Raw genomic sequence first — 57,414 nt, 5'->3', positions numbered from 1 at the left:
CTGCGCTTCTTCGACGCGTGCCTGGTCGCCGCCCTGGTAGACGATGTAGATCAGGGTATTGAGCAGGATCAGCAGCAAGGTGATGACGGGCGGTCGCCGCCAGTCCAGGGGTTGATCAGCAGGAAGGATGATCATCGCGCGCGCCTCAGTTGCGCTTGCTGTCGATTTCGTCGAGGCGCCCGCCGAGGAATTTCAGGTAGTGATACATACCGTTGCTGGGGCCGTAGACCCATTCTTCCACTTGCATCTCCTGGCGCCCGCCGGTGGTTACCGAATACCCGATGAAACTGCGCGAGGCCGGTTCGCCGCACTTGCGCTGAACCTCGACACTGCGATCGCCAACGCTGACGAGTTTGCTTTCGCAGCGGAAGGTGTTGGCCGTGGCGTCGAAGACAAGCAGAGGGAGGGCTGCGACGGCGCAGGTGAGGGCTTTCATGGGGGCGGGCATCCTGTCCTGGGGGTAAGAATGCGCAGAGCCTAGCATTCCGTCCGAGCGGCTGTCAGTTGCCCCGCTTGCTGTCGATATTGCGCAGCCGATTGCCTTCGAAACGAAGGAACTGGTACATGCCATTGCGTGGTCCGTACACCCATTCCTCGACCCGGACTTCGTTGCGCCGGTAATACTCGTCGATCACTTCCTTGAAGCCCAGGTCGGCACGGCTGATCGGCTCGCCGCACTTATCGAGGACCTCGCTGGTAGTGTCGTCGAGGCTGATGAGGTTGCTGTTGCAGCGCAAAGTGGAGGAGGCCTGGGCGTTGCCCAGAGCCAATAGCAGCGAAGCAAGGAAAAGGACACGGAGCTTCACGGGGATGTCCGAATGGCGAGAGGTGGCTACAGCCTACACCCGGCGCTGAGGACCGTCAGCGGCTGCGCCGGGTTTCGATACGTACCAGGCGGTTGCCTTCGAAAGTGAGGATGCTGAGCATGCCGTTGTTGGGGCCGTAGACCCATTCCTCGACGTTGAACTCGCGCCGGTCGTAGGAGCCGAGGGTGTAGCCGACAAGGTCACGGTGTACCGGCTCGCCGCATTTCTGCAGGACCTCGAAGGTGCGGTCGCCCAGGCTGATCAGCTTGCTGCCGCAGCGCATGGTCTCGGCCCCGGCCGGGGCGGCCAGGACGAGTGTCAGCACGGCGAGCGGCAGCGTACGCATGGAAGACTCCTACTCGCTGTCCAGATGCAGCGGGGTGATCACTTCACCGGCCTGGTTTGGGTCCACCAGGCTGATGTCGAGCAGGAAGATGCGATCATCGGCGAGACCGCCACGGTCCACCAGATAGTCCTTGATGGTGGCGGCGCGGGCCTGACCCAGCTGGCGAAGCAGCAGGTCGCTCTGCGCCCAGGACGCCAGCACCGCGTCGCGCAGCTTGACCGTGCGCTGCTCGCTGTCCAGCTCCGTCCACTCGGCAGGTGGCTGCTGTTTCAGGCGGGTGCGGTAGATGCCTTCCAGCATAGGCGCTTTCTCGTCGTCCGGAACCTCGATCTGGCTGGCCTCGGCTGGCACTTTGTCGCCTCGGCGCTGGGCGATCTTGTAGTAGGTGCTCTGATATTCCCGTTCCAGGCGTTGTTGGGCCAGGAGCGGACCGTCGGCGGCCTTGGCGCTAGCGCCTTCCACCTCCAAGCGCAGTGCCGGGCGCTTCTTGAGTGCCTCGGCCAGGGTGTCCAGGGCCTTCTGCGCATCAGTGTCGAGCTCGCTGCTACCGGCCGGGAAGGGAACCTGGCCGAGATCTTCGCTGCTGCCACCTACCAGGCCGGCGACGAAGTTGAAGGGCGCCTGCACGGCTCGCAGCACCAGATTGCGCAGGGTCTGCCAGACGATGGGGGCAACGCTGAATTGCGGGTCGTTGAGATTTCCGGCCACGGGCAGCTTGATGTCGATCTTGCCTTCGGTGTCCTTCAGCAGTGCGACTGCCAGTCGCACCGGCAAGTCCACGGCGTCGGGACTTGAGACCTGTTCACCGAGCTGCAACTGCTCCAGGACGAGATGGTTGTCGGCTTTCAACTGACCCTTCTCGATCTGGTAGTGCAGGTCCAGGTTCAGTCGACCCTTGCGGATGCGATAGCCAGCGAATTTGCCAGAGTAGGGCGTCAGGGTGGTCAGCTCGACGCGCTTGAAACTGGTGGCGATATCCAGGCTGTCTAGCGGATCGAAGGGGTTCAGACTGCCCTTGATGGTGACTGGTGCGTAACGATCCACCTTGCCGTTGATCGCGACCTTGGCCGCCTTGGGGTTGCGGTTGTCGAGAGTGCCGATTTCGCCATTCAGCTGTTGGATGGCGGTGGCGAAGTTCGGCGTCAGGCTGAAGTCGGCGAAGTTGGCCGAGCCGTCCTTTATCTCGATGCCGCCAATGCGGATGCCCAGGGGCTTGGCAGCGGGTTTCTGTTTGGCAGGGGCGGTGGTTGGGGCACCTGCTTCTGCGGGCTGCTTGATCACCAACTCACTGGCGTTGGTGGTGAGGTCTTCGTTGATGATGAAGCGCGCGTAGGGCTGGCTCAGGCTCACCTTGTCGATATTCAGGCTGTCGCCGTGTTGGTAATTCAGACCTTCCACCAGCAATTGCTGCCATTTGACGAAGTCGCGCTCCTTGATCGTGTCCAGGGTGTGCATCTGGTTCACCAGGGCGCGGCCGGTTATGCCAAGGGCCAGTGGCTCAGTGCTCTTGAGGTCGACATTGAGGTCGCTATCGAGCATGCCGCTGCGCACTTCCAGGCGCACGAATGGACTGAGGTAGGCCTGGGCCACACGCAGGTCGATGTCCCGAGTCTGCACCTGCAGTTTGGCGGTGGTTGGCTTGAGCTGGACCTGGCCCACCGCCTGCAACTTGCCCTGTTTGCCGAGGCCGGTGTCGAGGCTCAGGTTGAAAGGCGATTCGCCCCGGCTGTCGAAGTCCTTGAGATCCAGGTTAAGCGGGCCCAGCTCCAGTTGCACAGGCTCCTTGGGCACTCGGTCGGCCAGGTGCACCTTGTAGCCGCGCAGCTGGGTTTCGCGTAGCAGAACCAGCCAGGGCTTGCTCGGTTCAGCTTTGGTGTCGGCAGATTCGCTGGCGGCTTTCTCGTCAGCCTTGGCTGCCGGTTTGGCCTCGCTGGCAAACAGTTTCTGCCAGTCGAGTTGGCCATCGGACTCACGTGCTGCCCAGGTCTCCAGGTTCTGGCTGTGGATCTTGCCAATCACCACTTCCTGCTTGACCAGGTCGAGGGAGCTGTCGCTGACCTCCAGCGTCTCCAGGTTGACCAGGGGGCGGTTATCGGGCGCTTTGATGGCGAAGGGCGCCACTTTGATCCAGATCTTGTCCAGGTTGAGCTGGGTGCCTTTGGCCAGATTCAGCTTGTACTCGGTGGACAGGCTGATCACGCCTTTCTCCAGCACCAGCGGTACCGCGTCGCGGACATAGGGCCAGACGCCCTTGAGTTTGCCTTCTGTGAGCTTGAGCGTGCCGCTGGAACTGAAAGGCACCAGGCTGATCTGGCCTTCCCAGTCGATCCGCCCACCGTATGGACCGGTGGCGACCAGGGACATCTCCGAACTGTCATCGGGCAGGGTGCTGAGATTGCGCAGTTCCAGATTCAGCGAGTCATAGACGAACTCGATGGGTTCGCTCGGGCGGAGGTCCTCGAAATGCAGGCCGCCCTCGGTCAGCTTGATGCGGTCGATGCGCAGCGGGAAAGGATCGCCGGCGGGCTCTTCCGGCTTGGGCTCACTGGGCGGCAGCTTGAACAGCTGGGCCAGGTTGAGCTTCCCGTCCTTGGCGAACAGCACCTCGGTGGTCGACTTGTCGAGCTCCACGTCCGCCAGGTGCAGGGCACCAGACCACAGGCTGTCCAGTTCCAGGTTGGCATAGAGCCGTTCGAAGCCTATTTGCTCGGCCTTGTCTTCGCCGATGTGCAGCCCCCATAGCGTCAGTTCAAGGCTGAAGGGGTTGAGCTGGATGCGCTCCAGCCGTGCGGGAACCGTGGCGTACTGGGCCAGTTGCTGGTTGGCCACCCGCAGGGCGATCCCCGGGATGATCAGAAAGCCAAGCAGGCTGTAGAGGGCTACGACGATCAGCAGGGCGCAAACGGCCCGTTTCAATCCTTTGTACATGAGGCGTCAACTATCCCGGCGAAGAATGCCTTGGATTATGGCACGGCCTCAGGGTTCCGCCTGACGGCTGGCTCTCGTTACCGAACGGCTTTCAGAGCTGCAGGATCAAGGTCTTGAGCGGTGGGCGCGCATCTCGGGAGGGGAAGTCGGCGGCGGGTGCGAATTGCTGGCAGTCGCGGACTGGGCGGCCCAGTTTGCTCGCGCAACGCAGCACCAGTTCGCGCCAGTCCTCCATATCCACTTTGGCCAGGTTGTTGTTGCACACCAGCACGCCGCCATCCTCGGTGGCCAGCAGGGCCGGCTTGAGCAGGCTCTGATAGTCGCGCAGCAAGTCCACGGTTCCGAAGGCGCTCTTGGCCCAGGCGGGCGGGTCGAGGAATACCAGGTCGAACTGGCGCTGCTCCAGGCGCGGGTAACTGGGCAGTTTCTGGCCGTGGCGGCGGGCGATGGGCTGCCCGGCCAGTTGGCGGATCGCCGGGAAGTAGTCCGATTGCACAAAGCGCATGGGGGCCAGGCTCGGGTTCAGGGCTCCGTTTTCACGGCCGACCGCGAGATTGCCCTCGGCGAAGTCCAGGTTCCACACCTCGCTTGCGCCGCCGCCGGCAGCGCAGACGCCAACTCCGCAGGTGTAGGCGAAAAGGTTGAGCACGGACTTGCCGGCACTGTTGTCCTTGACCCAGCCACGGGCGTTGCGCAGGTCGAGGAAGAGTAGCGGGTCCTGCCCCGCATGGCGGCCGCGTACCCGGTAGTTCAGGCCCCACTCGCGACCCACGAGGTCTTCCAGGGCAGCCGGTTCAGCCTGATAAACCGGGTCGTGGCGATCAACGCGTGAATTGCCCTGGGAGCGGTCGTTGTAGACCAGCAGCAGCTTCTCGCCGAGAAACTCGTTTACCGCGGCAGCCAGATCCAGCAAGGGGCCGCGCTCCAGTGGCTGGTGAAAGCTCTGCACCATCAGCTGGGGGCCGTAGCGGTCGACGGTCAGGCCCGGTGCGCCTTCCTGGCTGCCATGGAACAGCCGGTAGCAATCGGTGTCCTGGGCATGGAGCTCGGCCAGCAGCGGCTGGCGGGCATCGAGGGCGGCGCGCAGCGCCTGGATGAGAGCGGAGGACATGCGCGGCGTCTCGCAAAAAGGGGCGCGCAGTTTAACAAACGAGAGCGGGTTGGGCTTTCGTAGGTTGGCGCCCCGATAGGGGGCGATATGTTGGGCTTCGCCCTGCGCGCCAACCTACGAGTTGGATCAGCGCTCGATGGCCAGGGCCACGCCTTGGCCGCCGCCGATGCAGAGGGTCGCCAGGCCTTTCTTCGCATCGCGCTTGAGCATTTCGTGCAGCAGGGTCACGAGTACGCGGCAGCCGGAGGCACCGATGGGATGGCCGAGGGCGATGGCGCCGCCATTGACGTTGACCTTTGTGGTGTCCCAGCCCAGCTCCTTGCCAACCGAAAGGGACTGTGCAGCGAAGGCTTCATTGGCCTCGATCAGGTCCAGGTCGGTCAGGTTCCAGCCCGCCTTTTCCAGGCAACGGCGGGTGGCAGATACCGGGCCGATGCCCATGATCGCCGGGTCGACACCAGCGTTGGCATAGGCCGCGATGCGGGCCAGCACCGGCAGGCCCAGGGCCTTGGCCTTTTCCTCACTCATCAGCAGTACGGCGGCGGCACCGTCGTTGAGGGTCGACGCGTTGCCAGCGGTGACGCTGCCGTCTTTCTTGAACGCAGGCTTGAGTTTGGCCAGGGCTTCGGCAGTGGTGCCGGCGCGTGGCTGCTCGTCGGTGGAGAAGGCAACCGGATCGCCTTTCTTCTGCGGGATCAGAATGGGGGTGATCTCATCTTTGAAGCGCCCGGACTCGATAGCGGCAGCGGCCTTCTGCTGGGAGGCGGCGGCAAAGCTGTCCTGCTGTTCGCGGTTCAGGCCGTACTTTTCCACCAGATTCTCGGCGGTAATGCCCATGTGGTAGTCGTTGAAGGCATCCCACAGGCCATCCTGGATCATGGTGTCCACCAGCTTGGCGTGACCCATGCGCAGGCCGGTACGGGCACCTGGCATGACGTAGGGCGCCAGGCTCATGTTTTCCTGGCCGCCAGCGATGATCACCTCGGCGTCGCCACAGCGGATGGCCTGGGCTGCCAGGTGCAGCGCCTTTAGGCCGGAGCCGCAGACCTTGTTCAGGGTCATGGCTGGAACCGCATGGGGCAGGCCGGCGAGGATAGCAGCCTGGCGTGCCGGATTTTGGCCGGACCCGGCGGTGAGCACCTGGCCCAGGATCACTTCATCGACCTGCTCGCCCTTGAGGCCGGTTTGCGCCAGCAACTGGCGAATCACGGCGGCTCCCAGCTCGGGCGCAGGAATGTTCGCCAGGGAGCCCTGGAAGCTGCCGATGGCGGTGCGGGTGGCGGCAACGATTACGACGTCTTGCATGGATCTGTCCTCACAGCTGTGAATTGGGTCAGGCAATGACCGAGCAAGCCGCAATCGTCGCACAGGGAATTTGGTCGGACCACACTCTCAACGGGGGGGCAGCCCCATACGGCGGCGCGCACGATGGACAGCGCCATTGCGCATGGCCCAGCGCAGCAGCGGTGCTACCCGCCAGACCAGATCACGCACCACGCGGCGCTGCCAGGGGCGCTGGTAGAGGCCGAGCATGGCGCTGGCCCAGTCCGGCATCAGGTCGATGCCGGCCTGCATCATCAGCACACCAAAGGGTTTGGCCACCGCGCTGGGTGACGGGGCGCCGAGGAGAACTCGCACTACTTCCCGGCTGCGGTCATCGCAGGCAAGCTGCGGGCGCATCGCCTCCAGATAGTCCGCCACTTGCTGGCGGGACTTCGGTACGTCCTGCGCACCGAGTCGTTCAGCCACCAGGGCGATCTCAGCGTAGTAGCGGTCCTGTTCTTCACCGGAAAGCTGAGGGTTCAGGTAGCGCAGGTGAGCCTTGAGGAAGCAGCTCACTTCGGCCACGTGCACCCAGGTCAGCAAAGCCGGGTCGCTGGCGGCATAGGAGCGGCCGTCCGGAGCGGTGCCGACCACCTGCATATGGATGGTGCGGACCTTGTCGATCAGCCAGTCGGCGTCCTTGCGGGTGCCATAGGTGGTACCGGAGATGAACTGGCCGGTGCGGCGCAGGCGACCGAGCATGTCCGCGCGGAAATTGGAGTGGTCCCATACGCCGGAAAGCGCCAGGGGATGCAGCATCTGCAAGAGCAAGGCGCTGATGCCGCCGATCATCATCGAGGTGAAATCGCCGTGAACCTTCCAGGTCACAGAGTCTGGGCCGAAGAGGCCTGGATCACCTTTGGGGTTTTCGAAATCGAGCTGGCCGAGGGCTAGACCGGTGAGGCCGATGATCTGGCTTTCGATGCGGCGGCGAATGAATTCCATGCAGCGAGGGCTTCCAAGCGAAAGGCGCCAGCCCCCGAGGAGACTGGCGCCTTGACAGGGCTTACTGGTTGAGGCGTTTGTCGATCAGGTTCTGCACCACCGACGGGTCGGCCAGGGTGGAGGTATCGCCGAGGTTATCCAGCTCGTTGCAGGCAATTTTGCGCAAAATGCGGCGCATGATCTTGCCCGAGCGGGTCTTGGGCAGGCCCGGCGCCCACTGGATCAGTTCGGGCTTGGCGAAGCTGCCGATTTCCTTGCTGACCAGGGCCAGTAGTTCTTTCTTCAGTTCCTCGGTCGGTTCCAGGCCCTTCATTGGCGTAACGAAGGCGTAGATGCCCTGTCCTTTGAGGTCGTGCGGGTAACCCACTACGGCGGCCTCTGCCACGGCGTCATGCAGCACCAGGGCGCTTTCCACTTCGGCGGTGCCGATGCGGTGGCCGGAAACGTTGATGACGTCGTCGACGCGGCCAGTGATCCAGTAGTAGCCGTCCTCATCGCGCCGGGCGCCGTCACCGGTGAAGTAGTAGCCGGGATAGGCTGCAAAGTAGGTGTCGATCATTCGCTTGTGGTCGCCGTAGACACTACGGATCTGGCTCGGCCAGCTGGCCTTGATCGCCAGTACGCCCGAGCCGGCGCCGTCGATTTCCTTGCCTTTATCATCCAGCAGCACCGGCTGCACGCCGAAGAAGGGGCGAGTGGCCGAGCCGGGCTTCAGGGCAGTGGCGCCGGGCAGCGGGGTAATGAGGATGCTGCCGGTTTCGGTCTGCCACCAGGTGTCGACGATGGGGCAGCGGCAGTCGCCCACTACGTTGTAATACCACTCCCAGGCTTCCGGGTTGATCGGTTCGCCGACGCTGCCAAGCAGGCGCAGGCTGGACCGGGAGGTCTTCTTCACCGGTTCCTCGCCTTCGCGCATCAGGGCGCGGATGGCGGTGGGAGCGGTGTAGAAGATATTCACCTGGTGCTTGTCGATCACTTGCCAGAAGCGCGAGGCGTCGGGGTAGTTGGGCACTCCCTCGAACATCAGGGTGGTAGCGGCGTTGGCCAGCGGGCCATAGACGATGTAGCTGTGGCCGGTGACCCAGCCCACGTCCGCGGTGCACCAGTAGATCTCGCCTTCGTGATAGTCGAACACGTACTTGTGGGTCATCGCTGCGCCCAGCAGGTAGCCGCCGGTGGTATGCAGCACGCCCTTGGGTTTTCCGGTGGAACCGGACGTGTAGAGGATGAACAGCGGGTCTTCGGCATCCATCCATTCCGGCGGGCAATCCTCGCTGGCGCCGCGCAGGGCCTCGTGGTACCAGAGGTCGCGCCCGTCCTGCCAGTCGATCTTGCCTTCGGTGCGCTGGACCACCAGCACCGAGGATACGTTCGGGCAGTCTCTCAGGGCCTTGTCGACGTTCTGTTTCAGCGGGACGTATTTGCCGCCGCGAACACCTTCGTCGGCGGTGATCACTGTGCGGCAGTCGGCATCAAGGATGCGGTCACGCAGGGCATCCGGGGAAAAGCCGCCGAACACCACCGAGTGCACGGCGCCAATGCGCGCACAGGCGAGCATGGCGTAGGCCGCCTCGGGAATCATCGGCATGTAGATGCAGACCCGGTCGCCTTTCTTCACGCCACGACTCTTCAGCACATTGGCCAGGCGGGCCACATGGCTGTGCAGCTTGCGGTAGGTGATCTGCGCGGATTCGCTGGGATTGTCACCTTCCCAGATGATGGCAACCTGCTCGCCTCGCTGCTCCAGGTGGCGATCGATGCAGTTGTAGGCGACGTTCAGCTTGCCGCCCTTGAACCACTCGGCCTCGCCTTTCGCAAGGTCGCTGTGATGCAACTGGTCCCAGGGCTTGAACCAGGTGAGGAAGCTGGTGGCCTGCTCGCTCCAGAACAGCTCGGGCTGCTCCACGGACTGCTGGTACAGGCGCAGGTAGGCATCGTTGTCGACGAGGGCGTGCTTGCGCACGGCGTCCGGCACGGGGTGAAGGCTGATCTCGTACATGGCGGGTCCTTGTTGTTGTAGAGCCGAGATGGCGACAAGGGTGCATCCAAGCCGTCGCCGGGTTCAAGGGTTGTCCATGGAGTTTTGAACCCGGTGCCCGCCAGATCGTTCAGCGACGCGGATATTCCAGCTGGGCGGCGACGAAGGTGGCAGTGGCGCCGCCGTAGCGCGCGACGATGTCGTCCAGAGTTTCGTCCAGCACCTGACCGGGCGGCGCGTTGCTGTCGGGGAGGGCCGATTTTCCTCCCATGGACGCATCGGGTAGCAGCACCAGGCCGTGACGAGTGCGAACCGGCCCATCGCCGACGGCCAGCACGTCGGTGCGGAAACTGCGGGCCCATGCATCGGCGCGCAATGCGAGGGAGGCTTCATCGAGTCCTGGCCGCAGCGCCAAGGTCAGGGTTTCGTGGCGCCAGAAGGCCAGGTAGTTTGCCACCGCCGTCAGGTAACCGCCGGGGCCAAAGGCAAATGTCTGGCTCTGGTGCTCGGCGGACCAGCCGGCCAGGCCGATCTCGCGTGCGAAGGCGATCGTCTTCGCCTCACCGGCAATCGCTTGTACCAGGGCCAGGGACACAGGCAGTGCGGCGCTGACGCCTGAGCTGGTCACCAGCTTGCCATCCACCACGTAGCGGCGGTTGACCTGCCAACGGGTGTCGGGGAAGTCCTCTTCGCGCTGCGCCTTCGAATACCAGTGACTGGTGGCCCGACGGCCATGGAGCAGGCCGGCGTGGCCCAATACCAGTACACCGTCGCAAATGCCGACGATGGTGGCCCCCCTGGCGGCCTGATCGGCGACGAAAGCAGTGAGTATGGGATCGTCGCTATGGTGCACGGCAGGGACGATCAGGTAGTCCGCCCCCTCCGGGTAGTCCTGTTCAAACTCGGCAGTGGTCGCCTGGGCTTCGACTTTCAGCGCCGGCATCAACTGCAGCGGCCCTTTGCGGGTGGACAGGGCGACCACCTTGGCTACTCCGGCGCGGCTGAGCAGTCCGAAGGGCACCATGAAGTCCACCAGCTCGGTCATGCGGTTCTCGCCGACCACAGCCACCAGCGGCTGCTCGCGTCCGGCATGCGGGTGGTAGGACTGGAGCGTTTCCGCCAGCCCAAGCAGGGGGATGTACAGCAGCAAGATCAGCAGTAGCGCTCGCATGGGCCTTCTCCGAGACGGGGATTCCAGTCTGGCGCGCGGGCAGGTGTCCTGAATGACAGCTATGAGTGAATATCTGCCAATCCTGCCGTCGAGCGCCCCCGCATGCAGCCTCCTCATAACGTACTGCTGTTGGTTTTTCCCGAATTCCAGTTGCTGGATGCCACCGGTCCGGCGGACGTATTCGCTGCGGTGGCCGAGCACCTTCCGAAGCAGTTGGGCGTGCCCTACGTGCTGCGGGGCATTTCCGCCAATGGTGGACTGGTGCGTTCCAGCACTGGGCTCGAGTTGATGACCGAAGCCTTGCCCGAACCAACCAGCCTGGCCGGGTGCACGTTGGTGGTGGCGGGCGGCTTCGGCATACAGCGGGTGATGGGACAGGGCGTGCTGGCGCGTTGGCTGAGGGAGGCCGGACCTGTTGCGGCGCGTTGCTGTTCGGTCTGTACAGGGGCTTTCCTGCTGGCGCAGGCCGGGCTACTGGATGACCGCTCCGTGGTGACTCACTGGAAGTACGCCTCGCTACTGCAGCGGCTATTCCCGAAATTGCGGGTGCAGCAGGACGCACTGTTCGTCCGTGACGGGGACTTCTACAGCTCAGCGGGCGTGACCGCTGGAATGGACCTCTGCCTGAGCCTGGTGGAGGAAGATCATGGCCGTGCACTGTCGTTGCAGGTGGCCAAGGGGCTGGTCATGTACCTGCGCCGGCCGGGAGGACAGCGGCAGTTCAGCGCCGAACTGTTGGCGCAGCAGGCGCCTGAAGGTGGTTTGCTGGAGCAATTGGTCCATTGGCTTCGTGGTCGACTGCACCAGGAGCTGGATATCGAAGCTATGGCGGCGAGGGCCGCGGTTTCTCCACGCACCTTGCACCGGCATTGCCAGGCGGAGCTGGGCATGACGCCGGCGAAGCTACTGTTCCAGCTACGTCTTGAAGAGGCCTGTCGACTGCTGGAGGCGGGGGCGCCATCGCTCAAGCGTACGGCGGAGAAGACCGGGTTCGGCAGCGAGTACAACCTGCGCAGGGCCTTCGTTCAGGCCTTGGGAGTAACGCCGAGCGAGTATCGGCAGCGGTTTTGCCGGTAAGGGTGGATTTGCGAATGATTTCGCTCCCACAAGGCACGATACGGCTTGTGGGAGCGATATGGGTTAACCGCGATGGCGTGCGCGGAAGAAGTCGATCAGGCCCTGAGTCGAGCCATCCTCGGCCTGGGCTTCGTCCTGGCCAGTGAGGCGCGAGTAGACCGTCTTGCCCAGTTCCTTGCCGAGCTCCACGCCCCATTGGTCAAAGGCATTGATGCCCCAGAGTACGCTCTGTACGTAGACCTTGTGCTCGTACATGGCGATCAGTGCGCCCAGACGGCGAGGGCTGATGCGTTCCACCACCAGGGTATTGCTCGGCCGGTTGCCGGGCACGACCTTGTGCGGCGCCAGGCGCTGCACTTCGTCTTCCGGCAATCCTTTGGCGCGCAATTCGGCCTCAGCCTCCTCGCGGGATTTGCCGAGCATCAGCGCCTGACTCTGGGACAGGCAGTTGGCGAAAAGCCACTGGTGGTGGTCGGCCACCGGGTTGTAGCTGGACACCGGGACAATGAAGTCCGCCGGAATCAGCTGGGTGCCCTGGTGCAGCAACTGGTGATAAGCGTGCTGGCCGTTGCAGCCGACGCCGCCCCAGATCACCGGGCCAGTGCCAGCGGTGACCGGGGTGCCATCTTGACGCACGCTCTTGCCGTTGGACTCCATGTCCAGCTGCTGCAGGTGGTCGGTGAAGTTCCGCAGGTAGTAGTCGTAGGGCAGGATCGCGTGGCTGCGGGCGCCCCAGAAATCGCCATACCAGACACCAAGCAGGCCGAGGATCACCGGGATGTTGCGATCAAACGGTGTGCTCTGGAAGTGCTGGTCCATGCTGTAGGCGCCGGAGAGCAGTTCCTTGAAGTTGGAGATGCCGATGGACATGGCGATCGGCAGGCCAATGGCGGACCAAAGCGAATAGCGGCCGCCGACCCAGTCCCACATGGGGAAGATATTTTCTTCGCGGATGCCGAATGCCACCGCAGCTTCCTTGTTGCTGGAAACCGCGATGAAGTGCCGGTACAGCTCCTCTTCGCTGCCGCCCTGGGCCAGGTACCAGGCGCGGGCGGCTTGGGCGTTCTTCAGGGTTTCCAGGGTGCCGAAGGACTTGCTGGAGACGATGAACAGCGTGGTCTCGGCGTTCAGTCGGCAGGCCAGTTCGCGGAACTCGCTGCCGTCGATGTTCGCCAGGTAGTGGCAGCGCACACCTTTCTGGGCGAAGGGCAGCAGTGCTTCGGAGACCAGTTGCGGGCCGAGGAACGAACCGCCGATACCGATATTCACCACGTCGGTGATGGGTTTCTCGGTGTAGCCACGCCACAGACCGTTGTGCACGTAGCCCACCAGTTCGGTCATCTGGTGCAGGACGCGATGCACCTCCGGCATCACGTCGACGCCTTCTACCCGCACCTTGTCGCCAATGGGACGACGCAACGCCGTGTGTAATACCGGACGCTGCTCGGACGCGTTGATCACATCACCACGGAACATGGCCTTGATGGCGTCGCCGAGCTGGGCTTCTTCCGCCAGCTTGACCAGCAGGTTCAGGGTGTCGGTACGGATCAGGTTCTTCGAGAAGTCCAGCAGCAGGCCGCAGGCGCTGTGGCTGAACTGCTTGAAGCGCTCAGGGTTTTCGGCGAAGGCCTGGCGCAGGCTGAAACCGGCAAGTTCCTGGCGATGCTGGCGGAGCACGGTCCAGGTGGGCAGTTGAGTGACATCGAGCGGCGTCAGGTGGTGATCCATGGCGTACCTGTGTGCGACTTATGAAAAAGCCCGGAAAAGTCCGGGCTTCGGGTCATTCTGTATCCCGGTCTCAGGCGACCTGTACCGGAATCGCGTTGCTGGTGTGGCTGAGTTCATTGCCCGGAGCCATGTACAGCATACGCGGTTTGAAATTGGCCAGTTCGGCTTCGCTGTAGTGAGCGTAGGCGCAGATGATCACACGATCACCCACCTTGGCCTTGTGCGCCGCAGCGCCGTTGACCGAAATCATCCGAGAGCCATTCTCGGCGCGGATGGCGTAGGTGGTGAAGCGCTCGCCGTTGTCGACGTTGTAAATCTGAATCTGTTCGTACTCGCGGATGCCAGAGAGATCGAGCCATTCACCATCGATGGCGCAGGAGCCTTCGTAGTCGAGCACGGCGTGAGTAACTTCGGCGCGGTGCAGTTTGGCCTTGAGCATGATGGCGTGCATGGCTTTTCCTCGTCAGGATGCGGGCGGCGGCAGAGTTTGCCCGAACCCCCGAGGGGGTTCAAGGCTATGACGGGCGTTGGTCAGGCTTGCGCTTCGAGGTTGAAGGCAAGGTTGTCGATCAGGCGGGTGTTGCCCATGAAGGCGGCGCCCAGGATGACCAACTGCTGGTCCTTGTCACCTGCGGGGCGCAGGTTCAGCGCTTCGCGGACTTCGAGGTAGTCCGGGCGAAAACCTGCCTTGGTCAGTTCGGCCTGGCCTTCCTGCTCCAGTGCGGCGAAATCGCGGCGTCCTGCGCGGATGGCAGATGCCAGTTGCTGCAGGGTGCGGTAGAGCGCGGGAGCAGCCGCCCGCTGAGCGTCGTCCAGATAGCCATTGCGCGACGACAAGGCCAGACCATCTTCGGCGCGCACCGTGGGCTCGCCCATGATCTGGATCGGCATGTTCAGATCACGCACCAGCTTGCGGATGACCGCCAACTGCTGGAAATCCTTCTCGCCGAATACCGCGAGATCGGGCTGGACCATGTTGAACAGCTTGCTCACCACGGTGGCGACGCCTTCGAAATGGCCAGGGCGGCTACCGCCACAGAGTCCTTCGGACACCAGCGGGACATTTACACGGGTCTGGCCGTCCATCCCGTCCGGGTACATTTCTTCCACGTCCGGATGGAACAGCAGATGGCAGCCAGCTGCCACCAGCTTTTCCTGGTCGGACACCAGCGTGCGTGGATACTTGGCCAGGTCTTCGCTGGGGCCGAACTGCAGCGGGTTGACGAAGATGCTTGCTACCACGAAGTCGACTCGCTGGCTGGCTTTTTCCACCAGGGCGACGTGTCCGGCGTGGAGGTTGCCCATCGTCGGCACGAAGCCAACGCGCTTGCCTTCACTGCGCGCGCGGGCGACGGCTGCGCGCAATTCTCGGACGGTCTTTACGGTGTTCATGCGGAGAATCCGTGTTCGGCGGCGGGGAAGGAGACGTCCTTGACGGCCTGGACGTAGGCAGCGATCGCTGCCTGGATGCTGGTCTGGCCTTCCATGAAGTTCTTCACGAACTTGGGTGCACGGCCGGTGAGGGACAGGCCAAGCATGTCGTGCAGGACCAGAACCTGGCCATCGGTGGCGCTACCGGCACCGATGCCAATTACCGGGATCTTCACCGACTGGGTGATTTCTGCGGCCAGTTCGCTGGGCACACATTCCAGCAGCAGCATCGCTGCGCCAGCTTGTTCCAGGGCCATGGCGTCGGCGCGCAGTTGGCGCGCCTGAGCCTCCTGGCGTCCCTGGACCTTGTAGCCGCCGAGGATGTTCACGGCTTGCGGGGTCAGGCCTAGATGGGCGCATACCGGTACGCCGCGCTCGGCCAGCAGACGGATGGGTTCGGCCAGCCAGGCGGCACCTTCCAGTTTCACCATGTGGGCACCGGCCTGCATCAGTGCGGCGGAGTTGGCGAAGGTCTGGTCGAGGTTGGCATAGGCCATGAACGGCAGGTCGCTGATGATCAGCGCGCCCTGGTTACCGCGTTTCACAGCCGCGGTGTGATAGGCCATTTCGCTCACGCTGACCGGCAGGGTGCTGTCATGGCCTTGCAGGACCATGCCAAGAGAATCACCCACCAGGAGCACATCTATGCCGGCCTGGCAGGCGGCCCGGGCAAAAGTGGCGTCGTAGGCTGTCAGCATGGCGATCTTCTCGCCTTTCAGCTTGAGCTCTTGCAGGGTGGTCAGGGTCACATCAGGCATGAAAACGTCCTCAGCGGCGCCAGTTTGCACCGGCGCGGGGCAACGGGACGCTTATAGTCCCGATGGGGGGGCATGAAGTCAATTGCAGGTGTTACCGACCTGTTACGGCGTTACCGCCAAGTCGGGCAGGCGTTCGAGGCCTTCGAAGGGGCAGGCGCTCAGCAGGCTTTGCAACGGGCGCCCATCGGGCAGCTGCAGGTCGCCGGCAATCTCCGCCAGGGGGTAGAGCACAAAGGCACGGGCATGCATGTGGTAGTGCGGAACCTGCAGCCGGGGCTCGTCGATCCGGTGTTGGCCGAACAGGAGGATGTCCAGGTCCAGGGTGCGTGGCCCCCAGCGCTCGTCCTTGCGTACGCGCCCTTGCGCAAGCTCGATGACTTGCAGGGCGTCCAGAAGGTCCAGCGGGGCGAGCTCTGTTTCCAGAGCAGCGACGGCGTTGACGTAGCGGGGCTGGTCCGCCGGGCCGAGCGGGTCGCTGGCGTAGAGCGAGGACACGGCAGCAAGCCGGGTGCGGGGCAGGTCGCCCATCGCCGCGAGGGCTCCACGCAGCTGGCTGACGGGGTCGGCGAGATTGCTGCCGAGGCCGATGTACACGCGTTCCATGATTACTCGCCCGGAGAACCGGGGGTGTTGTCGCTGCGTGGGCCGCGACGGCGGCGGCTGCCACCGCGACGGCGACGCTGGCCGGACGGCTGCTGATCATCCTTGGCGCTCAGTTCGCGGATCATATTGCGGCGCTGGCTGTCGCTGGCGTCCTGGTAATCGGTCCACCAGTCGCCCAGACCATCGGTTTTTTCGCCGGCGCTTTCGCGCAGCAGCAGGAAGTCGTAGCCGGCGCGGAAACGCGGATTTTCCAGCAGCAGGTCGGCGCGCTTCCCGCTTCGGCGCGGCAGGCGCTCCTGCATGTCCCAGATCTCACGGATCGGGATGCTGAAACGCTTGGGAATGGCGGTGCGCTGGACCTGCTCCGTGATCAGACCGTGGGCAGCTTCCTGCATCGCCGGGATCGGCGGCATGCCGCGCTCCTGCAGCTGCGCCGCGCGGGCGGGCAAGGCCGGCCACAGCAGTGCAGCGAAGAGGAACGCCGGGGTAACGGGTTTGTGCTGGCGGATGCGTTCGTCGGTGTTGATCAGCGCCTGGCGGATCAGTCTACCGGTGTACTCGGGGTCTCGTTCAAGCGCAGCGGCGCTGGCCGGGAACAGCGGAGCGAAGAGGTCGAACTCCACCAGTAATTCGAAGGTGCGTTCGGCCTTGCCGCTGAGGAACAGCTTGAGCACTTCGTCGAACAGGCGCGCTGATGGAATTTCGCGCAGCATCGGTGCCAGACGACGAATGGGAGCGGCGCTGTGTTTCTCGATCTCGAAGTCCAGCTTGGCGGCGAACCGCGCGGCGCGCAGCATGCGCACCGGGTCTTCCTGGTAACGCTGCGCTGGAATGCCGATCAGGCGCACCAGGCGATTGCGGATGTCGTGCACGCCGTGGGCGTAGTCGAGGATGCGCTCGGTGGTCGGATCGTAGTACAGCGCATTGATGGTGAAGTCGCGGCGCTGTGCGTCGTCTTCCAGGCTGCCATAGACGTTGTCGCGCAGGATGCGGCCGCTTTCGTTACGCGAGGCCTGGTTGCTGTCTTCCTCGTCTTCACCTTGCGGGTGGTTGGCGCGGAAGGTGGCGACTTCGATGATCTCCCGGCCGAACTGCACATGGGCCAGTTTGAAGCGGCGGCCAATCACCCGGGCATTGCGGAATTCGGCGCGCACTTGTTCCGGGGTGGCGCTTGTGGCCACGTCGAAATCCTTGGGGCGCAGGTTTAGCAGCAGATCGCGGACGCAGCCACCAACGAGGTAGGCCTGATAACCCGCCTTCTGCAGGCGCTCGACCACCACCACGGCGTTGCGGCTGATACCCGAGCGGTGCAGCGAGTGCTGATTATTGCCCAGTACTTCGGGAGTGCTGCGCGGATGCTGAGCGCGGCGAAGGGGGGATCGGAAAGACTGGAACAGCTTCTTCAGCATGGGATGCACTGTTTTGCGGGATGGACGGCCAGAAAAGGATATGGGCGCACGATGGCCGCGGATTCTAGCACTGGGAGGGGGGATGGAGAAGAAAAGGTCTGAAAGGAGGCAAAGCTACTGGGGGAGCCGAAGCTCCCCCCCAAATTGGTGCGTGCTTTGTTTTTATTGTTTCGGGCTTGGTGTTTTTGTTGTTCGACCCGGTCCAGCAAGCATTTCGCCTCTGGATATGCCCTCCAATCGAGGGTTAATAGCAAACGGATTGCTTTGGACGCTGATGGTGCCTTGATCATTCCATGACCCAACCAGTACGGGCGCTGTCTCAGGACAGTTTTATTGTTCTCGGTCTGGCTGTGGGGCGAGCCCCAAGGGCAACTCCTCTCCAAAAGAATCAGTTAGCTGCGCCTCCGCTGTCTTGTTTTTGTTGTGCTGGAGTCGATACGTCTTGTTTTTATTGTGGGGTTCAGCATTTCTTATTGTTGTTGTGCCAGAGATAAAGCAGATGTCGTGCCAACTTTTGTGATTCCTTGTAAATCAAGGCTTTGCGAGCGACGGTGGCGGATCGGAGGGCAAAAAAAAGCCGGGTTTTCGTTACCTTTAAACCCGGCTTTGTTACGCGATGTTTGGCGGGGTAACAGCGCACGGAACCAGTTGTGTTTCCGTACTGTCACCCTCGTCGGGGGCTCAAGGCCCGGCTGCGGCGCCGGATTTGCGGCGAGGGATACCCAGACGCTGGCGGCGCTCCCATAGGCATTTGCGACTGATCCCCAGTTTGCGGGCCAGTTCGGTTTCAGTCATGTGGTCCTGGTGCTCCAGCACGAAGTGCTGGAAGTAGTCCTCGAGCGAAAGGTCTTCGGTGGGCTCGTGGGCTGTGTTGTTGGCCTGGGCTGGCGCCGCGGCTTCGTTGAAGTCGAGGTCGTCCAGATCGTCCAGCTCGATGTCGATACCCAGCAGCTCCGCCGAAATGTCCGGGCTCTCGCACAGGATCACTGCACGCTCGATGGCGTTTTCCAGCTCGCGTACGTTACCCGGCCAGTTGTAGTGGCGGATCGCTTGTTCGGCATCCGCTGCGAAGCGCAGGCTTTCGCGCCCCATCTGGGAGCACTGACGAGCCAGGAAAGAGCGAGCGATCTCCAGTACGTCGTTGCCGCGCTCACGCAGGGCGGGCAGTTTCAGGGAAATGACGTGCAGGCGGTAATAGAGGTCCTCGCGGAACTGGCCAGTTTTGGCCAGGGTCTTGAGGTCGCGGTGGGTGGCGGCGATGAGGCGCACGTCGACCTTCTGCGACTGCACCGAGCCAACGCGGCGGATTTCGCCTTCCTGCAGAACCCGTAGCAGACGCGCCTGGGCTTCCAGCGGCAACTCGCCGATCTCGTCGAGGAACAGGGTGCCGCCGTCGGCGGCTTCCACCAGACCGGCACGGCCGGCGGTGGCGCCAGTGAAGGCGCCTTTCTCATGGCCGAAGAGTTCCGACTCGATCAACGTTTCCGGGATGGCCGCGCAGTTCACCGAAATCAGCGGCGCCTTGGCGCGACGGGAAAGGTTGTGCAGGGCGCGGGCCACCAGCTCCTTGCCGGTGCCGGACTCGCCCTGGATCAGCACGGTGGAGTCGGTCGGGGAGACCTTGCGGATTTTGCTGTAGAGCTCGAGCATCGCCGAGCAGGAGCCGATGATGCCAATCTCGCCATCGGCGTTGGCAGCTGCGGCCTTCTCGCCGCCGCGGCCGGCACTGGGGCGCTCGCTCGGAGTCGATCTGGCTTCCTGGCGCTCCTTGAGGATGCGCGCGACAGCCTGGAGCATTTCGTCATGGTCAAAGGGCTTGGCGATGTAGTCCACCGCGCCCATCTTCATCGAATCCACTGCCGAGCGCAGGCTGGCGTAACTGGTCATGATCAGCACGGGGGTGCCTTGGGCTAGCTTGATCAGTTCGGTACCGGGAGCGCCAGGCAGGCGAAGGTCGCTGATGATCAGGTCGAAACCGGGAATGCTGTAGCGCTCCTGGGCTTCCTGTACGGAGCCAGCCTCACTGACCTGATACTGGTTGCGTTCCAGTAGGCGTCGCAGGGCGGAGCGAATGATGGTTTCGTCTTCGACGATCAGAATATGTGGCATTAATTCGGCTCTCTAGACGGTCTCAGCTCACGGCGGATGTCGCTTCGACAAAACGAGGCAGCGTCACCCTGATTCGGGTGCCGCGCTGGCTCTCGGAGTCGGCCGGGCTTTCGATGGTTATCTGTCCATAATGCTCTTCCACGATCGAATAGACCAGTGCAAGGCCAAGGCCGGTCCCTTTCCCTGGGTCCTTGGTGGTGAAGAAGGGTTCGAACAGGCGGTCCATGATTGCCCTTGGAATGCCGCTGCCCTCGTCTTCCACGACGAGATCGACAGTGTGCTCCGAGGCTTCGCTGCGCACGCGGATGGCGCTACCCACTGGGGAAGCGTCACGGGCGTTGGACAGCAGATTGATCAGGACCTGGGCAAGGCGCTGCGGGTCGCCTTCGACGACGTGCTGCGGATCGCAGAGGTTGAAGAAACTCACCTCGATGCTGCGCTTGTTCAGCGAAAGCAGTCCGATGGCATCCTGCGCAACCTCCGCCAGACACACTGGCTCGCTGGCCTGCTGGCGGCCGCCGGCATGGGCGAAACTCATCAGTGACTGGACAATGCGGGTGACGCGCTTGGTCTGTTCGAGGATCTGGCTGCTGAGTTCCTTGATCTCGGAATCACCCTCGCGCTCTTCGCGCAGGTTCTGCGCCAGGCAGGCGATGCCGGTGATGGGATTGCCGATTTCGTGAGCAACCCCTGCCGCGAGGCGGCCGATGGACGCCAGGCGCTCGGAGTGCACCAACTTGTCCTCCAGCAACTGGGTGTCGGTCACATCCTCCACCAGCAGTACCAGGCCGCTGCTACCGGGGGCCAGAGGTTCTTCAATCGCCGCCTTGTGCAGATTGAGGGCGCGCACCTGGCCCTCCAGGGTCAGGCGCTGCTTGTGCAGGTGCTCGTCGGGCAGGTTGATGAAGCCTTCCAGTAGTCCTTTCCAAGGCTCGGCGATGGTGGACAGGCGTGATCCGACGACGCGTTGCGCGGGGATTTCGGTCAGTTCCTCCATGGCTCGGTTCCACATCAGGATCTCCTGGTCCTTGGCCAGTGAGCAGACGCCCATGGGCAGTTCTTGCAAGGTCTGACGGTGGTAGCGGCGCAGGGCGTCCAGCTCGGCGGCCAGGCCCGTGAGGCGCGAGTGATAGTCCTCCAGCCGGCTTTCGATGAAATGGATGTCTTCAGTGACGTAGCCTTCGCTGCCCGATTTGTAGGGCAGGAAAGTTTCCACCATGTCCTGGGCAACGCTCGGCCCCATCAGGCCGGAGAGGTTGGCTTCGATGCGGTCGCGCAGGCGACGCAGGGCGTAGGGGCGACGTTCGTCGAAGGGCAGGTGCAGGTCGCGCAGCGCCTGTTCCACTTCCTTCTGTGCTGTCTTGGCGCCCAGCGGCTTGGCCAGTTGGCTGGCGAACTCCTGCGGCGAGCTGGCCACCAGTTCGCGGCGTTGTGGGCGACGCACGTTGTCCACGGTGCAGGCTTCAGCGGCGCTGATCTCTTCCGGACTGGCTTCGGTGAAGAGCGAGACAAGGGTGAAGATCAGCACGTTGGCCGCCAGGGAGGCGATCGCTGCGATGTGCCAACTGGTGTCGTCGAGGACGTAGATGGCATTGAACAGCGGCAGGTACACGCCTTGCAGGTTGCCCACCAGTGGCAACAGCATGGCGAACAGCCAGACGATGAAGCCCGCCAGCAGGCCAGCGATGAAACCACGGCGGTTGGCGGTCGGCCAGTAGAGCACCGAAAGCGCACCAGGCAGGAACTGCAGGGTGGCGACGAAGGCGACGATGCCAAGGTTTGACAGGTCCTGCTCGGCGCCCAGCAGCAGGTAGAAGCCGTAGCCGGCCATGATGATGAAGGCGATCAGCGCGCGGCGGGTCCACTTCAGCCAGCGGTAGATGTTGCCTTCTGCCGGTGGCTGGTAGAGCGGTAGCACCAGGTGGTTCAGGGCCATCCCGGAGAGCGCCAGGGTAAGCACTATGATCAGGCCACTGGCCGCCGACAGTCCGCCGACATAGGCGAGCAGGGCCAGCGCCGGGTTATCGACTGCGATACCGAGACCGAGGGTGAAGTATTCAGGGTTGGTGGTGGCTCCAAGCTTGAGGCCGGCCCAGAGAATCAACGGAATGGCCAGGCTCATCAGCAGCAGGAAGAGGGGAAGGCCCCAACTCGCGCTCACCATGGCGCGTGGGTTGATATTCTCGGTGAAAGTCATGTGGTACATGTGCGGCATGACGATCGCCGAAGCGAAGAACACCAGCAGCAGCGTGCGCCACGGACCTTCCTGCAAAGGCGTGTGCAGGGTGGAGAGGGCTGCCTGATTCTGCAGCAACCACAACTCCAGTTCGCGCGGGCCGCCGAAGACGCCATAGAGCGCGTAGAAGCCGATACCACCCAGGGCCACCAGCTTGACCACCGATTCGAAGGCGATGGCAAACACCAGGCCAGCGTGCTTCTCGCGGGTGGCGATGTGGCGTGCCCCGAAGAGGATGGTGAACAGCGTGATCAGGGCGCAGAAGCTGAAGGCGACGCGATTGTGCACCGGTTCGCGGGTGAGGATGCCGATGGAGTCGGCTACCGCCTGGATCTGCAGAGCCAGAAGAGGCAGTACGCCGATGATCATGATCACCGTGGTGAGCGCGCCGGCCCAGGTGCTGCGGAAGCGGAAGGCGAAGAGGTCGGCCAGGGACGAAAGCTGGTAGGTGCGCGTGATTCGCAGAATCGGATAGAGCAATACAGGGGCCAGCAAAAAGGCGCCCGAAACGCCGAGGTAGCTGGCGAGGAAACCGTAGCCGTACTGGTAGGCCAACCCAACGGTGCCGTAGAAGGCCCAGGCGCTGGCGTACACACCCAGGGACAGGGTGTAGGTCAGCGGGTGGCGGATGATCCAGCGCGGGACGAAGCCCCGGTCACTGAGCCAGGCCACGCCGAACAGGGCCAGTAGGTAGGCAGCGCTGATCAGGATCAGCTGGGTGAGGCTAAAGCTCATCAGCATCGCGTTGACTCTGCAGAATGAAGGTCACCACGATCAGGATCAGCCACAGCAGGTAGGGGCGGTACCAGGCGCCGTTGGGGTCGATCCACCAATCCATGATGGCGGGGGAGAACAGGTAGATTCCCACCACCAGGAGCAGGACCAGTCGATAGATGTACATGCCGCAATTCTCGTCGTGTCTGTCGCGATGGTAGCGAATGCCCGGTACGGCGGCGAGTGGCTAGCGCAGCTGTGTTTCGGCCAGTGTTCGGCAACGCGGTATGCGCGTGGCATCCCAGTGGGCGATCCCCCAGTCCAGTGCTTCGCGGGGGCTGCCATCGGCCAGTTCAGCCGGCGGCTCCTGGCCGAGGGTGCGCAGCGCGCGTGCCAGTAGCGGTCCGGCACTGTCGGCTGGCAGTGGCGGAGAACGATAGGACTTGCCCAGCTTGTGCCCATCCGGCTGGATGATCAGGGGCACATGCAGATAGCGTGGCTGGCTGAGCCCGAGCAGCTCCTGCAGATAGAGCTGGCGCGGCGTGGAATCCAGCAGGTCGGCGCCACGGACGATGTCCGTAATGCCTTGCCAGGCATCGTCCAGCACTACGGCCAATTGATAGGCGTAGAGACCGTCGCGGCGGCGGATGACGAAGTCGCCCACTTCCCGGCCCAGGTGTTGCCGGTATTCGCCCTGGACGCGGTCTACGAAGTGGTATTCCAAATCCGGTACACGGATGCGTATGGCGGCATCGTGCGGGGGATGCTGGGCGTTGCGACACGAGCCCGGATAAACGCCCAGGTGGCCCTCCAGCTGCTTGCGTGAACAGGTGCAGGCATAGGCAAGCCCCATCTCATAGAGACGGTCGATGACCTTGGCGTAAGCCTCTTGGCGATCGCTTTGGCGCACCATTTCGCCGTCCCATTCAAAGCCGTAGGTTTCCAGGGTTCGGAGGATTGCCGCCTGGGCACCTTCCACCTCGCGCGGAGGGTCAAGGTCTTCCATGCGCAGCAACCAGCGACCGCCGACTGAGCGGGCATCGAGGTAGGAGGCGAGGGCGGCGACCAGCGAACCAAAATGCAGATAGCCGCTGGGCGTTGGGGCGAAACGCCCGATATAGGCAGGGGACATCATGTTGCGGACAAAGCAACGGGGCGCCATTGGCGCCCCGTATCGGCATCAGGAGCCGAGCTGCTTTTCCTTGATCTCCGCCAGGGTCTTGCAGTCGATGCAGAGAGTGGCGGTGGGGCGGGCTTCCAGACGGCGAATGCCGATCTCGACGCCGCAAGAGTCGCACCAGCCGTAATCGTTGTCTTCGATCAGCTGGAGAGTCTCGTCGATCTTCTTGATCAACTTGCGCTCACGGTCACGGGCGCGCAGTTCCAGGCTGAATTCTTCTTCCTGGCTGGCGCGGTCGGCCGGGTCGGGGAAGTTGGCAGCTTCGTCCTGCATGTGGTGCACGGTACGATCCACCTCTTCCATCAACTCCAGCTTCCACTTGTTGAGGATGTTGGTGAAGTGAGCACGCATGCGGTCGCTCATGTACTCCTCGCCCTTGGTCTCTTGGTAGGGCACGAAGCCACGAATCAACTGGCTGTTCTGTTGTTTTGCATTGGTGGGCATGGATGGCCGCCTCTCACTTTCTTAATCCATTGCGCAGGATTATGGTCCATCGCCGGCGGTGCCGGCCCTGCGGCTGCAAGCGGGCGAACTTACCAGATCAAATCCGGGTACGCCACTCCCCGGCGTCGTACATGCTGCAGCGTCCAGGGACCATTGGTTAGAATCCTCTCTTTGCCTTAATAAAGGAAGGCCAATGGCCCAGTCCTACAGTGCACGCAGCCGCGCCATCGAACCCTTCCATGTCATGGCCCTGTTGGCTCGCGCCAACGAACTCCAGGCGGCGGGTCATGATGTGATCCACCTGGAAATCGGCGAGCCGGACTTCACCACCGCCGAACCCATCATCCAGGCCGGACAGGCCGCCTTGGCCGCCGGGCATACCCGTTACACCGCCGCTCGCGGATTGCCGCAACTGCGCGAAGCTATCGCCGGCTTCTACGCATCGCGCTATCGGTTGAACATAGACCCAGATCGCATTCTCATCACCCCCGGTGGCTCGGGCGCCTTGCTGCTGGCCAGCAGCCTGCTGGTGGACCCGGGCAAGCACTGGCTGCTGGCCGACCCCGGCTATCCTTGCAACCGCCACTTCCTCCGTCTTGTGGAGGGGGGCGCACAACTGGTGCCGGTCGGGCCGGAAACCCGCTATCAGCTGACCCCGCAACTGGTCGAGCGGCACTGGGACGCCGACAGCGTGGGGGCGTTGGTCGCCTCGCCGGCCAATCCCACGGGCACCGTGCTGCACCTCGATGACCTGGCCGCGCTGTCGCAGACCCTCAGGGCCCGCGGTGGCCACCTGGTGGTGGACGAGATCTACCACGGCCTGACCTACGGGATGGACGCCAGCAGCGTGCTGGAAGTGGATGATGACGCCTTCGTGCTGAACAGCTTTTCCAAGTACTTCGGCATGACCGGCTGGCGTCTTGGCTGGCTGGTGGCGCCTGCCGATGCCGTGCCCGAACTGGAGAAGCTGGCGCAGAACCTCTACATCAGTGCGCCTTCTATGGCGCAGTATGCGGCTCTGGCTTGCTTCGAGCCGCGCACATTGGAAATCTTCGAACAGCGCCGCGAAGAGTTCGCTCGCCGTCGCGACTTCCTGCTGCCAGCCCTGCGTGAACTGGGTTTCCGCATCGCAGTCGAGCCAGAAGGCGCCTTCTATCTGTACGCGGATATTTCCGCCTTTGGCGGCGATGCCTATGCCTTCTGTAGGCACTTCATCGAAACCGAGCACCTGGCCTTCACCCCAGGTCTGGATTTCGGCCGCTATCAGGCCGGTCACCATGTGCGCTTTGCCTATACGCAGAGCCTGCCGCGTCTGGACGAGGCGGTGCAGCGCCTGGCGCGCGGCTTGAAGACCTGGGCGGGCCAATGAAGTTCGCCCCGACCCTGGAAGTGGGCAGGCTGCTCAAGCGTTACAAGCGCTTCCTCGCGGACATCGAGACCGCTTCGGGGGAGCAATTGACTATCCACTGCCCCAATACCGGCTCAATGCTGAACTGCATGAGCGAGGGCTGCCGGGTATGGTTCAGTCGCTCCAACGATCCCAAGCGCAAGCTGCCCGGTACCTGGGAAATCGCCGAGACGCCACAGGGGCGTCTGGCCTGCGTCAACACTGCCCGCGCCAATGCATTGGTGGAAGAGGCATTGCAGACGGGCGTGATCAAGGAACTTGCGGGTTTCTCCAGCCTCAGGCGCGAAGTAGCCTACGGGCAGGAAAACAGCCGTGCCGACTTCCGCCTGGACTTCGCTGCGGGGCCGGCCTTCATCGAAGTGAAGAGTGTCACGCTGGGGTTCGACGGCACGTCGGTCGCCGCTTTTCCCGATGCAGTGACCACGAGGGGCAGCAAGCACCTGCGCGAACTGGCTGCGCTCGCCCGCGATGGCGTGCGGGCCGTGCAGTTGTATTGCGTGAACCTCTCGGGTATCGATGCAGTGCGCCCGGCCGAAGAAATCGATCCGGCTTATTCGGCGGCCCTGCGTGAGGCCGTTTCTGCCGGCGTCGAAGTGCTGGCCTACGGTGTCGAACTGACGCCGGAAGAGGTGCGCGTCTGCCGCCGTCTTGATGTGAGGATCTGAGCCTCAGGCTGCGTCCAGCAGCCAGATGCCGTCGGCATCTTCGAAAATGCCCACCGGCTCCAGTACCTCGCCGACACAGGGGCCCGTGACGCATTCGCCGGACTCGATCAGGAACAGTGCGCCATGGGTAGCGCATTGGATGAGGCTGCCGCTGTGGTCGAGAAACTGGTCCGGCGTCCATTCCAGAGGAATTCCCCGGTGCGGGCAGCGGTTCTCGTAGGCATGGATCTGCCCATTCCGGCGCACCAGCAGGATATTCAGGCCATCAACGACAAAGCCCCGGCTCTGGCCTTCAGGCAGTTCGTCGGGGCGACAAAGAAGGATCATCGGCTTCTCCACAGCAGGCGCGCATTATCGCGCGCCGCTGTGGATTGCCAAGAGGGGCACGTCCTTGTGCTGAAGCGGGATAGAGCCCATTCACGATCTGCAGCGCGTCGCAGTGACTGTGTTGAAAATGGCTTCTGAATGCTCATTTACAGGCCGTAAACTCCGCCTCCTCAGCCTTTTTCGCCTTGTTCCTCGCTAGCTCGCAAAATCGTAAACCGGTTCTTAGATTTCCCAGACCAGGTTGACCGATGCGTTGCGCCCCGGCTGGGTGTAGCGACCGAGGCTGCGGCTGCTGGCGTCCAGGCCCTGGACGTCGCCCCACTGCCAGTATTCCTTGTCGGTCAGGTTGAACAGGCCGGCGTTGACCGAGAAGGCGTCGGTAACCTGCCACCAGGTGTTCAGGTCCAGGGTGCCGTAGCCAGGCGTGGCGAACTGCTCGGTGATGCGCAGACTGGCGTTGTTCGTCTGGTCGATGCGGTCCTTGCCCTTGACCAGGGTCCAGGCCAGTTCGCCACCGAACTTTCCGGTCGGCTCGGCATAACCCAGGCCAATGACCGCCTTGAGCGGGTCGATGCTGTTGATCGGCTCGCCGGTTTCCTCGTTCTTGCCCCGTGCATAGGCGATGGAACCGATAAGGCGGGAGCCGGTGGGTAGGCCGAATTGGTTGAGGAACAGCTCGCCTTTCGCTTCGGCGCCACGAATGGTCACCTTGTTTAGATTCTGCGACTGGAAGGTAAGCAGGTTGTTGCCGGTCGGGTCGGGGATGGTCACCTGGTCGATGAAGTCCTCGTAGCGGTTGTAGAACACCGCCACGCCGAAACCGCCGACGTCGTATTTGCCACGCAGGCCGATCTCGTAGCTGTCGCTGGTTTCCGGCTTCAGGCTGGTGTTAGCGATGGTCTGGTAGCCCATCCCGGCGTTGACGAACTCGCCGAAGATATCCACAGGTTCCGGCACCTTGAAGCCTGCAGCGTACTGACCGTAAATGCTGTGGGCGTCGTCCAGGCGGTAGGTGACACCGAGCTTGGGCGAGAGTTGGTTGTCGCTGAAGTCGGAGGGGTTGCGGTTCACCGGATTGCTGTTCAGGTATTCCGCGGTCACGTCGGGCTTGAGTTCGTAGTAGTCGTAGCGCAGGCCCGGCAGCAGAGTCCAGCGGCCGATCTCGATGCTGTCCTGGACGAGCAGGGCGTATTCGTGCGTGACCGGATCGGGGAAGTCGCTCAGCGGGAAGGTTTCCGCGCCGAAGGCCGGTGGCAGGGGCTGGCCAGTGCTGACGCGAATCTCATTGCCCTTGCGCAGGTCGCTGCTTTCCAGGCGCTTGAGATCGACGCCGTAGATCAGATGGTGCTGGGTATCGCCGATGGCGAAGTTCTTGTCGAGCTGGCCGTTGAATGACCAGAGCTTCTCTTCGTAGGTCGAGTCACGGGTGCGCAGGCGTTCGAAGGCCGAGGCCGGCGGCGTCGGGTTGCGGTTGAAGGCTACCCAGCTGTAGCGGCTCTGATCGGTCTGCTGACGAATCTTGCTGTCCTGGTGATTGAGCTGCCACTTCAGTTGATCGACAAAGACGGTATCCAGCTCCAGTTGGTGTTCCAGGCTGATGCGCTCGCGGTCGGTGCTGTCAGTGGCATTGCTCGCCGCGATCAGAGCGTTGCTGAACATGCCGCCGCCGAGGGACGTGGAAGTCAGGGTCGAGGCTTCGCTGAGTACACGGGTGTCCACGTCGTCCTGGAAGCGCTCGTAACTCAGTTGCAGGCGATCGTTGCCTGCGTAGTTCCAGCCGATCTTGGCCAGCAGGTTGTCGGTGGTGAAGTCCTGCGGGTTCGCTTCCTCGCGGCCGGCGCCAGTACCGCCACGACCACCGAAGGTCTCGACTTCGTCGCCACTGCGACGGCCCAGATGAAGCACGCCATCAACCACGCCCTGGCGGCCGGCGAAGGTCGCGCTGCGCAGCCAGCTGTTGTCGGCGCTGCTGTAGCCGGTCTTAAGGCGGGCGTAGGCGTCATCGCCTTCATCCAGATAGTCGGCGGCATCCTTGGTCAGGAAGCTCACCGCACCACCGATGGCATCGCTGCCGTACAGCGAGGACGCCGGGCCACGGATGATTTCCACCTGCTTGACGATATCCGGGTCGATGTAATTGCGCTGGGCATTCAGGAAGGGGCCGAAGTTGAAAGCGTCCGGTACGGACACGCCATCCACTTGGGTCAGCACGCGGTTGCCGCCGATGCCGCGAATGGTGAAACCGGACAGGCCGAAGCGGCTACCGGTACCGCTCACCGAAACCCCCGGCTCGTAGCGCACCAGGTCGCGAATGTTGTTCACATTCTTATGGTCGATGTCGCGCTCGGTCTGAACCGAAACCGTGCTGGGGACCTCATCGAGGCGCTGCTCGCTGCGGGTGGCCGTCACCGTCATGGTGTCGAACTGAGTTGCGGCCTTTTCGGCTGCCAGTACGAGGGAGGGGCAGAGCAGCATCAGGGCTAGCCCGGTACGGCGGGCAAAGGGAGGACGCAACGGCATGGCAAGGCTCCTGTTAGCAAGGCGTACTAGTCCCCTGACTGGGAAACGCCGTGGCTTTCCGGCGTGGTGGCATCCGTTTCCAGCGATTTTTTCCGCCTTTCTCGGGGCTCGTTCGTCAGGTCTTACTGGTGATCGCAGGTTGATATCGGCGCAGAACCATAATGGCGTTGACAGATAAATTCAAATAATAATCAAATGTATTCGTATTTAGAGATTGACCGTTGCGATGCCGCGCTTCCTGTTCTGCTTCTCGATTGTCCTGGCCCTGCACTTTGTCGCGGGTTGGCTCCTGCATGACCTGCTGGAAGAGCCGGGCACGGCATTGCAGTCGTCTGCGCCGATGATGGTCCGGCTGGTCAGCCCCGAGCCTGCCCCCGCGCCTGTTCAACCTCTTGCCTCGGTAATGCGCCGGCGGGTGCTCCCTTCCAAGCCAGCGCAGTCGGTGAAGGTCCAGCGGCCAGTATCCAAGCCTGTGTTGGCGAGCAAGCCGCGCCCGACACCTGCCAAGCCTGTAGCGCCAGTCGAATCCGCAAAAGCCAAAGCCGTTGCACCAGCGCAACCGCAGGCCGTGGCGGCGAGCCCGGCACTCAGTCATTCCGAGTCGTCAGCCGCTGCCAGTGCCCCCGCGGCAACGGCCAAGCCGGTCGTCACCGAGGTTTTCAGTCGTGAACCTTCGTTCCTCACGTCGCCCAAACCTCCGATTTATCCGGCTCAGGCCCGGCGTCGTAACCAGCAGGGCCTTGTCCTGGTCGAGGTGCGGTTGGACGAGAAAGGCCTGCTCCGCGAGATACGGCTCCTTCGCTCCTCTGGAGTGGAGAGCCTTGATAGATCGGCCATGGATGCGGTAGCTGCGTGGCGCTTCCGCGCCGAAACCCAGAATGGCCAGCCAGTGCCTAGCCGCGTGCACATTCCCATTGAGTTCGCCCTTTCGGCGAGTCGCTGAATAACAAGGAGCTTCAGATGAGCCTGCAAACTTCGACCACCAGCCCGGCTTCTCCTCTCTACCAGGCATGGCAGACGCTGCGATCCGAGCAGCCGCGCCTGCGCACCCGCGATGCCGCCCAGCTCCTGTCCGTGAGCGAGGCCGAACTGACTGCCAGTCGCCTCGGCGTCGATACCGTGCGCCTGCGTCCGGACTGGGCAGGCCTGCTGCCGGCCCTGGGCGAGCTTGGCTACATCATGGCGCTGACCCGCAACGAGCATTGCGTGCATGAGCGCAAGGGCTACTACCGCGAAGTCTCGGTCATGGCTAACGGCCAGATGGGCTTGGTGGTATCCGCCGATATCGACCTGCGCCTCTTCATGAGCGGCTGGGCCAGCGTTTTCGCCGTGGCTGAGGAATCCCCGCGTGGTACCCGGCGCAGCGTGCAGATATTCGATCAGCAAGGCACTGCCGTGCATAAGGTCTTCCTCACTGACGACAGTGAGCTGGCCGCCTGGGAGCCGCTGGTGGAGCGCTTCCGTGCTGAGGAGCAAAGCGACGAGATCGATCTGCACCCGCAGCCAGAACAGGTGCAGGCCAAGCCCGATGCCGAGATCGATGTCGACGCCCTGCGCGACGGCTGGGCAGCGCTGAAGGACACTCACCACTTCTTCGCTCTGCTGAAAAAGCATGGAGCCGAGCGTACCCAGGCGCTGCGTCTGGCCGGTACTGAGTGGGCCGAGCAGTTGGACACCGTCGAGTTGCCGCGCCTGCTGGAAGAAGCCGGTGCGCGTGAAGTGCCGATCATGGTGTTCGTTGGAAACCGCCACTGCATCCAGATTCACAGCGGCCCGGTTAGCAACCTGAAGTGGCTGGACACCTGGTTCAATGTTCTCGATCCGGAGTTCAACCTGCACCTGCAAACCGCCGGCGTGACCGAGCTGTGGCGTGTGCGCAAACCCAGCACCGATGGCGTGATCACCAGCTGGGAGGCCTTCGATGCCGAAGGACAATTGGTTGTGCAATTGTTCGGCGCGCGCAAACCCGGTATTCCTGAGCGTGACGACTGGCGAGCGCTGGCGGAAGCCGCGCCGGCACTCTGAGGTCGAGCATCCAGGGGAGCACGGCGCCCAGATCCAGGCCAACGCCCTGTTAAAACAGGGCGTTGGCGTTTCCCGCATTCAGCGATGGAGTTGTTTTCGATGCGTCTAGTTGTCGGCCTGGCCAGCCTTTGCGCAGGCATCCTGCTTTCTCACCAGGCCGCTGCGGCCGAGGCCTTGCCCCAGCGCTGGGTCAGCGCCGGTGGTTCCGTCAGCGAGTGGGTGGTGGTACTGGGTGGGCAGGAAAAGCTCGTGGGCGTGGACACCACCAGTCAGCATCCAGAGGCACTGAAAAGCCTTCCCAGCATCGGCTATCAGCGACAGTTGGCGGCGGAGGGCATACTCTCGCTCCGTCCAGACATCCTGGTAGGTACCGAGGAGATGGGGCCTCCGCCGGTGCTGGCGCAAATCAGCACGGCCGGGGTGCGTATCGAGCGCCTGCAGTCCACTCCCGACGTCTCCACCCTTGAAAAGAATCTCAAGCTGATCGGTAGCCTGCTGGGCAATGAGGCTCGTGCCGCCAGGGCCCTTGCAGATTACCGCCAGCGACTGCAGCGCCAGGCTGACTGGGTCGCCAAGGCACAGCAGACACAGAGGTCGCCACGGGTACTTTTCCTGCTGGGGCATTCCGGTAGCAGCCCGATGGCGGGCGGCAAGGACACGGCCGCAGCGTGGCTGATTGAGCGTGCCGGTGGGCAGAACCTTGCCGATCATCAGGGTTACAAGGCGATTTCCAATGAAGCGCTTGCTGCGCTGGACCCGGACGTAGTGGTGATCGCTGATCGCCGCCTGGAAGGTGATGCCGCCCGCGAGGCGCTGCTCAAGCAGAATCCGGCCCTGGCTGCGACCCGTGCCGCTCGTGAGGGCCGCCTGCTCAGCCTCGATCCGACCTTGCTGGTGGGCGGGCTGGGTCCACGCCTGCCTGATGGCATGGCTGCGCTTTCCGCAGGCTTCTATCCTTCGGCTCCGGCCCTTACCGAGAAAAGCCTGAGCCAACCATGATCGCGTCTGTCCCTTCCCGCCCATTGTTCATTGCCCTGGGCGTTCTACTGTTCTTGGCACTCTGGTTGGCGCTGGCGCTAGGTCCAGTCAGCCTGCCGCTGGGCGACACCCTGCGCGCGGCCCTGCGCATGGCTGGCCTGCCGTTTTCCGCTCAGGGTCTCGAGCAGGCTGAGCTGATCGTTGGCCAGATCCGTCTGCCGCGCGCCTTGCTCGGCCTGGCGGTGGGTGCGGTGCTGGCTTTGTCTGGTGTCGCGATGCAAGGCCTGTTCCGCAATCCGCTGGCGGACCCTGGGTTGGTTGGGGTTTCCAGTGGCGCCGCTTTGGGGGGCGCCGCCGCCATCGTCGGAGGTTCTGCGCTGGGTGGATTGCCGGATGCATTCGCGCCCTATCTGCTATCCATGTGCGCCTTTGCCGGCGGCTTGGGAGTGACGGTGCTGGTCTATCGCCTGGGACGTCGCGATGGTCAGACCAGTGTGGCCACCATGCTGCTCGCAGGCATCGCCCTGACGGCGTTGGCCGGCGCGGTGATAGGCCTGTTTACCTACCTGGCCGACGACGCCACCCTGCGCAGCCTGACCTTCTGGAACATGGGCAGCCTCAATGGCGCCAGCTACTCGCGGCTGTGGCCGCTGCTCATCGTCACTGTGTTTGTCATCGTCTGGCTTCCGCGCAGGGCCAAGGCGCTGAATGCCATGTTGCTGGGCGAGTCTGAGGCCCGTCACCTGGGGTTCGATGTGGAGCGCCTGAAGCGCGAGCTGGTGTTCTGCACCGCCCTTGGCGTAGGTGCCGCGGTGGCGGCGGCCGGCCTGATCGGCTTCATCGGCCTGGTCGTGCCGCACCTGGTGCGCCTGGTTTCGGGGCCCGATCACCGCGTCCTGCTGCCAGCCTCGGCATTGGCCGGGGCCAGCCTGATGCTGCTGGCGGACCTGGCTGCGCGCCTGGTGCTGGCGCCGGCAGAGTTGCCCATCGGTATCGTCACGGCGCTGATCGGCGCGCCGTTCTTCCTTTATCTGCTGGTGCGAGGTCGTAGCTGATGCTGCGCGTTGAACGGCTGGACGTGCTGCGCGGCGGCAAACAAGTGCTGACGGGCATTGACCTGGAGCTGCAGCCTGGCGAGGTGCTGGGTGTGCTCGGACCCAACGGAGCGGGCAAGAGCACGCTGCTCGCTGCCCTTTGCGGCGAGGTGTCGGCCGCGGGAGGGCGAGTAAGTCTCGATGATCGTGCGCTCGCGGACTGGAGCGGCCCGCAGCGTGCTCGGCGTCTTGCGGTGTTGCCGCAAAGCTCGACGCTGAGCTTCGCGTTTCGTGTCGAAGAAGTCGTGGCCATGGGACGCATGCCTCACGACACCGGGCGGGAACGAGATGCCGAGGTAGTCGCGCAGGCCTTGGAGGCAGCGGATGCCAGCCACCTTGCAGGTCGCAGCTATGTGGCGCTGTCCGGAGGCGAGCGCCAGCGGGTGCACCTGGCTCGGGTTCTGGCGCAGCTCTGGCCAGGAAGTGCCGGGCAGATACTGTTACTGGACGAACCCACTTCGGCACTCGATCCCTTGCACCAGCACACGACCCTGCAGGCTGTGCGGACCTTTGCCGAGCGCGGCGTGGCGGTGCTGGTGATCCTTCATGATCTGAATCTGGCCGCGCGCTACTGCGATCGCCTGCTACTGCTCACCGACGGTCGTCCCCATGTGCTGGGCTCGCCGGAGCAGGTGCTCCAGGCCGAACCGCTCAAGGCAGTATTCGGCCTTGAAGTGCTGGTGCAGCGCCATCCTGAGCGGGGCCATCCCCTGATTGTTGCTCGCTGAATCAAACAAGGATCTTCCATGCGTGTTTTCCTGCTTGTTCTCTACAGCTTGCTGGCTGCCTGCCAGACCCTGCCACCGCCGCCAGCCTGGCAGAGCCCCGAGGGGCGAAATCGACCGGAACTGGGTGTTATCCGTGACCTGAACACCGGGGAGCAATTGACGCCGGAGCAACTGGTCGAGCGACTCGCTGCACAGCCGCGCGTGCTGGTTGGCGAGCAGCATGACAATCCGGATCACCATGCCCTGCAGCTTTGGTTGCTGCGGGCTCTTGAAACTCGTCGTGAACAGGGCAGCCTGCTGCTGGAGATGCTCGAACCCGAACAGCAGGCCAAGATCGATGCCGTGCGCCGGGGGCCGTTGCCCAGCGATTTGCCTCAGGCGCTGGCCTGGCAGAAGAACTGGAGTTGGGAGCTGTACGGTCCGATTGTCCAGCATGCCCTGATGCAGCCCTATCCGCTGCTGGCGGCAAACCTCGATCGCAGCGAAATCAAGCGCATCTATAAGGATCGCCCGGTCCTGAAAGGCAAGTTATCCACTGCTGATTCCGTACGTGGACCGCTACTGGAGCAGATTCGCGAATCGCACTGCGGCATGCTGCCTGAATCGCAGACGCCGGCGATGCTGGCGGTGCAGCAGCAACGTGACCGCCGCATGGCCGAGAGGCTGCTGGCGGCGCCTGCTCCGGCCATGTTGTTCGCTGGGGCGTTCCATGTGCGCCGCGATCTGGGCGTGCCCCTGCATCTGGCTGACCTGGGCAAGGCTGATGGCAATGCGGTACTGGTCCTCTCCGAGGTGGGTAAGCCAGTGGGGCAGGGCGCTGCCGACTACGTCTGGTACACCGCGGCGCTCCCACCTATCGATCATTGCGCCAACCTGAAGAAGCAGATGGCACCGGCACGCTGAGGCGCGTCGGATAAAAGTCGCGAGCAAAAAAAGACCCGGCAATTTGCCGGGTCGAAAACCGTGATTAGCCTGATGAGGAGATAATCTGAAGAGTCCGACTGCTTGGAATCCCAGCTTACCGGCTGATCTCGCGACCAGTTGCTGTAATAGTAACGATTATCATTTCCGTGTCAAGCGTGGATTCCGGGTTTTCTTCGCAAGCTGATTCCTCCCGCTCCAAAAGCAGAAACCCCGGCCTTCGCCGGGGTTTCTGCTATCTGCATCAGTTCCGCTCGGATGACAGCCGAAGCTGGGTGACTTCCTTGTTCAGCAGGTCGATGCGGCGCGCCATGCTCTCGATAAGGCTGTGGGCTATACGCGGATTGCTCTGCATCAGGCTGAGGAACTGCTCCTTGGGAATCACCATCACGGTGCATGCCTCGCTCGCCACTACGGTGGCGCTGCGGCGTTCGCGGGTGAAAACGGCCATGGCGCCGAAGATTTCATCTTTCTGCACGTCGCCTACTTTTTGCCCGTCGACGAAGGCTTCCGCATGGCCTTCGATGATGATGAAGACGTGGTCGGCTTCGTCGCCTTGGTGAATCAGTTCCTCGCCAGCGGAGAAGTGTTGGAAACCGGTCGACGGGCGCACGTCCGGTTGTTTCAGGCGCGCCACGGCATCCGAAAGCAGGGCGGTGTGGCCTACCAGGTACTGGATGAACAGTTCCTGGCGCTTCTCGTTGCCGTAGATGTGCTTGAACACTTCGCTGCGGCTGAACGGCAGCAGGCTGATGGGTTCGTCGCTGTTATAGCGGCAGGATGGCAGATCGATGCCCTGGCGCAGGCCGATAAGGTCGCCCTCCTGGAGATAGAAAAGCGGGCGCTCGTCGACGATGGCGTGGATCAGACCGTTCTCGATCAGGAACAGTTGGTTGCCTGGCATCAGCGGTGAAAGGTCTTCGACCTGGTCCAGTCGCAGTGCGGGGCCGCTGGGTTCAAGCCCGTCGAGCAACTGCCCGGGGATGCTTTGCAGTCTGTTGATCAGCAGGTCGGCGTAGGCCGGTTGCTCCCCGAGTAGGTACATGGCAGTAATTCCTTGAACTGTCTGGAATGGCGTCGCACACGAAGGTCCCTGAAACAATAGGGACCTGTGACCGGCTCGTAAATCTCTCTTGGTGGAGGTTGTGAGCTAGCTCTTGTTGTGGGCGGCCGAAGTATCCAGTTGGTGGTTCAGCTCTGCCTTGTGGCCGGGTGGTAGGTCGTTCCAGTGGATGTCCAGCAGGGCACCCTCGATAGCATAGAGCAGGACCTTGGAGGCCCGGAAACCCCGTGCCCGGACAGCTTTATAGGCACTCACGGCGCCTAGTCTGCGCAAGTCGGAGGCGCTGTGGATGCCGACGGCATGCAGCCACTGTGCTGAAGTCTTGCCCAGATTCTTCATGTGTTGCAGTTCGTCGTTCATCGAGCCTCCTTGCGATGGAATGGCACGAGAGGGGCTATGGATAAGTGTAGCGGCCAATCGCGGGGCGTAGCCTTGTGCTATCGCTCAATCCTCGTGCACTCCCTGCACGGAAAACGATCACTGCTGACGATAGAGTGGGACGCTTTTCCCGGCGCAGGTTTCAAGCGGCTGCTGGGATACCGGCAGGGGGAAATTGCAGCTGCCGGCTGAGTGCGACCCAGCCGGCAGTATAGAAGCCGCGGCAGATGTTGCCCGGCGTGGAGAGGGTGCGGTCAGACGCCCGGCAGGTGCTGGCGGATGAGCTCCACCAGACCGTCGAGGCTGGCGGCCTGATCGGTATCGATCCGCTTGCTCTGCGCCTGCTCGACGGTATCCAGCGGTTCGCGGCTCAGCAGTTGCGCGCGCACCACGTCCATGGTGGCGTCGGACGGGTCATTGCCCTCGGTCTGGCGCTGTTCCAGCCAAGCTTCGATCACCGCCTCCGGCGCGTGGCAGTCGAGGATCAGGAACGGTGTTCCGGTCTCCTCAGCAACCTGGCGGGCGGCCTTGCGCTGGTCCCGTTTCAGGAAGGTGGCGTCCATTACTACCGGGAAGCCGGCATGCAGGATCGCGCGCGCCAGTTCGTTGAGGCGCTCGTAGGTCGCCTGGCTCGCGTCTGCGTTGTAGATGCCATCCTGCAGCCCTTGCGCACCCGATTGCTGTTCGCCGAACAGGCGCTTGCGTTCGACGTCCGAACGCAGGCGGATAGCGCCCAGGGATTCCACCAGACGCAACGCGACGTGGCTCTTGCCGGAGGCGGACACGCCACTGGTGATGGCCAGGAAGGGCGAGGGGATGGCGCTGTAGCTTTCCGCGAGGCCCGCATAGTTGCGGTACTGGCGAATGGTGGCGGCCTTCTGCACCGCATCGGCCTGGTGCGCCAGGCTGAACAGGGCGATCTTGGCGCGAACCAGTGCGCGGTAGGCCTTGTAGAAGTTGAGCAACTCCAGGCCCTCGTAGTCGCCGCTGTGTTCCAGATACTGGCTGACCAGTCGGCGGGAAAGGGACTTGAGGCCTCGGTCTTCAAGGTCCATGGCGATGAAGCCGATGTCGGCGTAGACGTCGGTGAAGCGGAAGGGTTCGTTGAACTCGATGCAGTCGAAAAGCACGACTTCACCGTTGATCAGCGTGGCGTTGCCCAGGTGGATGTCACCGTGGCACTCGCGAATGAAACCTTCCTGCTTGCGTCGTGCCAGCAGCGGCTTGAGTCGCTCATGGCTGCTCTCGGCCCAGGCTTCGAGCGCATCCAGTTGTTGCAGGTCGGCCTTGTCGCTGAGCAACGGGCGAATCTGCTCGAAGTTCTGCCGGACGGGCATCATCACCGCATCGGCGGTGCCCAGCGGGTGGTCAATGGCCACTTGCGGAGCGCCCTGATGGAAACTGGCGATCTGCCCGGCCAGGGCATCGACGTGGGCAGGGGTCAGTTCGCCGCGGGCCTGCAACGCGCTCAGCAGGTTTTCCTGGGGAAACTGGCGCATCTTCAGCACGTACTCGATGGCCGCGCCGTCTCCATTGATCTGGGGAGCCTCGACGCTGCCGGTGATCGGCAGGACTTCCAGGTAGAGGTCGCGTGTCAGGCGCTGGTTGAGGCGTAGTTCTTCCTCGCAGAAGTGGCGGCGGCGTTCGAGGTCGGTGAAGTCGAGGAAGCCGAAGTTCACAGGCTTCTTCACCTTGTAGACGTAACTACCGGTCAGCAGCACCCAGGAGATGTGCGTCTCGATGACCTGGAACCCGTCCACCGAGTGGGGGTAGAGGGCGGGGTTCTGCAGGGCGGCTATCAGGGACTGGCTCACGGGCGTTCCTTGTTCTGTCGCTGTGGAAGGCCGGCATTATCGCCTCTGTGGGCGGCCCTGCAAACCGTCAGGGCGTGCCTGTTGGCTGTGGATAAAGTGCGTATAATGCGCCGCCATGACTCGTCCCCGATCTCCCAAATCCCGCTCTAAACGCCGTTCCAGCGGCCTTCGCCCCTGGTTGGGCTGGGCCGTCAAACTGGGCCTGGTAGGCCTGGTAGTGCTGGCCGGTTTCGCCATCTATCTCGACGCCGTGGTGCAGGAGAAATTCTCCGGCAAGCGCTGGACAGTGCCGGCGAAGGTCTATGCCCGTCCGCTGGAACTGTTCGTCGGGCTGAAGTTGTCCAAGGACGATTTCCTGAAGGAACTCGACGCCCTGGGCTACCGACGCGAGAGCGTGTCCAACGGCCCGGGTGCCGCTTCGGTGTCCGGCAATGCCGTGGACCTCAACACCCGTGGCTTCCAGTTCTATGAAGGTGCCGAGCCGGCGCAGCGGGTACGCGTGCGTTTTTCCGGCGACTATGTGGCTGGCCTGACTCAGGCAAGTGGCGCCGACCTTGCGGTGACTCGCCTGGAGCCGCTGCTGATCGGCGGGCTGTATCCCGCCCATCATGAAGACCGTGTACTGATCAAGCTGGATCAGGTGCCGGCCTATATGGTGGAAACCCTGGTAGCGACGGAGGATCGTGAGTTCTTCAATCACCACGGTGTTTCCCTCAAGTCCATCGCCCGAGCCTTCTGGATCAATGCCACCGCCGGTGAGTTGCGTCAGGGCGGCAGTACGCTGACCCAGCAGTTGGTGAAGAACTTCTACCTGACCAGCGAGCGCAGCATTTCGCGCAAGGCCACCGAGGCCATGATGGCGGTGCTGCTGGAGCTGCACTACGACAAGCGCGAAATCCTGGAGGCCTACCTCAACGAGGTGTTCCTTGGCCAGGATGGTCAGCGCGCCATTCACGGTTTTGGCCTCGCCAGCCAGTATTTCTTCAGTCAGCCCCTGGCTGAATTGAAAGTGCATCAGATCGCTCTGCTTGTGGGGATGGTCAAGGGTCCTTCCTATTACAACCCCCGTCGCTTCCCGGAACGTGCACTGGAGCGTCGTAATCTGGTGATCGACTTGCTTGCCGAACAGGGCGTGATCACGCCAGCGGAAGCCGTCGCAGCCAAGGAGAAGCCGCTGGGTGTATCCAAGCGCGGCAGTCTGGCCGACAGCTCCTACCCGGCTTTCCTCGACTTGGTGAAGCGCCAGCTGCGCGAGGATTACCGAGAAGAGGACCTGACAGAGGAAGGTCTGCGCATTTTCACCAGCTTCGACCCTATTCTGCAGTCCAAGGCAGAAACCTCGCTGGACGAGACCCTCAAGCGTCTGGCTGGGCGCAAGGGCGTAGATCAGGTTGAGTCGGCCATGGTCGTGAGCAATCCCGAAACTGGTGAAATCCAGGCGCTGATCGGTAGCCGTCAACCTCGCTTCGCCGGATTCAATCGCGCCGTGGATGCAGTACGCCCCATCGGCTCGTTGATCAAGCCAGCTGTCTACCTCACAGCACTTGAGCGTCCGAGTCAGTACACCCTGACCAGTTGGGTCGCTGACGAGCCCTTCTCGGTGAAGGGACAAGATGGCCAGGTGTGGCGTCCACAGAACTATGATCGCCGCGCCCACGGGACCATTTACCTGTACCAGGGGCTGGCCAACTCCTACAACTTGTCGACCGCCAAGCTGGGCTTGGAACTGGGCGTTCCCAATGTGCTCAAAACCCTTGAGAGGCTTGGCGTTTCGCGCGAGTGGCCGGCTTATCCCTCGATGTTGCTCGGCGCAGGTGCGTTGAGCCCGATGGAAGTGGCGACCATGTACCAGACGCTGGCCAATGGTGGTTTCAATACGCCGTTGCGGGCGATTCGTAGCGTGCTGACCTCCGAAGGTGAGCCGCTCAAGCGTTACCCCTTCCAGATCCAGCAACGCTTCGATCCGGGCGCCATCTACCTGGTGCAGAATGCGATGCAGCGGGTTATGCGCGAAGGTACGGCCCGCTCAGTTTATAGCCAGTTGCCGTCGTCCTTGACCCTGGCTGGCAAAACGGGCACGACGAACGACTCGCGTGACAGCTGGTTTGCAGGCTTCAGTCAGGACCTCCTGGCGGTGGTCTGGCTGGGACGCGATGATAACGGCAAGACGCCGTTGACCGGCGCCACAGGTGCGTTGCAGGTATGGACCAGCTTCATGCGCAAGGCAGACCCGCTGCCCCTGGACATGCCGATGCCGGATAACGTGACACAGGCGTGGATTGATCCGCACAGCGGCCAGGGTTCTGACCCGAGCTGCCCCGGTGCAGTCCAGATGCCGTACATTCGTGGCAGCGAACCCGCCCCAGGCGCGCCTTGCGGCCTTGGAGCACCCGTGGACTCGGTAATGGACTGGGTTCGCGGTTGGATGCAATGAACCGAGAGGATGAAACGTGAGTAAAGCCTGGATTCCCGCCCTTGCGGCAGCCGCCTTGCTGGCTGGTTGTTCTACCCCGCAGCGAGGCGCCATTCCCGTGGTCGACTCCGGTGCGCCCCTGTCCGAGCTGGAACAGGGGACCTCCAATCGCGGCGGCTACAATCAGGCATCCGCAGCGCCGCGCAGCATCCCCGAAGACTCCGGTGTGGTTGTGATGGTACCGGGTGCCAGCTCCGGTGCGCCCATCGCCGCTCCGGCATCCAGCGCGCCCATCAGCGGCAGTATCACCAGCGGTGGGATCACCCCTGGTCCCATGGTCGGCGGACCAGTTGCCACTGCACCTGGCGCGTCCGGCGCACCGGGCTATGGCTCAACCAATTACAGCTCGCCCAGCTACAGCACCCAGGCACTCGCCGCTCCGACCGGTATCCCGAGCAGCGCAGGCGGTCTGTCGGCCGACGAGCAGCTCGACGGCCCAGTGCTGGCGCTGCTGACCACTGCCCAGCAGCAACAGGGCGGCGGCGACCTCAATGGCGCCGCTGCTAGCCTGGAGCGTGCGCAGCGTATCGCTCCCCGCGAGCCGCAGGTGCTTTACCGATTGGCCGAAGTGCGCCTTGCGCAGGGCGATGCCGCCCAGGCCGAGCAGTTCGCTCGTCGTGCACTGACCTACGCCAATGGTCGTCCGGCCTTGCAGGCCAGCTTGTGGGATTTGATCGCACGTTCCCGTGATCGCCAAGGCGACCCGTCCGGTGCCGCGCTTGCGCGTGACAAGGCAAAGGTCAATCTCTGATGGATCCGCGTTGCGTTGACCTGGCTGATCAGCTCCTGCTCATCGAGCGGGAGCTGCGTGCGCTGGGCTGGTGGGTCGAGACGCCGCCCAGTGCGGAAGCACTTGCCAGCCAGACACCGTTCTGTGTCGATACCCTGGCGTTTGAGCAGTGGCTTCAGTGGATCTTCCTGCCGCGCATGAAGGTCATTCTCGAGAATGGCCTGGAGTTGCCGCACGCATCCGGGATCCGCGTCATGGCGGAAGAGGTTTACCGGGAGCGGCTCGTCGAAGTCGGCAGGCTGCTCGACGCCCTGGGGGCGTTCGACCGGTTGATTGGTGGGACGAACTGAGGCGTTGCCTCAGTTGCAGTTCTCGCCGATTGCCTTCTCGGCTTCCTTGATGCGGGACTGACGCTCTTCTTCGGTCAGCCGCTGAACTTCCCCATTGACCTCTGCGCGAAGGCGCGGGTTGTTTTGTAGTTGTGCCAGGTTGGTACGTATGGTGTCGCAGTACTTGCGACGTTCCGCTTCCTGGGTTGCGACTTCTGCCTTCACTTTCTCATCAATGGCCTTCTGATCGCCTACCGGCGCGCTCTCGGGAAGTGGCGCCTGCGGCTGGGCGTTTTCGCTATCGAAGCGCGGCAGGGCGGGGCGCGGCTTCGGCACCGAGGTGTTGACGCTGGTGGCCTGCTGGCCTTCGGGCGGCTGCGCGCCGAAGTGGGTGATGCCCTGAGCGTCGACCCATTTATAGACCTGGCCGGCCGTGGCGGACGTGCTCACTGCCAGCAGCAGGCTGCCGGCGAGAATCATGCGGTGCATGCGGTTTCCTTCTGGTGGCGGAGAATCCTCCGCTAACTATAACCAAAGCCGTGGGTCTTGATCCTGCGTCGCGTCACAGCAATCCATGCAAGATTCCGTAACGGATTACTTGACTTGTACGGTGGTAATCCGAAGAATCCAAGGTTCGCTGTTCCAGTGGGCCGGCCGCAAGTCGGAAGCTGTAGCAGTCGATGAGGTGCATACCCGCGCCGACCTGTTTCACCCGCAACGCGTTACCTCGCGCTGGGTGGGAAAGCCCCGCAACAACTCTCAGGGGCCGACCCGATGCTTGTTCAGTCAGTAGCTGACGTAGTCGGCGACCACCAGTCGCTCACGCGCTGATTGCAGGCAAACCTAATCAGGCCGTCCGGTCGCGGGCGGTTATCTGGCGTTCTAGAGGTGATAAACGTGGAGCTTTTATCTGGCGCTGAAATGGTCGTCCGCTCGCTGCGTGACGAAGGCGTTAAGTACATTTACGGGTACCCGGGCGGTGCCCTCCTGCACATCTACGATGCCCTGTTCAAAGAAAATGAAGTGACCCATATCCTGGTCCGTCATGAACAGGCTGCTACCCATATGGCTGACGGCTATGCCCGCGCCACCGGCAAACCCGGTGTGGTGCTGGTGACCTCCGGCCCAGGTGCGACCAACGCCGTCACCGGTATCGCCACCGCTTACATGGACTCCATTCCGATGGTGATCCTGTCTGGCCAGGTGCCGAGCAACATGGTCGGCACCGATGCCTTCCAGGAAACCGACATGGTCGGTATTTCCCGCCCGATTGTGAAGCACAGCTTCATCATCAAGCATCCCTCGGAAATCCCTGAGGTGATCAAGAAGGCCTTCTACATCGCGCAATCCGGCCGTCCTGGGCCTGTGGTCGTCGACATTCCGAAGGACATGGGCGATCCGACCCAGAAATTCGAATACAGCTACCCGAAGAAGGTCAAGCTGCGCTCCTACAGCCCTGCTGTTCGTGGTCACTCCGGCCAGATCCGTAAGGCTGCGGAGATGCTGCTGGCGGCGAAGCGCCCGATCCTCTACGCAGGCGGTGGCGTGATCATGGGCAACGCATCCGAGCAGCTCACCGAACTGGCCAAGATGCTCAACCTGCCGGTTACCAACACCCTGATGGGGCTGGGTGCCTTCCCGGGAACCGATCGCCAGTTCGTTGGCATGCTTGGCATGCACGGCAGCTACACCGCCAACCTGGCGATGCATCACTCTGATGTGATCCTGGCCGTCGGCGCGCGCTTCGATGACCGCGTAATCAACGGCGCAGCCAAGTTCTGCCCGAACGCCAAGATCATCCATATCGACATCGACCCGGCTTCGATCTCCAAGACCATCAAGGCCGACATCCCGATCGTGGGGCCGGTAGACAGCGTGCTGTCCGAGATGGTTGCCATCCTCAAGGAGATCGGCGAAACCCCGAACAAGGAAACGGTCGCTGCATGGTGGAAGCAGGTTGATGAGTGGCGTGCTGGTGGTGACCTGTTCCCCTACGACAAGGGCGACGGCAGCATCATCAAGCCGCAGAGTGTGATCGAGACCCTCTGGGAAGTGACCAAGGGCGACGCCTATGTCACCTCCGACGTGGGTCAGCACCAGATGTTCGCGGCACAGTACTACCGCTTCAACAAGCCCAATCGCTGGATCAACTCTGGCGGCCTGGGCACCATGGGCTTCGGTTTCCCGGCGGCCATGGGTATCAAGCTGAGCTTCCCGGAAACCGACGTCGCTTGCGTAACGGGCGAGGGCAGTATCCAGATGAACATCCAGGAGCTGTCCACCTGCCTGCAGTACGACCTGCCGGTGAAGATCATCAACCTCAACAACGGTGCGCTGGGTATGGTCCGCCAATGGCAGGACATGCAGTACAACAGCCGTTACTCGCACTCCTACATGGAATCGCTGCCTGACTTCGTCAAGCTGGCCGAGGCTTATGGCCATGTCGGCATTCGCGTGACTGATCCGAAGGATCTGAAGGCGAAGATGGAAGAAGCGTTCTCGCTGAAGAACCGTCTGGTGTTCCTTGATATCCAGGTCGATTCCAGCGAGCACGTCTACCCGATGCAGATTCGGGATGGCGCCATGCGCGACATGTGGCTGAGCAAGACGGAGCGGACCTGAACATGCGACATATCATTTCCCTGCTGCTTGAGAACGAGCCGGGCGCTCTGTCCCGCGTGGTCGGCCTCTTCTCCCAGCGCAACTACAACATCGAAAGCCTGACGGTTGCTCCGACCGAGGACCCGACCCTGTCGCGTCTGACCCTGACCACCATCGGCCACGATGAGGTGATCGAGCAGATCACGAAGAACCTCAACAAGCTGATTGAAGTGGTCAAGCTGGTAAACCTGTCGGAAAGTGCTCACATCGAGCGCGAGCTGATGCTGGTCAAGGTCAAGGCCACCGGTGCCCAGCGCGCCGAGGTCAAGCGCACTACCGATATCTTCCGCGGTCAGATCGTCGACGTGACTTCCAGCGTCTACACGATTCAGCTGGCGGGCACCAGCGACAAGCTGGACAGCTTCATCCAGGCCATCGGTACCAGTTCGATCCTGGAAACCGTGCGCAGTGGCGTCACCGGGATTTCCCGAGGCGACAAAGTGCTGACTATCTGATCGCAGTCATGAAAAGCCCCGCCTTGTGCGGGGTTTTTTATTGCCCGGATTTTACTGGCGGCGATTCCAGAAGGCTGCGATCAGCGGGTCCTTGAGGCGTTTTTCCAGGGCGAACAGGCCGATGTCGTAGGCGGCCAATGGCGGCTGGATATCGTAGATGCGGATGCGTGCGGTCAGTGGGCTGTTGTCGAGCACAATCTGCGGAACCACGCCGATGCCGAATCCCAGGCTCACCATGCTGACGATGGCCTCATTGCCGCTCACCTGGGCATAGATGCGCGGCTTGATGCCGTGGTTTTTCAGCCAACGGTCGGTCCGGGTCCTGGCCAGGCCTTCTTCCGAGAGAATCATCGGCACGTCCTTCCAGCTTTGCGCCGTGGGCTGCCTCAGTTGTTCTTCTGTCAGCAGTTGAGGTGACTGTGGCCCGATGAAGCGCAGCTCCGAACGGGTAATCGACTGGAAGTCGACGCCGGCTGGCAGGTTGTCGGGTCGGGCACCGATGGCGAGATCCTCCAGCCCTTGTTGCACCCGCTCGACAGCCTTTGCGGGGTCGCCGGTGTGCAGTTTCATTTCGATGCGGGGGTAGTCCTGGCGGAAGCTGCTCAGGATGTCATAGAGAAAGCTGTAGCTCGCCGTCACCGAGCAATACAGGGAGAGTTCGCCGTGAAGGTCCAATTGGTCCTGCATGAGTCGTTGGCGGATGGCATGCCAACCGCTCATGACCTCGCTCGCGTATTCGCGGAACTGCCGCCCCTCGCGGGTCAGCTGGACTGAGCGGCTGTCGCGCACGAACAATGGTGCGCCGAGTTCGTCCTCGAGTTGCTTGATGCTGCGACTGAGTGCGGAGGGGCTGACATGCTGCTCGCGGCTGGTTTTGCCGAAGTGCAGGTTGTCTGCCAGCGAAAGAAAGAGCCTGAGGGATTGGCTGTCCATGAGCATTTCATCTGTCGGCACATTGCGTTGCGAATATATCATTTTACGCAATGGATCAGATCGCTTAATGTGCCCTTGTCGCGGTGCGCGCACCCCATCCCTTTCGTTATAAAAGAGTCAGGAACATGAAAGTTTATTACGACAAAGACTGTGACCTCTCGATCATCCAAGGCAAGAAAGTTGCCATCATCGGTTACGGTTCCCAGGGTCACGCCCACGCGTGCAACCTGAAAGATTCCGGTGTGGACGTGACTGTTGGTCTGCGTTCTGGCTCCGCCACCGTTGCCAAGGCCCAGGCCCACGGCCTGACCGTCAAGAGCGTGCCGGAAGCCGTTGCCGCGGCTGACCTGGTAATGATCCTGACCCCGGACGAATTCCAATCCAAACTGTACAAGGAAGAGGTTGAGCCGAACCTGAAGAAGGGTGCGACCCTGGCCTTCGCTCACGGCTTCGCCATCCACTACAACCAAGTCGTACCGCGCGCTGACCTCGACGTGATCATGATTGCGCCGAAGGCTCCGGGCCACACCGTTCGCTCTGAGTTCGTCAAGGGCGGTGGCATCCCTGATCTGGTCGCGATCTACCAGGACGCTTCCGGCAACGCCAAGAACGTCGCCCTGTCCTACGCTTGCGGCGTGGGCGGTGGTCGTACCGGCATCATCGAAACCACCTTCAAGGACGAGACCGAAACCGACCTGTTCGGTGAGCAGGCTGTTCTTTGCGGTGGCTGCGTAGAGCTGGTGAAAGCCGGTTTCGAAACTCTGGTCGAAGCTGGCTACGCGCCCGAAATGGCCTACTTCGAGTGCCTGCACGAGCTGAAGCTGATCGTCGACCTGATGTACGAAGGCGGCATCGCCAACATGAACTACTCGATCTCCAACAACGCCGAGTACGGTGAGTACGTAACCGGTCCGGAGGTCATCAACGCAGAATCCCGTCAGGCCATGCGCAACGCTCTGAAGCGAATCCAGGACGGCGAGTACGCCAAGATGTTCATCCAGGAAGGTGCGTCGAACTACGCTTCGATGACCGCCTACCGCCGCAACAACGCTGCTCACCCGATCGAGCAGGTTGGCGAGCGTCTGCGCGCGATGATGCCGTGGATATCTGCTAACAAGATCGTCGACAAGACCAAGAACTAAGGTCTGATGCGATCATGAAGAACGCGGCCTTGGCCGCGTTCTTTCGTTATGGCGGCACGGTTCTGGTATAAAGCCTGTCTGCCGGGCGACGCATCATATGGGTCGCCCACCACATATCGTATTCGTTGCAAGGATGTTGTTCATGAGTGAACGTCCCGAAGAGCCGAATCAGCCCCTCGAAGACGACAGCCTGCTGCCCATCGATGAACATGTCGAGGAAGGGCAGGACGCTGAGGGTCGTAAAGTTAGGCATCGCGGCATTTACCTGTTGCCCAACTTGTTTACCACCGCGAACCTGTTCGCCGGCTTCTATTCCATCATCAATGCCATGAGCGGCAATTTCTCGGTGGCCGCCGCCACTATCTTCGTTGCCATGGTGCTGGACAGTCTCGATGGACGGGTTGCTCGTCTGACCAATACTCAGAGCGCCTTCGGGGCCGAGTACGACTCGCTGTCGGACATGGTCGCATTCGGTGTCGCTCCCGCGCTGCTGGCATTTGAGTGGGCACTGAGCGGTTTGGGTAGTGTGGGCCTGACCGTGGCCTTCATCTATGTTGCCGGTGCGGCTTTGCGCTTGGCTCGCTTCAATACCCAGATCGGCAAGGTGGACAAGCGATTCTTCATCGGCCTCGCCAGCCCTGCTGCAGCTGGGGTGGTGGCTGGTACCGTCTGGGCTTTCAGCGATTTCGGCATCAAGGGTTCGAACATGTCGTTCATCGTTGCCCTGCTGGTTGCCCTCGCAGGCATGCTGATGGTGAGCAATATCAAGTTCTACAGTTTCAAGGACCTGGACCTGAAAGGTCGCGTACCCTTCGTGGCCATCCTGATTGTTGTACTGGCCTTTGCAGTCGTCTTCAGCGACCCGCCGCGCATTCTCCTGCTAATCTTCTTGGCTTACGCCGCATCTGGTCCGGTGCAATACTTGCTCCAGCTGCGTCGTCGCAAGCAGGTCGAGTGATGTAATTTCTTCGCGGCTCCGCAGTCCATTGGGCATCCCAGCCCGAATTGCGGAGCCGCCATGCTGATCCAGATCCCCCCTTCCTCCGCGTGCCCCGAGCACGAAGTCACTCCTGAGTCCATCTACCTCTCCCGACGTAAGTTGATTGCCGCTGCCGGTGGCTTGGCCGCAATGGCTGCATTGCCAGGTCATGCATTGGCGGCGTCGACCTATCCTGATGTTGAAGCTGCCCAAGGACCTGCCTGGTTTAGCGAAAAGTTAGCGGGCACGTATTGGCAGGCGGTGATGCCGGGGAATGAGTCGATTACTCCCTTTCAAGATGCGACCCACTACAACAACTTCTACGAGTTCGGGACCAACAAGGGCGATCCGGCGCGCTACGCCGGTAAGATGCTGGTTGAACCGTGGACGGTGCGTATAGATGGCGAAGTGGCTAAACCGGGTACTTACTCGATAGAGGATCTGGTGAAGCCCCACGGACTGGAAGAGCGCATCTATCGGCTGCGATGCGTGGAGGCTTGGTCCATGGTGATTCCATGGCTGGGTTTCCCCTTGGCGGATTTGCTGAAGCGAGTCGAACCTACCGGGAATGCCAAATACGTCAGTTTCGAAACGCGGCTGGCACCGGATGAGATGGCTGGGGTGCGCTCGGGGTTCTCCCTGATCGACTGGCCGTACGTGGAGGGATTGCGGCTGGACGAGGCAATGCATCCGCTGACCATTCTTGCGGTGGGCATGTACGGTCGGGTCCTGCCTAATCAGAACGGAGCACCGCTTCGGTTGGTGGTGCCCTGGAAGTACGGCTTCAAGGGTATCAAGTCGATCGTGCGGATCAGTCTCGTCAGCGAGCAACCGCCAACTACATGGCAATCTATCGCCCCCGAGGAATATGGCTTCTATTCGAACGTCAATCCTGAGGTGGACCATCCTCGCTGGAGTCAGGCCCATGAGCGACGACTTCCTAGTGGGCTGTTCAGTCCAAACATAGTGCCGACGCGAATGTTCAACGGCTACGACGAGGTGGCCAGCCTCTACGCCGGGCTGGATCTGAGGAAGTACTACTGATGCGATTCAGACTTTGGCGATCGTTCGTCTTCCTGATAGCGCCGATCCCGGTCGGTTTGTGGCTCTATCAGGCCTGGATATTTGCCCTGGGCCCGGACCCGGGGAAAGTATTGGTCGATCGCCTAGGGTTGGCGGCGCTTTGGTTGCTGCTCTTGACCCTGTCCATGACGCCCCTGCAAAAACTGAGCGGCTGGGGCGGGTGGATCGCAGTTCGCCGCCAGTTGGGGCTCTGGTGCTTTACCTATGTGGTGCTGCACATCACTGGTTATGCCGTATTCCTGCTTGGTCTGGACTTGCAGCAACTCCTGATCGATCTGGGTAAGCGTCCTTATATATTCGTGGGCGCCTTGGGGTTCAGTGGTCTGCTCGTCCTGGCGGTAACCTCCAACCGTTTCAGTATTCGGCGCCTTGGCAAGCGCTGGAAGCAATTGCACCGGCTGGCTTACGCCATCCTGGCTATAGCGCTGCTGCATATGCTCTGGGTTGTTCGTGCCGACATGGCCGAATGGGCTGGCTACGCAATTGCTGGTACTTCGTTGATGCTGTTGAGGCTCCCGCTGGTAGTGCGTTTTCTGCCTAGGGTGTTCGCGTCTTTCAGGCGGAATGACAAAAAGGTTTCAGAAAGGTGTTGACGGCAGATTCTGCATCCCTATAATGCGCACCTCTCCCAGCGACGAAGCAGCGGAAAGGCTTGAAAATCAAGCACTTAGCTGTAGTTAGGCGCGGGGAGAGGTGATCGGCAGGCGGTGGTAGTGCTTGTCGCTTCGGTCTTCCGAGAGGTCGGCCAGAAGATGATCGCCGAGGTGTTGACAGCGACTTTCAACGCTGTAGAATGCGCCTCCCGCTGACGAGAAGAGTGAATCGGATCGAAAGCGCAAGCGGTTGAGTAGAAAAGAGATTTTCGAAAAACAGCTTGACAGTAAGAGAGGCTGCTGTAGAATGCGCGGCCTCGGTTGAGACGAAAGACTTGATCGAAACGCTCTTTAACAACTGAATCAAGCAATTCGTGTGGGTGCTTGTGAGGTAAGACTGGTAGTCAACTGATTATCAGCATCACAAGTAACACTCGTGAATTCGAGAGTTTATTTGCGATTGCTGAGCCAAGTTTAGGGTTTTCTCAAAACCCAAGCAGTATTGAACTGAAGAGTTTGATCATGGCTCAGATTGAACGCTGGCGGCAGGCCTAACACATGCAAGTCGAGCGGCAGCGGGTCCTTCGGGATGCCGGCGAGCGGCGGACGGGTGAGTAATGCCTAGGAATCTGCCTGGTAGTGGGGGATAACGTTCGGAAACGGACGCTAATACCGCATACGTCCTACGGGAGAAAGTGGGGGATCTTCGGACCTCACGCTATCAGATGAGCCTAGGTCGGATTAGCTAGTTGGTGGGGTAATGGCTCACCAAGGCGACGATCCGTAACTGGTCTGAGAGGATGATCAGTCACACTGGAACTGAGACACGGTCCAGACTCCTACGGGAGGCAGCAGTGGGGAATATTGGACAATGGGCGAAAGCCTGATCCAGCCATGCCGCGTGTGTGAAGAAGGTCTTCGGATTGTAAAGCACTTTAAGTTGGGAGGAAGGGCAGCTAGTTAATACCTGGTTGTTTTGACGTTACCAACAGAATAAGCACCGGCTAACTTCGTGCCAGCAGCCGCGGTAATACGAAGGGTGCAAGCGTTAATCGGAATTACTGGGCGTAAAGCGCGCGTAGGTGGTTCAGCAAGTTGGAGGTGAAATCCCCGGGCTCAACCTGGGAACTGCCTCCAAAACTACTGAGCTAGAGTACGGTAGAGGGTAGTGGAATTTCCTGTGTAGCGGTGAAATGCGTAGATATAGGAAGGAACACCAGTGGCGAAGGCGACTACCTGGACTGATACTGACACTGAGGTGCGAAAGCGTGGGGAGCAAACAGGATTAGATACCCTGGTAGTCCACGCCGTAAACGATGTCGACTAGCCGTTGGGATCCTTGAGATCTTAGTGGCGAAGCTAACGCGATAAGTCGACCGCCTGGGGAGTACGGCCGCAAGGTTAAAACTCAAATGAATTGACGGGGGCCCGCACAAGCGGTGGAGCATGTGGTTTAATTCGAAGCAACGCGAAGAACCTTACCTGGCCTTGACATGCTGAGAACTTTCCAGAGATGGATTGGTGCCTTCGGGAACTCAGACACAGGTGCTGCATGGCTGTCGTCAGCTCGTGTCGTGAGATGTTGGGTTAAGTCCCGTAACGAGCGCAACCCTTGTCCTTAGTTACCAGCACGTTATGGTGGGCACTCTAAGGAGACTGCCGGTGACAAACCGGAGGAAGGTGGGGATGACGTCAAGTCATCATGGCCCTTACGGCCAGGGCTACACACGTGCTACAATGGTCGGTACAAAGGGTTGCCAAGCCGCGAGGTGGAGCTAATCCCATAAAACCGATCGTAGTCCGGATCGCAGTCTGCAACTCGACTGCGTGAAGTCGGAATCGCTAGTAATCGTGAATCAGAATGTCACGGTGAATACGTTCCCGGGCCTTGTACACACCGCCCGTCACACCATGGGAGTGGGTTGCTCCAGAAGTAGCTAGTCTAACCGCAAGGGGGACGGTTACCACGGAGTGATTCATGACTGGGGTGAAGTCGTAACAAGGTAGCCGTAGGGGAACCTGCGGCTGGATCACCTCCTTAATCGAAGACTTCAGCTTCTTCATAAGTTCCCACACGAATTGCTTGATTCAATTGCGAAGGCGATTGGGTCTGTAGCTCAGTTGGTTAGAGCGCACCCCTGATAAGGGTGAGGTCGGCAGTTCGAATCTGCCCAGACCCACCAATTGTCGCGGGGTCGTATGACCGGTTGACATTGGGGCCATAGCTCAGCTGGGAGAGCGCCTGCTTTGCACGCAGGAGGTCAGGAGTTCGATCCTCCTTGGCTCCACCATCTCCAGGCTGACCAAGAGTCCAGAATTGAATATCCCGGGTGGGATATTGAATTCTGAACTTTGCTTCAGAATCGTTCTTTAAAAATTCGGGTATGTGATAGAAGTGACTTGTTGAGTGTTTCACTGCACTCAATAATTCAAGGTAAAAATTTGCGAGTTCAAGCGCGAATTTTCGGCGAATGTCGTCTTCACCCCTATGATCACGAGCAGATTGCTTGGGGTTATATGGTCAAGTGAAGAAGCGCATACGGTGGATGCCTTGGCAGTCAGAGGCGATGAAAGACGTGGTAGCCTGCGATAAGCTTCGGGGAGTCGGCAAACAGACTTTGATCCGGAGATCTCTGAATGGGGGAACCCACCTAGGATAACCTAGGTATCTTGTACTGAATCCATAGGTGCAAGAGGCGAACCAGGGGAACTGAAACATCTAAGTACCCTGAGGAACAGAAATCAACCGAGATTCCCTTAGTAGTGGCGAGCGAACGGGGATTAGCCCTTAAGCTTCTTGGATTTTAGCGGAACGCTCTGGAAAGTGCGGCCATAGTGGGTGATAGCCCCGTACGCGAAAGGGTCCAGGAAGTGAAATCGAGTAGGACGGAGCACGTGAAACTTTGTCTGAATATGGGGGGACCATCCTCCAAGGCTAAATACTACTGACTGACCGATAGTGAACCAGTACCGTGAGGGAAAGGCGAAAAGAACCCCGGAGAGGGGAGTGAAATAGAACCTGAAACCGTATGCGTACAAGCAGTGGGAGCCTACTTTGTTAGGTGACTGCGTACCTTTTGTATAATGGGTCAGCGACTTATATTCAGTGGCGAGCTTAACCGAATAGGGGAGGCGTAGCGAAAGCGAGTCTTAATAGGGCGTTTAGTCGCTGGGTATAGACCCGAAACCGGGCGATCTATCCATGGGCAGGTTGAAGGTTAGGTAACACTGACTGGAGGACCGAACCGACTACCGTTGAAAAGTTAGCGGATGACCTGTGGATCGGAGTGAAAGGCTAATCAAGCTCGGAGATAGCTGGTTCTCCTCGAAAGCTATTTAGGTAGCGCCTCACGTATCACTCCAGGGGGTAGAGCACTGTTTCGGCTAGGGGGTCATCCCGACTTACCAAACCGATGCAAACTCCGAATACCTGGAAGTGTCAGCGTGGGAGACACACGGCGGGTGCTAACGTCCGTCGTGAAAAGGGAAACAACCCAGACCGTCAGCTAAGGTCCCAAAGTTCTAGTTAAGTGGGAAACGATGTGGGAAGGCTTAGACAGCTAGGAGGTTGGCTTAGAAGCAGCCACCCTTTAAAGAAAGCGTAATAGCTCACTAGTCGAGTCGGCCTGCGCGGAAGATGTAACGGGGCTCAAACTAGACACCGAAGCTACGGGTTCGTCGTAAGACGAGCGGTAGAGGAGCGTTCTGTAAGCCTGTGAAGGTGAGTTGAGAAGCTTGCTGGAGGTATCAGAAGTGCGAATGCTGACATGAGTAACGACAATGCGAGTGAAAAACTCGCACGCCGAAAGACCAAGGGTTCCTGCGCAACGTTAATCGACGCAGGGTGAGTCGGCCCCTAAGGCGAGGCAGAAATGCGTAGTCGATGGGAAACGGGTTAATATTCCCGTACTTCTAGTTATTGCGATGGGGGGACGGAGAAGGCTAGGCCAGCTTGGCGTTGGTTGTCCAAGTTTAAGGTGGTAGGCCGAACACTTAGGCAAATCCGGGTGTTCAAGGCCGAGAGCTGATGACGAGTGTTCTTTTAGAACACGAAGTGGTTGATGCCATGCTTCCAGGAAAAGCCTCTAAGCTTCAGATAACTAGGAACCGTACCCCAAACCGACACAGGTGGTTGGGTAGAGAATACCAAGGCGCTTGAGAGAACTCGGGTGAAGGAACTAGGCAAAATGGCACCGTAACTTCGGGAGAAGGTGCGCCGGTGAGGGTGAAGCATTTACTGCGTAAGCCCATGCCGGTCGAAGATACCAGGCCGCTGCGACTGTTTATTAAAAACACAGCACTCTGCAAACACGAAAGTGGACGTATAGGGTGTGACGCCTGCCCGGTGCCGGAAGGTTAATTGATGGGGTTAGCGCAAGCGAAGCTCTTGATCGAAGCCCCGGTAAACGGCGGCCGTAACTATAACGGTCCTAAGGTAGCGAAATTCCTTGTCGGGTAAGTTCCGACCTGCACGAATGGCGTAACGATGGCGGCGCTGTCTCCACCCGAGACTCAGTGAAATTGAAATCGCTGTGAAGATGCAGTGTATCCGCGGCTAGACGGAAAGACCCCGTGAACCTTTACTGTAGCTTTGCACTGGACTTTGAGCCTGCTTGTGTAGGATAGGTGGGAGGCTTTGAAGCGAGGACGCCAGTTCTCGTGGAGCCATCCTTGAAATACCACCCTGGCATGCTTGAGGTTCTAACTCTGGTCCGTCATCCGGATCGAGGACAGTGTATGGTGGGCAGTTTGACTGGGGCGGTCTCCTCCTAAAGAGTAACGGAGGAGTACGAAGGTGCGCTCAGACCGGTCGGAAATCGGTCGCAGAGTATAAAGGCAAAAGCGCGCTTGACTGCGAGACAGACACGTCGAGCAGGTACGAAAGTAGGTCTTAGTGATCCGGTGGTTCTGTATGGAAGGGCCATCGCTCAACGGATAAAAGGTACTCCGGGGATAACAGGCTGATACCGCCCAAGAGTTCATATCGACGGCGGTGTTTGGCACCTCGATGTCGGCTCATCACATCCTGGGGCTGAAGCCGGTCCCAAGGGTATGGCTGTTCGCCATTTAAAGTGGTACGCGAGCTGGGTTTAGAACGTCGTGAGACAGTTCGGTCCCTATCTGCCGTGGACGTTTGAGATTTGAGAGGGGCTGCTCCTAGTACGAGAGGACCGGAGTGGACGAACCTCTGGTGTTCCGGTTGTCACGCCAGTGGCATTGCCGGGTAGCTATGTTCGGAAGAGATAACCGCTGAAAGCATCTAAGCGGGAAACTCGCCTCAAGATGAGATCTCACTGGGATCTTGAATCCCCTAAAGGGCCGTCGAAGACTACGACGTTGATAGGTTGGGTGTGTAAGCGCTGTGAGGCGTTGAGCTAACCAATACTAATTGCCCGTGAGGCTTGACCATATAACACCCAAACAATCTGGTGATTGTGGGTGCGACTGGTTGAAGTCGACAGACCGAAAATTGGCCTGAACCGCAAAACAGACTGTCACATACCTGATTCGGGGTCGCGTCGCAGACGAGATCCCAACCGAATTGCTTGACGACCATAGAGCGTTGGAACCACCTGATCCCATCCCGAACTCAGCAGTGAAACGACGCATCGCCGATGGTAGTGTGGAGCTTCTCCATGTGAGAGTAGGTCATCGTCAAGCTTCTATCCCAAAGCCCCGATATGCCTTGTGCATATCGGGGCTTTGCCTATTAGTGAAAGCCCTCGAAATGTAGGCTTCGCAGTTACCCTGGTGGTACTGTTGGGTTGAATCCCTGGTGGAATCAGCTCGAGTTTGCAAGCGGTTGAGTAGAAAAGAGATTTTCGAAAAACAGCTTGACAGTAAGAAAGGCTGCTGTAGAATGCGCGGCCTCGGTTGAGACGAAAGACTTGATCGAAACGCTCTTTAACAACTGAATCAAGCAATTCGTGTGGGTGCTTGTGAGGTAAGACTGGTAGTCAACTGATTATCAGCATCACAAGTAACACTCGTGAATTCGAGAGTTTATTTGCGATTGCTGAGCCAAGTTTAGGGTTTTCTCAAAACCCAAGCAGTATTGAACTGAAGAGTTTGATCATGGCTCAGATTGAACGCTGGCGGCAGGCCTAACACATGCAAGTCGAGCGGCAGCGGGTCCTTCGGGATGCCGGCGAGCGGCGGACGGGTGAGTAATGCCTAGGAATCTGCCTGGTAGTGGGGGATAACGTTCGGAAACGGACGCTAATACCGCATACGTCCTACGGGAGAAAGTGGGGGATCTTCGGACCTCACGCTATCAGATGAGCCTAGGTCGGATTAGCTAGTTGGTGGGGTAATGGCTCACCAAGGCGACGATCCGTAACTGGTCTGAGAGGATGATCAGTCACACTGGAACTGAGACACGGTCCAGACTCCTACGGGAGGCAGCAGTGGGGAATATTGGACAATGGGCGAAAGCCTGATCCAGCCATGCCGCGTGTGTGAAGAAGGTCTTCGGATTGTAAAGCACTTTAAGTTGGGAGGAAGGGCAGCTAGTTAATACCTGGTTGTTTTGACGTTACCAACAGAATAAGCACCGGCTAACTTCGTGCCAGCAGCCGCGGTAATACGAAGGGTGCAAGCGTTAATCGGAATTACTGGGCGTAAAGCGCGCGTAGGTGGTTCAGCAAGTTGGAGGTGAAATCCCCGGGCTCAACCTGGGAACTGCCTCCAAAACTACTGAGCTAGAGTACGGTAGAGGGTAGTGGAATTTCCTGTGTAGCGGTGAAATGCGTAGATATAGGAAGGAACACCAGTGGCGAAGGCGACTACCTGGACTGATACTGACACTGAGGTGCGAAAGCGTGGGGAGCAAACAGGATTAGATACCCTGGTAGTCCACGCCGTAAACGATGTCGACTAGCCGTTGGGATCCTTGAGATCTTAGTGGCGAAGCTAACGCGATAAGTCGACCGCCTGGGGAGTACGGCCGCAAGGTTAAAACTCAAATGAATTGACGGGGGCCCGCACAAGCGGTGGAGCATGTGGTTTAATTCGAAGCAACGCGAAGAACCTTACCTGGCCTTGACATGCTGAGAACTTTCCAGAGATGGATTGGTGCCTTCGGGAACTCAGACACAGGTGCTGCATGGCTGTCGTCAGCTCGTGTCGTGAGATGTTGGGTTAAGTCCCGTAACGAGCGCAACCCTTGTCCTTAGTTACCAGCACGTTATGGTGGGCACTCTAAGGAGACTGCCGGTGACAAACCGGAGGAAGGTGGGGATGACGTCAAGTCATCATGGCCCTTACGGCCAGGGCTACACACGTGCTACAATGGTCGGTACAAAGGGTTGCCAAGCCGCGAGGTGGAGCTAATCCCATAAAACCGATCGTAGTCCGGATCGCAGTCTGCAACTCGACTGCGTGAAGTCGGAATCGCTAGTAATCGTGAATCAGAATGTCACGGTGAATACGTTCCCGGGCCTTGTACACACCGCCCGTCACACCATGGGAGTGGGTTGCTCCAGAAGTAGCTAGTCTAACCGCAAGGGGGACGGTTACCACGGAGTGATTCATGACTGGGGTGAAGTCGTAACAAGGTAGCCGTAGGGGAACCTGCGGCTGGATCACCTCCTTAATCGAAGACTTCAGCTTCTTCATAAGTTCCCACACGAATTGCTTGATTCAATTGCGAAGGCGATTGGGTCTGTAGCTCAGTTGGTTAGAGCGCACCCCTGATAAGGGTGAGGTCGGCAGTTCGAATCTGCCCAGACCCACCAATTGTCGCGGGGTCGTATGACCGGTTGACATTGGGGCCATAGCTCAGCTGGGAGAGCGCCTGCTTTGCACGCAGGAGGTCAG

The 57,414-nt window shown here is 61.1% G+C and carries 46 protein-coding genes, 4 tRNA genes and 4 rRNA genes (2 of these 54 only partly in view); 26 read left to right on the top strand and 28 right to left on the bottom strand.

Translation table 11 applies throughout. From position 1 onward, the window contains the following. From SA496_RS21965 to SA496_RS21920, 10 genes are all read right to left on the bottom strand, one after another. A protein-coding gene (locus SA496_RS21965) for a rhomboid family intramembrane serine protease (RefSeq protein ID WP_120654520.1) crosses the window boundary here: on the bottom strand, positions 1 to 135 show its 5' portion. 1,320 nt of this gene lie to the left of the window's left edge; the window shows 135 of its 1,455 coding nt (coding positions 1–135); it begins with the start codon at positions 133 to 135; the stop codon falls past the left edge of the window. 10 nt (positions 136 to 145) lie between these two features. Next, positions 146 to 436 carry a DUF2845 domain-containing protein gene (locus tag SA496_RS21960; protein WP_120654521.1) on the bottom strand — a complete coding sequence of 97 codons (291 nt, stop codon included), beginning with the start codon at positions 434 to 436 and terminating at the stop codon, positions 146 to 148. 64 nt (positions 437 to 500) lie between these two features. Then, a complete protein-coding gene (locus tag SA496_RS21955) occupies positions 501 to 806 on the bottom strand; it encodes a DUF2845 domain-containing protein (protein ID WP_120654522.1) in 306 nt (101 codons plus the stop codon). Positions 807 to 861: 55 nt separating this feature from the next. Then, positions 862 to 1,152: a DUF2845 domain-containing protein gene (locus SA496_RS21950; RefSeq protein ID WP_120654523.1), complete on the bottom strand. Its 291-nt coding sequence runs from the start codon at positions 1,150 to 1,152 to the stop codon at positions 862 to 864. A gap of 9 nt (positions 1,153 to 1,161) precedes the next feature. Next, complete coding sequence (locus SA496_RS21945) at positions 1,162 to 4,080, bottom strand: DUF748 domain-containing protein (protein WP_330114463.1); 2,919 nt, start codon at positions 4,078 to 4,080, stop codon at positions 1,162 to 1,164. Between the two features lie 91 nt (positions 4,081 to 4,171). After that, entirely contained in the window at positions 4,172 to 5,191 is a 1,020-nt protein-coding gene (locus SA496_RS21940; RefSeq protein WP_330114462.1) for a class I SAM-dependent rRNA methyltransferase, read from the bottom strand. Between the two features lie 126 nt (positions 5,192 to 5,317). Further along, positions 5,318 to 6,496 carry an acetyl-CoA C-acetyltransferase gene (locus SA496_RS21935; protein WP_330114461.1) on the bottom strand — a complete coding sequence of 393 codons (1,179 nt, stop codon included), beginning with the start codon at positions 6,494 to 6,496 and terminating at the stop codon, positions 5,318 to 5,320. Positions 6,497 to 6,583: 87 nt separating this feature from the next. Further along, positions 6,584 to 7,459 carry an oxygenase MpaB family protein gene (locus tag SA496_RS21930; RefSeq protein ID WP_153920508.1) on the bottom strand — a complete coding sequence of 292 codons (876 nt, stop codon included), beginning with the start codon at positions 7,457 to 7,459 and terminating at the stop codon, positions 6,584 to 6,586. A 61-nt stretch (positions 7,460 to 7,520) separates the two neighbouring features. Next, complete coding sequence (gene acs, locus SA496_RS21925; RefSeq protein ID WP_330114460.1) at positions 7,521 to 9,458, bottom strand: acetate--CoA ligase; 1,938 nt, start codon at positions 9,456 to 9,458, stop codon at positions 7,521 to 7,523. A gap of 109 nt (positions 9,459 to 9,567) precedes the next feature. Next, positions 9,568 to 10,608 carry a DJ-1/PfpI family protein gene (locus SA496_RS21920; RefSeq protein ID WP_330114459.1) on the bottom strand — a complete coding sequence of 347 codons (1,041 nt, stop codon included), beginning with the start codon at positions 10,606 to 10,608 and terminating at the stop codon, positions 9,568 to 9,570. A 102-nt stretch (positions 10,609 to 10,710) separates the two neighbouring features. Here SA496_RS21920 and SA496_RS21915 point away from each other — a divergent pair, with 102 nt between their 5' ends. Continuing rightward, a complete protein-coding gene (locus SA496_RS21915) occupies positions 10,711 to 11,685 on the top strand; it encodes a GlxA family transcriptional regulator (RefSeq protein ID WP_120654529.1) in 975 nt (324 codons plus the stop codon). 63 nt (positions 11,686 to 11,748) lie between these two features. Here SA496_RS21915 and pgi read toward each other — a convergent pair whose 3' ends face one another. The 11 genes from pgi to dksA all read right to left on the bottom strand — a co-directional run bounded on the left by pgi (position 11,749) and on the right by dksA (position 24,297). Continuing rightward, a complete protein-coding gene (gene pgi, locus SA496_RS21910) occupies positions 11,749 to 13,413 on the bottom strand; it encodes a glucose-6-phosphate isomerase (RefSeq protein ID WP_120654530.1) in 1,665 nt (554 codons plus the stop codon). A 70-nt stretch (positions 13,414 to 13,483) separates the two neighbouring features. Next, positions 13,484 to 13,864, bottom strand: coding sequence for an aspartate 1-decarboxylase (gene panD, locus SA496_RS21905; RefSeq protein ID WP_028630028.1), 381 nt, complete (start codon positions 13,862 to 13,864; stop codon positions 13,484 to 13,486). 80 nt (positions 13,865 to 13,944) lie between these two features. Next, on the bottom strand, positions 13,945 to 14,805 hold the full coding sequence (gene panC, locus SA496_RS21900; protein WP_120654531.1) for a pantoate--beta-alanine ligase: 861 nt from the start codon (positions 14,803 to 14,805) through the stop codon (positions 13,945 to 13,947). Beyond that, positions 14,802 to 15,602, bottom strand: a complete 801-nt coding sequence (panB, locus tag SA496_RS21895) for a 3-methyl-2-oxobutanoate hydroxymethyltransferase (protein WP_330114458.1) — start codon at positions 15,600 to 15,602, stop codon at positions 14,802 to 14,804. Before panB ends, panC begins: the two co-directional genes overlap by 4 nt. A 102-nt stretch (positions 15,603 to 15,704) precedes the next feature. Next, a complete protein-coding gene (gene folK, locus SA496_RS21890; protein WP_120654533.1) occupies positions 15,705 to 16,205 on the bottom strand; it encodes a 2-amino-4-hydroxy-6-hydroxymethyldihydropteridine diphosphokinase in 501 nt (166 codons plus the stop codon). Between the two features lie 2 nt (positions 16,206 to 16,207). Continuing rightward, positions 16,208 to 17,614 (bottom strand): polynucleotide adenylyltransferase PcnB, encoded by a 1,407-nt coding sequence (locus tag SA496_RS21885; RefSeq protein WP_330114457.1) that lies wholly within the window; start codon positions 17,612 to 17,614, stop codon positions 16,208 to 16,210. A 681-nt stretch (positions 17,615 to 18,295) separates the two neighbouring features. Continuing rightward, on the bottom strand, positions 18,296 to 19,723 hold the full coding sequence (locus SA496_RS21880) for a sigma-54-dependent transcriptional regulator (RefSeq protein ID WP_153920498.1): 1,428 nt from the start codon (positions 19,721 to 19,723) through the stop codon (positions 18,296 to 18,298). 22 nt (positions 19,724 to 19,745) lie between these two features. Then, positions 19,746 to 22,700 (bottom strand): sensor histidine kinase, encoded by a 2,955-nt coding sequence (locus tag SA496_RS21875; RefSeq protein WP_162945871.1) that lies wholly within the window; start codon positions 22,698 to 22,700, stop codon positions 19,746 to 19,748. Then, complete coding sequence (locus SA496_RS21870) at positions 22,684 to 22,860, bottom strand: hypothetical protein (protein WP_003095129.1); 177 nt, start codon at positions 22,858 to 22,860, stop codon at positions 22,684 to 22,686. Before SA496_RS21870 ends, SA496_RS21875 begins: the two co-directional genes overlap by 17 nt. Before the next feature lie 60 nt (positions 22,861 to 22,920). Then, positions 22,921 to 23,805: a tRNA glutamyl-Q(34) synthetase GluQRS gene (gluQRS, locus tag SA496_RS21865; RefSeq protein ID WP_330115660.1), complete on the bottom strand. Its 885-nt coding sequence runs from the start codon at positions 23,803 to 23,805 to the stop codon at positions 22,921 to 22,923. Positions 23,806 to 23,853: 48 nt separating this feature from the next. Next, positions 23,854 to 24,297 (bottom strand): RNA polymerase-binding protein DksA, encoded by a 444-nt coding sequence (dksA, locus tag SA496_RS21860; RefSeq protein WP_120654536.1) that lies wholly within the window; start codon positions 24,295 to 24,297, stop codon positions 23,854 to 23,856. 193 nt (positions 24,298 to 24,490) lie between these two features. Here dksA and SA496_RS21855 point away from each other — a divergent pair, with 193 nt between their 5' ends. After that, a complete protein-coding gene (locus SA496_RS21855; RefSeq protein WP_120654537.1) occupies positions 24,491 to 25,666 on the top strand; it encodes a pyridoxal phosphate-dependent aminotransferase in 1,176 nt (391 codons plus the stop codon). After that, positions 25,663 to 26,370: a DNA/RNA nuclease SfsA gene (gene sfsA, locus SA496_RS21850; protein ID WP_120654538.1), complete on the top strand. Its 708-nt coding sequence runs from the start codon at positions 25,663 to 25,665 to the stop codon at positions 26,368 to 26,370. The genes SA496_RS21855 and sfsA overlap by 4 nt, the downstream gene beginning before the upstream one ends. Before the next feature lie 3 nt (positions 26,371 to 26,373). Here sfsA and SA496_RS21845 read toward each other — a convergent pair whose 3' ends face one another. Next, on the bottom strand, positions 26,374 to 26,697 hold the full coding sequence (locus SA496_RS21845) for a Rieske (2Fe-2S) protein (RefSeq protein WP_120654539.1): 324 nt from the start codon (positions 26,695 to 26,697) through the stop codon (positions 26,374 to 26,376). A 222-nt stretch (positions 26,698 to 26,919) separates the two neighbouring features. Further along, complete coding sequence (locus tag SA496_RS21840; RefSeq protein ID WP_330114456.1) at positions 26,920 to 29,217, bottom strand: TonB-dependent hemoglobin/transferrin/lactoferrin family receptor; 2,298 nt, start codon at positions 29,215 to 29,217, stop codon at positions 26,920 to 26,922. A 226-nt stretch (positions 29,218 to 29,443) separates the two neighbouring features. Between SA496_RS21840 and SA496_RS21835 the strand changes: the two genes are divergently transcribed. From SA496_RS21835 to SA496_RS21810, 6 genes are all read left to right on the top strand, one after another. Continuing rightward, complete coding sequence (locus SA496_RS21835) at positions 29,444 to 30,160, top strand: energy transducer TonB (protein ID WP_120654541.1); 717 nt, start codon at positions 29,444 to 29,446, stop codon at positions 30,158 to 30,160. A 17-nt stretch (positions 30,161 to 30,177) separates the two neighbouring features. After that, positions 30,178 to 31,242: a hemin-degrading factor gene (locus SA496_RS21830; protein WP_330114455.1), complete on the top strand. Its 1,065-nt coding sequence runs from the start codon at positions 30,178 to 30,180 to the stop codon at positions 31,240 to 31,242. A 99-nt stretch (positions 31,243 to 31,341) separates the two neighbouring features. After that, positions 31,342 to 32,241 (top strand): heme/hemin ABC transporter substrate-binding protein, encoded by a 900-nt coding sequence (locus tag SA496_RS21825; protein ID WP_330114454.1) that lies wholly within the window; start codon positions 31,342 to 31,344, stop codon positions 32,239 to 32,241. Further along, complete coding sequence (locus tag SA496_RS21820) at positions 32,238 to 33,275, top strand: FecCD family ABC transporter permease (RefSeq protein WP_120654544.1); 1,038 nt, start codon at positions 32,238 to 32,240, stop codon at positions 33,273 to 33,275. The genes SA496_RS21825 and SA496_RS21820 overlap by 4 nt, the downstream gene beginning before the upstream one ends. Then, on the top strand, positions 33,275 to 34,042 hold the full coding sequence (locus tag SA496_RS21815; RefSeq protein WP_330114453.1) for a heme ABC transporter ATP-binding protein: 768 nt from the start codon (positions 33,275 to 33,277) through the stop codon (positions 34,040 to 34,042). The genes SA496_RS21820 and SA496_RS21815 overlap by 1 nt, the downstream gene beginning before the upstream one ends. Before the next feature lie 18 nt (positions 34,043 to 34,060). Next, complete coding sequence (locus SA496_RS21810) at positions 34,061 to 34,945, top strand: ChaN family lipoprotein (RefSeq protein ID WP_330114452.1); 885 nt, start codon at positions 34,061 to 34,063, stop codon at positions 34,943 to 34,945. Positions 34,946 to 35,207: 262 nt separating this feature from the next. Here the strand turns inward: SA496_RS21810 and SA496_RS21805 are convergent, their stop codons facing one another. From SA496_RS21805 to SA496_RS21795, 3 genes are all read right to left on the bottom strand, one after another. Further along, positions 35,208 to 36,008, bottom strand: coding sequence for a Crp/Fnr family transcriptional regulator (locus tag SA496_RS21805; protein ID WP_120654547.1), 801 nt, complete (start codon positions 36,006 to 36,008; stop codon positions 35,208 to 35,210). 105 nt (positions 36,009 to 36,113) lie between these two features. Beyond that, positions 36,114 to 36,386 (bottom strand): TfoX/Sxy family protein, encoded by a 273-nt coding sequence (locus SA496_RS21800; RefSeq protein WP_120654548.1) that lies wholly within the window; start codon positions 36,384 to 36,386, stop codon positions 36,114 to 36,116. A gap of 272 nt (positions 36,387 to 36,658) precedes the next feature. Then, complete coding sequence (locus tag SA496_RS21795; protein WP_330114451.1) at positions 36,659 to 38,218, bottom strand: bifunctional aminoglycoside phosphotransferase/ATP-binding protein; 1,560 nt, start codon at positions 38,216 to 38,218, stop codon at positions 36,659 to 36,661. Between the two features lie 115 nt (positions 38,219 to 38,333). Between SA496_RS21795 and mrcB the strand changes: the two genes are divergently transcribed. The 3 genes from mrcB to SA496_RS21780 are packed head-to-tail and all read left to right on the top strand — an operon-like array spanning position 38,334 to position 41,771. After that, on the top strand, positions 38,334 to 40,652 hold the full coding sequence (gene mrcB / locus SA496_RS21790) for a penicillin-binding protein 1B (RefSeq protein WP_120654550.1): 2,319 nt from the start codon (positions 38,334 to 38,336) through the stop codon (positions 40,650 to 40,652). Between the two features lie 16 nt (positions 40,653 to 40,668). Next, positions 40,669 to 41,442: a tetratricopeptide repeat protein gene (locus SA496_RS21785; protein WP_330114450.1), complete on the top strand. Its 774-nt coding sequence runs from the start codon at positions 40,669 to 40,671 to the stop codon at positions 41,440 to 41,442. Then, positions 41,442 to 41,771, top strand: coding sequence for a YqcC family protein (locus SA496_RS21780; RefSeq protein WP_120654552.1), 330 nt, complete (start codon positions 41,442 to 41,444; stop codon positions 41,769 to 41,771). The genes SA496_RS21785 and SA496_RS21780 overlap by 1 nt, the downstream gene beginning before the upstream one ends. Before the next feature lie 9 nt (positions 41,772 to 41,780). On the opposite strand, the gene SA496_RS21775 is transcribed toward SA496_RS21780, so the two are convergent. After that, positions 41,781 to 42,239 (bottom strand): DUF4124 domain-containing protein, encoded by a 459-nt coding sequence (locus tag SA496_RS21775; RefSeq protein ID WP_120654553.1) that lies wholly within the window; start codon positions 42,237 to 42,239, stop codon positions 41,781 to 41,783. Positions 42,240 to 42,647: 408 nt separating this feature from the next. On the opposite strand from SA496_RS21775, the gene SA496_RS21770 reads away from it, so the two are divergent. Then, positions 42,648 to 44,372 carry an acetolactate synthase 3 large subunit gene (locus tag SA496_RS21770; RefSeq protein ID WP_120654554.1) on the top strand — a complete coding sequence of 575 codons (1,725 nt, stop codon included), beginning with the start codon at positions 42,648 to 42,650 and terminating at the stop codon, positions 44,370 to 44,372. A 2-nt stretch (positions 44,373 to 44,374) separates the two neighbouring features. Beyond that, a complete protein-coding gene (ilvN, locus tag SA496_RS21765) occupies positions 44,375 to 44,866 on the top strand; it encodes an acetolactate synthase small subunit (protein WP_028630051.1) in 492 nt (163 codons plus the stop codon). Between the two features lie 51 nt (positions 44,867 to 44,917). Here ilvN and ilvY read toward each other — a convergent pair whose 3' ends face one another. After that, a complete protein-coding gene (ilvY, locus tag SA496_RS21760) occupies positions 44,918 to 45,799 on the bottom strand; it encodes an HTH-type transcriptional activator IlvY (RefSeq protein ID WP_120654555.1) in 882 nt (293 codons plus the stop codon). Positions 45,800 to 45,882: 83 nt separating this feature from the next. On the opposite strand from ilvY, the gene ilvC reads away from it, so the two are divergent. From ilvC to SA496_RS21700, 12 genes are all read left to right on the top strand, one after another. Then, positions 45,883 to 46,941, top strand: a complete 1,059-nt coding sequence (gene ilvC, locus SA496_RS21755) for a ketol-acid reductoisomerase (RefSeq protein ID WP_256660915.1) — start codon at positions 45,883 to 45,885, stop codon at positions 46,939 to 46,941. Positions 46,942 to 47,083: 142 nt separating this feature from the next. Then, a complete protein-coding gene (pssA, locus tag SA496_RS21750) occupies positions 47,084 to 47,899 on the top strand; it encodes a CDP-diacylglycerol--serine O-phosphatidyltransferase (RefSeq protein ID WP_120654557.1) in 816 nt (271 codons plus the stop codon). Positions 47,900 to 47,959: 60 nt separating this feature from the next. Then, positions 47,960 to 48,964, top strand: coding sequence for a protein-methionine-sulfoxide reductase catalytic subunit MsrP (gene msrP / locus SA496_RS21745; protein WP_120654558.1), 1,005 nt, complete (start codon positions 47,960 to 47,962; stop codon positions 48,962 to 48,964). Beyond that, a complete protein-coding gene (gene msrQ / locus SA496_RS21740) occupies positions 48,964 to 49,596 on the top strand; it encodes a protein-methionine-sulfoxide reductase heme-binding subunit MsrQ (RefSeq protein WP_120654559.1) in 633 nt (210 codons plus the stop codon). The genes msrP and msrQ overlap by 1 nt, the downstream gene beginning before the upstream one ends. A gap of 504 nt (positions 49,597 to 50,100) precedes the next feature. Beyond that, positions 50,101 to 51,637 (top strand): 16S ribosomal RNA (locus SA496_RS21735). Between the two features lie 65 nt (positions 51,638 to 51,702). After that, positions 51,703 to 51,779, top strand: a tRNA-Ile gene (locus SA496_RS21730). Between the two features lie 32 nt (positions 51,780 to 51,811). Continuing rightward, positions 51,812 to 51,887: transfer RNA gene (locus tag SA496_RS21725), tRNA-Ala, on the top strand. A 228-nt stretch (positions 51,888 to 52,115) separates the two neighbouring features. Further along, a 23S ribosomal RNA gene (locus tag SA496_RS21720) occupies positions 52,116 to 55,006 on the top strand. A 135-nt stretch (positions 55,007 to 55,141) separates the two neighbouring features. Continuing rightward, positions 55,142 to 55,257 (top strand): 5S ribosomal RNA (gene rrf / locus SA496_RS21715). 396 nt (positions 55,258 to 55,653) lie between these two features. Next, positions 55,654 to 57,190, top strand: a 16S ribosomal RNA gene (locus SA496_RS21710). Together the 16S, 23S and 5S rRNA genes with 4 tRNA genes alongside form the textbook arrangement of a ribosomal RNA operon. A 65-nt stretch (positions 57,191 to 57,255) precedes the next feature. Then, positions 57,256 to 57,332, top strand: a tRNA-Ile gene (locus tag SA496_RS21705). Positions 57,333 to 57,364: 32 nt separating this feature from the next. Continuing rightward, positions 57,365 to 57,414: transfer RNA gene (locus SA496_RS21700), tRNA-Ala, on the top strand; it runs 26 nt beyond the window's last position.

The sequence above is a fragment of the Pseudomonas sp. JS3066 genome, from assembly GCF_036328175.1.
In the GTDB taxonomy this organism is placed as follows: Bacteria; Pseudomonadota; Gammaproteobacteria; order Pseudomonadales; family Pseudomonadaceae; genus Metapseudomonas.
This window is presented reverse-complemented; position numbering and strand designations above follow the sequence as displayed.

Bases quoted from the DNA above. Each gene is read 5' to 3' on its own strand.
- SA496_RS21960 (WP_120654521.1), bottom strand. From the start codon at position 436: ATGAAAGCCCTCACCTGCGCCGTCGCAGCCCTCCCTCTGCTTGTCTTC.
- SA496_RS21950 (WP_120654523.1), bottom strand. From the start codon at position 1,152: ATGCGTACGCTGCCGCTCGCCGTGCTGACACTCGTCCTGGCCGCCCCG.
- SA496_RS21945 (WP_330114463.1), bottom strand. From the start codon at position 4,080: ATGTACAAAGGATTGAAACGGGCCGTTTGCGCCCTGCTGATCGTCGTA.
- SA496_RS21940 (WP_330114462.1), bottom strand. From the start codon at position 5,191: ATGTCCTCCGCTCTCATCCAGGCGCTGCGCGCCGCCCTCGATGCCCGC.
- SA496_RS21935 (WP_330114461.1), bottom strand. From the start codon at position 6,496: ATGCAAGACGTCGTAATCGTTGCCGCCACCCGCACCGCCATCGGCAGC.
- SA496_RS21930 (WP_153920508.1), bottom strand. From the start codon at position 7,459: ATGGAATTCATTCGCCGCCGCATCGAAAGCCAGATCATCGGCCTCACC.
- acs (WP_330114460.1), bottom strand. From the start codon at position 9,458: ATGTACGAGATCAGCCTTCACCCCGTGCCGGACGCCGTGCGCAAGCAC.
- SA496_RS21920 (WP_330114459.1), bottom strand. From the start codon at position 10,608: ATGCGAGCGCTACTGCTGATCTTGCTGCTGTACATCCCCCTGCTTGGG.
- SA496_RS21915 (WP_120654529.1), top strand. From the start codon at position 10,711: ATGCAGCCTCCTCATAACGTACTGCTGTTGGTTTTTCCCGAATTCCAG.
- pgi (WP_120654530.1), bottom strand. From the start codon at position 13,413: ATGGATCACCACCTGACGCCGCTCGATGTCACTCAACTGCCCACCTGG.
- panD (WP_028630028.1), bottom strand. From the start codon at position 13,864: ATGCACGCCATCATGCTCAAGGCCAAACTGCACCGCGCCGAAGTTACT.
- panC (WP_120654531.1), bottom strand. From the start codon at position 14,805: ATGAACACCGTAAAGACCGTCCGAGAATTGCGCGCAGCCGTCGCCCGC.
- panB (WP_330114458.1), bottom strand. From the start codon at position 15,602: ATGCCTGATGTGACCCTGACCACCCTGCAAGAGCTCAAGCTGAAAGGC.
- folK (WP_120654533.1), bottom strand. From the start codon at position 16,205: ATGGAACGCGTGTACATCGGCCTCGGCAGCAATCTCGCCGACCCCGTC.
- SA496_RS21885 (WP_330114457.1), bottom strand. From the start codon at position 17,614: ATGCTGAAGAAGCTGTTCCAGTCTTTCCGATCCCCCCTTCGCCGCGCT.
- SA496_RS21880 (WP_153920498.1), bottom strand. From the start codon at position 19,723: ATGCCACATATTCTGATCGTCGAAGACGAAACCATCATTCGCTCCGCC.
- SA496_RS21875 (WP_162945871.1), bottom strand. From the start codon at position 22,700: ATGCTGATGAGCTTTAGCCTCACCCAGCTGATCCTGATCAGCGCTGCC.
- SA496_RS21870 (WP_003095129.1), bottom strand. From the start codon at position 22,860: ATGTACATCTATCGACTGGTCCTGCTCCTGGTGGTGGGAATCTACCTG.
- gluQRS (WP_330115660.1), bottom strand. From the start codon at position 23,805: ATGTCCCCTGCCTATATCGGGCGTTTCGCCCCAACGCCCAGCGGCTAT.
- dksA (WP_120654536.1), bottom strand. From the start codon at position 24,297: ATGCCCACCAATGCAAAACAACAGAACAGCCAGTTGATTCGTGGCTTC.
- SA496_RS21855 (WP_120654537.1), top strand. From the start codon at position 24,491: ATGGCCCAGTCCTACAGTGCACGCAGCCGCGCCATCGAACCCTTCCAT.
- sfsA (WP_120654538.1), top strand. From the start codon at position 25,663: ATGAAGTTCGCCCCGACCCTGGAAGTGGGCAGGCTGCTCAAGCGTTAC.
- SA496_RS21845 (WP_120654539.1), bottom strand. From the start codon at position 26,697: ATGATCCTTCTTTGTCGCCCCGACGAACTGCCTGAAGGCCAGAGCCGG.
- SA496_RS21840 (WP_330114456.1), bottom strand. From the start codon at position 29,217: ATGCCGTTGCGTCCTCCCTTTGCCCGCCGTACCGGGCTAGCCCTGATG.
- SA496_RS21835 (WP_120654541.1), top strand. From the start codon at position 29,444: ATGCCGCGCTTCCTGTTCTGCTTCTCGATTGTCCTGGCCCTGCACTTT.
- SA496_RS21830 (WP_330114455.1), top strand. From the start codon at position 30,178: ATGAGCCTGCAAACTTCGACCACCAGCCCGGCTTCTCCTCTCTACCAG.
- SA496_RS21825 (WP_330114454.1), top strand. From the start codon at position 31,342: ATGCGTCTAGTTGTCGGCCTGGCCAGCCTTTGCGCAGGCATCCTGCTT.
- SA496_RS21820 (WP_120654544.1), top strand. From the start codon at position 32,238: ATGATCGCGTCTGTCCCTTCCCGCCCATTGTTCATTGCCCTGGGCGTT.
- SA496_RS21815 (WP_330114453.1), top strand. From the start codon at position 33,275: ATGCTGCGCGTTGAACGGCTGGACGTGCTGCGCGGCGGCAAACAAGTG.
- SA496_RS21810 (WP_330114452.1), top strand. From the start codon at position 34,061: ATGCGTGTTTTCCTGCTTGTTCTCTACAGCTTGCTGGCTGCCTGCCAG.
- SA496_RS21805 (WP_120654547.1), bottom strand. From the start codon at position 36,008: ATGTACCTACTCGGGGAGCAACCGGCCTACGCCGACCTGCTGATCAAC.
- SA496_RS21800 (WP_120654548.1), bottom strand. From the start codon at position 36,386: ATGAACGACGAACTGCAACACATGAAGAATCTGGGCAAGACTTCAGCA.
- mrcB (WP_120654550.1), top strand. From the start codon at position 38,334: ATGACTCGTCCCCGATCTCCCAAATCCCGCTCTAAACGCCGTTCCAGC.
- SA496_RS21780 (WP_120654552.1), top strand. From the start codon at position 41,442: ATGGATCCGCGTTGCGTTGACCTGGCTGATCAGCTCCTGCTCATCGAG.
- SA496_RS21775 (WP_120654553.1), bottom strand. From the start codon at position 42,239: ATGCACCGCATGATTCTCGCCGGCAGCCTGCTGCTGGCAGTGAGCACG.
- ilvN (WP_028630051.1), top strand. From the start codon at position 44,375: ATGCGACATATCATTTCCCTGCTGCTTGAGAACGAGCCGGGCGCTCTG.
- ilvY (WP_120654555.1), bottom strand. From the start codon at position 45,799: ATGGACAGCCAATCCCTCAGGCTCTTTCTTTCGCTGGCAGACAACCTG.
- pssA (WP_120654557.1), top strand. From the start codon at position 47,084: ATGAGTGAACGTCCCGAAGAGCCGAATCAGCCCCTCGAAGACGACAGC.
- msrP (WP_120654558.1), top strand. From the start codon at position 47,960: ATGCTGATCCAGATCCCCCCTTCCTCCGCGTGCCCCGAGCACGAAGTC.
- msrQ (WP_120654559.1), top strand. From the start codon at position 48,964: ATGCGATTCAGACTTTGGCGATCGTTCGTCTTCCTGATAGCGCCGATC.